We start from the raw sequence: 46,759 nt of genomic DNA on the forward strand, positions 1-46,759 counted from the left end.
GGGTCGGGAGCGGGGCAGGGCGTCGGGCCTGCATGTGGTCGAAAGGGGGCGGCCGATGGGCCGCCCAAGGGGCCGTTACGCAGAAGATCGGGGCGCCGTCTGCGCTTGGGGAACGGGCGGCCAAAGGGCCGCCCGAGGTGCCATTACTTGATGTAACCGGCTTTCTTCATTTCGCGCAGGGTCAGCGCTTGCGCGGCGGCAAGGGCATCATCGGCGGAGGTGGTGCCCGCAAGCGCGGCCGAGAATTGCTGACCCACAGCGGTGCCGATGCCTTGGAATTCCGGGATCGCCACGAATTGCACGCCGACATAGGGCACCGGGTCCACTGTCGGGTTGGTCGGGTCCGCCGCGTTGATCGAGGCCAGCGTCATCGCCGCAAACGGCACTTTGGCATATTCGGGGTTTTCATAAAGCGAGGTGCGCGTGCCCGGCGGCACATTCGCCCAGCCCTCTTTTTCCGCCACAAGCGCGGTGTAGTCTTTCGAGGTGGCCCATTCGACAAAGGTTTTCGCGGCGTCGGCCTTTTGGGTGCCCGCCGGAATGGCAAGGTTCCACGCCCAAAGCCAGTTGGCATGCTTTTCCACGCCCGCCTTGTTTGGCGCCATGGCAAAGCCCACGCGGTCGGCCACGGTGCTGTCTTCGGGGTTGGTCACGAAAGAGGCGGCCACGGTCGCATCGATCCACATGCCGCAATGGCCCTGCTGGAACAGCGCAAGGTTTTCGTTGAAGCCGTTGTTCGAGGCGCCGGGCGGGCCATAGGCGTTCATCATCTCAAGATAGTCGGTCAGCGTTTCTTTCCACGCGGCACCGTCAAATTGCGGGGTCCAGTCCATATCGAACCAGCGCGCGCCATAGCTGTTGGCCATCGCGCTCAGGAAGGCCGCGTTTTCGCCCCAGCCCGCTTTGCCGCGCAGGCAAATGCCGTAAATTTCGTTGTCACGGTCGGTCATGGCGGCGGCGGCGGCTTTGACATCGTCCCAAGTGGGCATGTCGGGCATGGTCATCCCGGCCGCTTCCATCAGATCGGTGCGATACATGATCATCGAGCTTTCGCCGTAGAACGGCGCGGCATACAGCTTGCCATCCACCGTCAGACCACCGCGGATCGCGGGCAAAAGGTCGTCGACATCATAGGCGGCATCGAATTCAAGCGGCAAAAGCCAGCCCTGCTTGCCCCAGATCGGCGCCTCATAGGTGCCGATAGTCATCACGTCATATTGCCCGCCCTTGGTGGCAATATCGGTCGTAACCTTCTGACGCAGAACGTTTTCTTCCATTGTCACCCAATCGACTTTGATATCGGGGTGCTGGGCGTAGAAATCGTCCATCAAGCCTTGCATGCGGATCATGTCGCCGTTGTTGACGGTGGCGACGGTGATGGTGGTCTCGGCCAGCGCCGTGGTGGCAAGCGCTGACAGAGCACAGGCGCCCATCAGCGCCCGGATCGTGGTGTTCATGGTTCTCCTCCCAGAGTTTGAGCAAATGCCCAACCAGTGAGTAAATGTTCATCGACGGGCGGCGCTCTGTCAATCGTGAAAATTCAGGCTAGGACAAAGAAGGTTTACGATTTGTTAACATTCACAAATGACGTGTTAATGGCGCCGCTGGCGCGGCACCGTGCTGGTGCGGCATCCGTGATCTGGGTCGGTTGCGTGTGGGGTTAGCCCAAAAGCGCGCGGGCGGTCGATTCGTCGGTGACCAGCCCGTTGATCAGCCGCCCCGTCAGCGCGGCGCGCATCGCGGCCAGTTTCGATTTGCCCGCTGCAATGCCGATCACCGGCTTGTCGCGCCCGGCGGGAATACGGAATGATCCGATCAGCCGGGTGGTGGGCGTGTCGATATAGCGGCCCTGGGCATCGATCGCGCCACCGACAATTTCCCCCACCGCGCCCGCCGCCAGCAATTCATCCAATTGCGCGCGGGTGATGAAGCCATCTTTGTAAAGCGGCGCATCATCATTGATCTGGCCAATGCCGACAAAGGTCACATCCGCCTGGTCGGCCAGTTGCATCACCGCCTGCACCGGGCGCAGTGCATTGAACAGGGCGCGTTCGGCCACGGTATCGGTGATGACGGGCACCAGCATTGGGTAATGCGGCAGTTGCAGCTTGTCGGCCATGCGCATGATGACATCGTAAAAGCTGGCCGAGCCATCGGGGGCGATGTTGGAAATCAGCGATACGATCCGGTGTTGCGCATGCGGGGTGCGCATCACCTCGGCCGCCATCGCCGACAGCGCGCGCCCGGTGCCAAAGGCAATCACCAGCGGGTCGCTTTGCGCCAGATACCGTTCGAGCACCTGCGCGGCGGCGGGGGCGGTCGCCGTCGCGGTATCCATCCCCTCGGGCAGGGCGGGCACGACACGCGCCAGATGCAGATCGAACCGTTTGGCCAGCGCCGCTTCCAGATCGAGACAGGCGGAAATCTTGTGTTCCAGCCGCACATGCACCAGCCCATCGGCCATGGCGCGCGCCACCAGCCGTTGCGCGCGCTGGCGCGATACGCCCAGCTCGGTGGCGACCTGATCTTGGGTCAGCCCGCCAACATAATAAAGCCAGCCTGCGCGGGCGGCCTCGTCTTGCGGGGTGGGGTCGGGGTCAGCCATGCTTTGATCTTTAGGATGCGGGACGCAAGGCCCCGTCTAGCAGGGTCTCGAAGGCATTGAAATCGGCAAAGCTGAGCGCGGGCGTGGCATCGGGTGGTGGCGTCAGGTCTTGGCCCAACAGGTGGCTGCCGCCGGTAAAGCGCCAGACCGCCATGCCTGCGGCCAGCCCCGCGCGAATGCCATTGAGGCTGTCTTCGATCACCAGACAGCGCGCCGGATCGGCCCCCATTTCGCGCGCGGCCAGATAGAACAGATCGGGCGCGGGCTTGCCGTTTTGCACTTGGCTGGCAGTGTAAAGCCTTGGCCCAACGCGGTCCGCCAGCCCGGCGATCTCCAAAGAGCGTTCGGCGCGGGGGCGCGACGATGAGGTGGCCACGCACCACGGCAGGGCGATCCGGTCCAAAAGCGCCACGACGCCGGGCATCACCTGCATATCGCGTTCAAAGGCGGACAGAAGCCGGGCGCGATAGTTGGGCTCGAAATCCTCGGGCAGGTCGATCCCAAATTCGGCCCGCACCTGTTTGAGCACCGTGGGATAGGCGCGGCCCAGAAAATGGCGCGCCACATAATCCAGATCGATTTCGACGCCATGCAGCGCAAGCTCCGCAATCAGCATCTGCGCGGAAATGATCTCGCTGTCGATCAGCACCCCGTCACAGTCAAAGATGATCAGATCAAACATGGCGGCCTCCGACCGCTAGCCTAACCGCAAGTGTGGTGCCGGAAAAGAGGGCGGATGATCGGGGTGATAATAATAAATCAACTAGACTTATATATTGACCCGCGCCGCGACTCGCGGCAGTCTTTCCCCGACCCCTTGAGGAGGGGGTTTCGACTAACGGGAGGAGATACCGTGATGATGCGCAAGATGGCCCTGTTGGGGGCGTCCGTTTTTGCTTTTTCGGCACTGGCCGGGGCGGCTTCGGCCGAGGTTTCGGCCTGCCTGATCACCAAGACCGACACGAACCCCTTTTTCGTCAAGATGAAGGAAGGCGCGGCGGCCAAGGCCGAAGAAATGGGCATCGCGCTTTCGACCTATGCGGGCAAGATCGATGGTGATGTTGAAACCCAGATCGCGGCGGTGGAAAGCTGCATCGCGGGCGGGGCCAAGGGCATTTTGATCACGCCCTCCGACAGCCGCGCGCTGGCGCCGGTTGTGGGCAAGGCGCGCGAGGCCGGGGTTCTGGTGATCGCGCTGGATACGCCGTTTGAACCGGCCGATGCCGCCGATGCGACCTTTGCCACCGATAATTTCTTGGCGGGCGAGCTGATTGGCAAATGGGCCGCGGCCAAGATGGGCGACACTTCGGAGGCGAAGATCGCGCTTTTGGATCTCAACCCCTCCGAAGTCTCGGTCGATTACCTGCGTGACCAAGGTTTCTTGCAAGGCTTTGGCGTTGATATCAAAGACCCCAAGGATATCGGCGATGAAGACGATCCGCGCATCGTCGGCAATGATGTGACCAATGGCAACGAGGAAGGCGGGCGCACCGCCATGGAAAACCTGTTGCAAAAAGACAGTGGCGTGAATGTTGTCTACACGATCAACGAACCCGCCGCGGCGGGCGCTTATGAGGCGCTGAAGGCCGTGGGGCTGGAAGATCAGGCGATGATCGTGTCGGTCGATGGCGGCTGCCCGGGCGTGCAAAACGTGGCCGAGGGGGTGATCGGCGCAACCTCGATGCAATTCCCGCTGTTGATGGCCGCCAAAGGGGTCGAGGCGATTGCCGCCTATGCTGCCGATGGCACGATGCCGCAAAACACCGAAGGGCTCGATTTCTTCAACACCGGCGTGACGCTGGTGACTGATGAGCCGGTCGAGGGCGTGCCCTCGATCACCTCGGAAGAAGCGCTGAGCCATTGCTGGGGCTGATCTAGCCTTCCTTTCAAAGGGAGAGGCGGGCTGCCGCCTCTCTTTTCGCATCGGCGCTGGCACGGGAGGGCGGCATGAACGAAACCGGAAGCACCCCGAAAGGGCAGGAGTTCGAGCATATGCTCGGCCAAAGCGACAGGCGGGTGGCGCAATTCGAAGACCTGCCGCGCGGCTTTGTCGAACGTCTACAGCACATCTTGCACGGCAATCCGACGCTGGTGCCGGTGATCGTGTTGGTGGCGGCGATCGTCGTTTTTGGCTTTGTCGCCGGAGAGCGGTTCTTTTCGCCCTTCAACCTGACACTGATCCTGCAACAGGTGTCGATCATCGGCATTCTGGCGGCGGCGCAATCGTTGATCGTGTTGACGGCGGGGATCGATCTGTCTGTCGCCGCGATCATGGTGCTGATGTCGGTGATCGCGGGCAATCTGGCAGTGTATATGGGGGTGCCCACCGGGCTGGCGTTGCTGGCGGCCTTTGCTGGCGGCGCGGGCGCGGGGCTGATGAACGGTTTTCTGGTCACCAAGGTGAAGCTGCCGCCCTTCATCACCACCTTGGGCACATGGTCAATTTTCTTCGCGCTCAATCTGTGGCTGTCGGGGGCGCAATCGATCCGCAGCCAAGACATCGACAAGAACGCGCCGCTGCTCAAATTCTGGGGCGAGGGCTTTGCCTTCATGGGCGCGCGGGTCACCCATGGTTCGCTGCTGATGATCGCGGTCTTCTTGGTGCTTTGGTATATGCTCAACAAGACCGCTTGGGGCCGCCATGTCTATGCCGTGGGCGATGATAGGGAAGCCGCCGAATTGGCGGGCATTCAGGCCGACCGGGTTTTGCTGTCGGTCTACGGGCTTGCCGGTCTTGTCTGTGCGGTGGCGGCTTGGGCGGCAATTGGCCGGGTGGGCTCGATCTCGCCGCAATCGTTTTATGAGGGCAATCTGCAATCCATCACCGCTGTTGTGGTGGGGGGGATTTCGCTTTTCGGCGGGCGCGGCTCGATCCTTGGGGCGCTTTTCGGGGCGCTGATTGTGGGCGTGTTTCAATCGGGGCTGCGGCTCGCCAATGTCGATGTGCTTTGGCAGGTCTTTGCGATTGGCTGGCTGATCATCATCGCGGTGGCAATCGATCAATGGATCCGGAAGGTGTCGAAATGAGCAGCGAACCCATTCTGGCGGCGCGTGGTCTGGTGAAACGCTATGGCAAGGTGACCGCGCTCGATCATGCCGATTTCGAGCTTTATCCGGGTGAGATTTTGGCGGTGATTGGGGACAACGGGGCGGGCAAATCCACCCTGATCAAGGCGCTTTGCGGCGCGGTGCAGCCCGATGCCGGGGAAATCTTGCTGGATGGCAAGCCGGTCCATTTCGCCTCGCCGATGCAGGCGCAAGAGGCGGGCATTGCCACGGTTTATCAAACGCTCGCCCTGTCGCCCGCGCTGTCGATTGTCGACAATATGTTCATGGGGCGTGAAATCCGCAAACCCGGCCTTGTGGGCTCGGTCTTTCGGGCGCTGGATCGCGCCGCAATGCGGGAGTTCGCGCGCGAAAAGCTTAGTGAACTTGGCTTGATGACGATCCAGAACATCGATCAGACGGTGGAAACGCTCTCGGGCGGGCAGCGCCAAGGCGTGGCGGTGGCCCGCGCGGCGGCTTTTGGCTCCAAGGTGATCATTCTGGATGAGCCCACCGCCGCGCTTGGCGTCAAGGAAAGCCGCCGGGTGCTGGAACTGATCTTGGATGTGAAGGCGCGCGGCATTCCGATCATTCTGATTTCGCACAACATGCCCCATGTGTTCGAAGTGGCCGACCGCATCCATGTGCACCGTCTTGGGCGGCGCCTGTGCGTGATCGACCCGAAAACGCATACGATGTCCGATGCCGTCGCCTATATGACGGGCGCCAAAGCGCCCGAAGGCATGGAGGCTGCCTGACAAAGCATCAAACCCGCCGCGCCCCACTCACGGATCATGCGCGAAGGGTGAGGCCCGGGGTCGCCCCCGGGCCTTTGGTCTTGCCCGATCCCCCGCTGCCGGGTCAATGTAGCGCGATAGGGCCGCTATTGGCCGGGAGGGGAAAATGAAACTGGTTCGTTACGGCGAAAAAGGCTTTGAAAAACCGGGGATTTTGCACAGCGATGGCACTTTGCGCGACCTCAGCCGCGTGGTGCGCGACATCGATGGGGCGGCGCTGTCCGAGGCGGGGCTGTCACGGCTCAACTGGGTCGATGCGGGGATGCTGCCGATCGTGCCCGAAGGCGGGCGGCTGGGCGCGCCGGTGGCCAATGTCGGCAAGCTGATCGCCATCGGGCTCAATTACGCCGATCACGCCGCAGAGGCGGGGATGCAGGTGCCGCCCGAGCCGGTGGTCTTCATGAAGGCGACCACGGCGATTTCCGGCCCCGATGATCCGATTGAATTGCCGCGTGGATCGACCAAGCTGGATTGGGAGGTGGAACTGGCCTTTGTGATCGGCACGCGGGCGAAATATGTGCCGCTGGACAGCGCGATGGAACATGTCGCGGGCTATATGATCTGCAACGATGTGTCCGAGCGCAGCTTTCAGGCCGAACGCGCGGGCCAATGGGTCAAGGGCAAAAGCCATGACAGTTTCGCGCCGCTGGGGCCGTGGCTGGTCACAAAGGATGAGATCAAGGACCCGCAAAGCCTTGATCTTTGGTTGGATGTAAACGGGCATCGCCGCCAAAAGGGCAACACCTCGACCATGGTCTATGGCGTCGCTTATCTGGTGCATTACCTGAGCCAGTTCATGACGCTGGAACCGGGCGATGTGGTCACCACCGGCACGCCCCCCGGCGTGGGTATGGGCATGGACCCGCCGCAATTCCTGTGGGAAGGCGATACGCTTGATCTGGGCATCGACGGGCTTGGCGTTCAGCATCAGCGGGTGGTGGTGGTATGACCCCGGCGGCGGCCTATGCCGATCTGGCCGCGGGCGATGCGGCGCGGCGCACAGGTTTTGGTGTGGCGCAGCGGCGCGCGGTGCTGGCAAAACTGGCCGCTGAAATCCGCGCCCGCGAAAGCGAGATCATGGCCGCCTTGGCCGCCGATCTGGGCAAGCCCCCGGTCGAGGTGCGGATTTCCGAAATCATCCCGGTTTTGTCGGAAATTCGCCATACCGCCAAGCATTTGAAACGCTGGGCCAGGCCGCGCCGGGTTTGGCCGACGTTGGCGATGCTGGGCACGCGTGGCACGATCCGCCCCGAGCCCAAGGGCACGGTGCTGATCATCGCGCCGTGGAACTATCCGCTGTGTCTGGCGCTGGGGCCGCTTGTTTCCGCCATCGCGGCGGGCAATGCGGCGGTGATTAAACCCTCGGAACTGGCCCCCGCCACCTCGGCGCTGATCGCGCAGATCGTAGCCGCCGCGCTGCCCGACGATCTGGTGCGCGTGGTCGAGGGCGGGGTCGAGACCGCGACCGAACTATTGTCGCAGCCGTTCGACCATATCTTTTTCACTGGCTCGCCCGCTGTGGGCCGGGTGGTGATGGCGGCGGCGGCGAAAACGCTTGCCTCTGTCACGTTGGAGCTGGGGGGCAAGTCGCCGGTGATCCTTGGCCCCGGCGCGGATTTGAAAAAGGCCGCGCGAATGGTGGCTTGGGGCAAGTTTCAAAACGCGGGCCAGACCTGCATCGCCCCCGATCACGTCTATGTGCCGCGCGCTGTGCAGGGCGCCTTTACCGATGCGCTGCGCGCGGAAATCGCGCGGATGTATGGCGCGCGCCCGCAAACCTCTGCCAGCTATGCGCGGCTGATCGGGGCGAAGCATTTCACCCGGTTGAAAGCGCTTCTGGAAGAGGCCGTGGGGCAGGGCGCGCGCCTTGTCACCGGCGGCGAGGCCGAGGAAAGCGCGCGCTATCTTGCCCCGACCGTCTTAACCGATGTGCCGGGCGAGGCCACGCTGATGCGCGAGGAAATTTTTGGCCCCGTGCTGCCGGTGATTGCCTATGACGATCTGGAGACCGTGCTGGCCGAGATCGCGGCGGGCGAAAAGCCGCTGGCGCTTTATCTCTTTGCCCGTGACCGCGCGGTGATCGAGCGGGTCAGCGCCGCCACCACTTCGGGCGGGGTGGGGGTGAATGTGACGCTGGCGCATTTTCTGCACCTCAACCTGCCCTTTGGCGGGGTGGGCAATTCGGGCCTAGGTGCTGCGCATGGGCGGTGGGGTTTTGCCGCCTTCAGCCATGAAAAGCCGGTTTTGGAAAACCGCTTTGCGGTGCTCGATCCGTTGATGCCGCCCTATACGAAAACAAGCGCGCGGTTGGCGAAGCTGGTGCAAAAACTCACCGGCTGAAACGCACCGGCTGACGGGGAACGACCGGGCGCACAGCCGTGGCATCGGCGGCTGTGCCTTGCGCGCGCCTGCATCACTTTGGCCTCTCGACTTCCGCCGATTGCTGCCCCATGGGCAGCCAAGGTGTTTGCGGCTTATGCACCTGAAAAATAAAATTATTCAGCCCCTCCGCCCGCCGGAGCCTGACAATACGAAAGGCCCACCCATGATCGCCTACCGGATTTCGCCGGACAAGCTGCGCACCTTCGGAACCGAGGGGAAGCCGTTCCTGTCGTTCGATCAGTTTCTGAACCTCGTCCAGCACTTCCGCGATGATCACTATGCTGCACAGCATATTCAAGGCTTCGTCGAAGAGGTTGGCCGGTTCTATTCCATTTGGACGGTCACGCAAGAATCGCGCTACTTCCGCCATATCTGGTTCGATCAGATCGACAGCGATCTGAGCATCGAATTCCAAATCTTGCCGCTGACGCAAAGTTCCAATTTCCTCTTGGATATTGCCCTGCGCGGCGCGGATGGCGCGCTTTACTTCACCAATCGCCAAAAGCTGGCGGTTGATCGGCTTGTGGGGGATCGTTTCGTCCTTGCCTCGTGGAAGCGCATCCCCGGATTGCGGGCCTTTCTTGAGGCGCAAGCCGCGGCCTGAAAAGTCTTTTTAGGCGCAGGCCGCCGCCACATGGCGTGCCAGCGCCGTCTTCAACTGCTCCAGCGTCATCTCTTCCTTGACGGTGAAGGTGACAAACAAACTGTTGAGGCTGAAGAACAACAGCTCGCCAAAGGCGCGTGCCTCGATCTCGGGGCGCAATAGCCCGGCCCGTTGCAGCGTTTCGATCAACTGCGTCACCTGATCGGTCAGCGCCGCATCCAGCATCCGGTAGCGATGCGAAAAGGGCGTATCGGGATGCTGGATCGCAAAGGCCATCGCCGTGCGCCACATCTCTTTGGTCAGATAAACAAGCGAGTGATCGTAATAAAGCGCCGCCAGATGGCAGATCGCCTCGGGCGCGCTGTCATGAGGCTGATCCAGCACCTGCGCGCCCTGATTAAGAACCTCTTCCACCTCCATCGACACGATGGCCATCAGCAATTCGGCCTTGCTGTCATAGTAATTGTAAAGCGTGCCGACCGAGACCTCGGCGCGTTCGGCAATCTCGCCGATCCGGGCCGCCTCGTATCCATTTTGCTTAAAGAGCAGGCTTGCCGCCTTCACAATCGCCTTGTTGCGGCTCGCTTTCTGTTTTTCCCGTAGCCCTGCCATGCTCTCTCCTGCCCATCCTCAAGATTAGCATTGACTCTAAAAATGAGGGCGTTCAACTTTTTTATCACACGGCGACCATAAGCCGGACACGACAGGAGAGACAAATGCTCAAGCAAGGCTGCGCCATTACGGCGCTGGTGGTGGGCTGTGCCCCCGCGCTTCAGGCGGAAGAGTTGAACGCGCTGATCTGGTGCGACCATGCCGATCCGGCATTTTTGGCCCCCTTTGAAGAGGCCCATGACGTGCGCGTTAACGTCAAGGAATATGAGGGCACGGCGGCGGGTCTGACGCTGTTGGAGCAATCGCGGCCGGGCGATTGGGATGTCATGGTGATTGATGCCGTCGATGTGGGCCGCGCGGTGGAACGTGGTTTCTTGGCCCCGCTGCCCGAAGGCGTCGCCCCCTTGGACGATTACTTCGACGAAGTGCGGCTGACCGATCATGTCACCGTCGAGGGCACGACCTATGCGGCGGTGGAAAAGTTTGGCTATAACACCATCGCTTTCAATAAGGCCGCTGTCAGCGCCGAAGATATGACCTCGCTCAAGGCGTTGTGGTCGGGCAAATATGATGGCCGGATCGCGATTTATGACTATTACCTGCCGGTTTTGGGCATCGCAGGTCTGGCCGAGGGGGTGGCAACCGCCGATCTGGATGCCGGATCGCTTGAAAGCCTGCGCGCACCGCTGATGGGGCTTAAGGCCGCCTCCAAGCAAGTGTCCGATGTGGTGGCAAGCCAAACCGCCTTGGCCACGGGCGAGGTGGATATTCTGGTCGGCGGCGGCGAATGGCTGACCGCCGTGCTGCATGAAGAAAACCCCGATCTGGATTGGATCATCCCCGAAGAAGGGGGGCTTTTGTGGGCGCAATCCTTGGCCATTGTCGAGGGCAGCGAAAAGCCCGAACTGGCGGCGGAATTCATCAAATACGTGCTCTCGCCCGAGGGGCAGGCGGGGCTTGCGACCTCGTCTTGCTATTGGGGGATGCCCGCCAACAAGGCCGCCGGTGACGTGCTGAGCGATGCGCAAAAAGCCGTGCTGCGCTGGGACGATCAGGCCGATTATCTGGCCCGCGCACAGCTTTACCCGGTGCCGGATGCCGAGACCGATGCGGCGATGCAAGACCTCTGGACCGAGATGTTGCAAAACTAAGCCATGAGCATCGAGCGGCGTGAAAAATGGCAAGGGGCGGCGCTGGTGGCGCCGGCCCTTCTGTGGACCTTGGTCTTCTTTGCCGTGCCCTTTGCGGGCATGGCTTTGATGAGCCTTGCACATCTGGACGGACGCGAGATCGTGCAGGGGTTTGATCTTGGGAACTATCTCAAGATTTTCACCGAACCGGCGCTGCGCCGGGGCATTTCTGTTTCACTGGAAATCACCGCGCTTGTCACGGTTTTGTCGGTGCTGCTGGCGTGGCCCTTGGCGTGGATCATCGCGACCGTCGTGCCCGCGCGCTGGCGGCGGTTGGTGCTGTTGCTCGCGGTGTTGCCGTTTTGGACCTCGTATGTCGTGCGCTCCTATTCCTGGGCTTTGGTTCTGGGGGAAAAGGGCGTGGTGATGAATGCGCTGGTGGGGATTGGCCTGCTGGCCGAGCCTGTGCAGATCATGGCGACCCGCGCCGCCACGGTGATTGGTTTTGTGCATTTCTTCGTCATGCTGCTGACGCTGACGATCTATTCCAACCTTGTGCAGCTTTCGCCCAACTACGCCCGCGCGGCGCAAGACCTTGGCGCCTCGCGCTGGCAGGTGATTTGGCATGTGATCTTGCCGCTTACGCTGCCCGGCGTGATGACGGGGGCGTTTTTGACCTTTGTTCTGTGCATCGGCGATTACATCACCCCGCAAATTCTGGGTGGCAATAACGAACTTAGCCTGCCGCAACTGATTATGCTGCAACTGGGGCGGCGCGGCGATTACCCGATGGCTTCGGCGCTATCGGTCGTGTTGATGGCGATTGTGACGCTCGCCTATGTGGCGTCGGCGCGCTGGCTGAAGATGGAGCGGATGTGATGCGCGCGCTTTCTTGGGCCTATCTGATCGCGATGCTGGGCTTCATCCTGCTGCCGGTGGCGATGCTGGTGATCTTTTCTTTCCAAGATGGCCGCTTGCCGGTGCCGCCGCTTAAGGGCGTGACCTTGGAATGGTATGGCAAGGTGCTGTCCGACCGCGCGCTGATGGAGGCGCTGGTCAATTCGCTTTTGGTGGCCTTTGTGTCGGCCCTTACCGCACTGGTGCTTGGGTTTCTGGCGGCCTCGGGCCTTGCGCGGGTGGTCTTGCCCGGCTCGGCTTGGATGCGTGGCGCGCTGATTGCACCGATGACGGTCAGCTATCTGATCGTCGCTTTGGGGCTGTTGCAGATGTTTGGACAGGTGGGCATTCGCCCGTCACTTCTGGCCACGGGCATCGGCCATGTGGTGATCAACCTGCCTTTGTGCTTTGCCATCACCTATGCGGCAATTGGTGAGCATCAAAGAAGCGCGCTGAAAGCGGCGCGCGATCTGGGCGCGCGTGAATTTCAGGTGCTGTGGTTCGTGGCCGCGCCGATGCTGGCCCCGGCACTCGCCGCCGCCTTCTTCCTTGCCTTCACCTTTTCTTGGGACGAGTTCATCATCGCTTTCCTGCTGACCCGGTTTGATGTCACGCTGCCGGTCGAGATTTGGTCGATGCTGCGCTCGGGCCTGTCGCCTGCCACCAATGCGGTGGGCTCGCTTGTTTTCCTTGTCTCCCTCGTCATTCTGGTGGCGCTGGAACTTACGCTGTTCAGAAAGGGCGCGAAATGACCGCCGATGTGCATATTCATGGCGTCGAGCATCGCTTTGACACCTTCACCGCGTTGCATCGGGTGGATCTGAAAATCAGCGCCGGGGAATTCATTGTGCTGCTGGGCCCCTCGGGCTGCGGTAAGACCACGCTCTTGTCGATCATCGGCGGCTTCCTTTCGCCATCAGAGGGCAATGTGCTGATCGGCGGCAAGGATATGAGCCTTGTCGCGCCGCGCGCACGGCCCACGACGACGGTGTTTCAAGATTACGCGCTGTTTCCGCATATGAGCCTGCGCGACAACGTGGCCTTTGGGTTGCGGATGCGCGGGGTCGGGCGCGCGGCGCGGCACAAGAAGGCGTTGGAAATGCTTGATCTGGTTGGGCTTTCGGACAAGGGCGACCGCAAGCCGCATGCGCTTTCGGGCGGGCAGCGCCAGCGGGTCGCCTTGGCGCGGGCCTTGGCCGTGGACCCCGATGTGCTGTTGCTTGATGAGCCGCTGGGCGCGCTGGATCTGAAGCTGCGCCGCCAGATGCAAGACGAGCTCAAGGCGATCCAGCGCAGCGTCGGCACGACCTTTATCCATGTCACCCATGACCAAGAAGAGGCGATGGCGATTGCCGACCGGATTGTGGTGATGAACCAAGGCCGGATCGAACATTGCGGCACGCCCGAAGAGGTGTATCTGACCCCGAAAACCCTGTTTTCCGCCAATTTCATGGGCGAGATGAACCGCATTCCGGTGACGGCTGCGGGGCAGGGGGTGGCCTCGCCGCTTGGGCTGCTGCCGCTTGCGCCGCAAACCGGCACGCTGTGCTTGCGGCCCGAAAATCTGGGGCTGGCCGGGGAGGTCAGCCTTGGCCCCGCGCGGCTTGAAGCTGCGGCCTTTTTCGGCAGCCACCATCGGTGCCATTTCACCCCCCTGGCCGCACCCGATTTGCGCCTGATCGCGCACCTGCCGCAAGGGCGCCACCCCGCGCCGGGCGAAGAGGTTGAACTGTTCGCCACCCATCCCGTTATTTTGGCACCGGAGGCCGCCTGATGCGCATTCCCCCCAAAGATTGGTATCGCATCCGCCGTGTTGGTGACGATGTCACTTGGATCGATGAGCCCTATATCCAAGAATTCTACCGCTGCAACATCTGGCATGTGCGTGGGCGGGACCGGGATATGATGGTCGATAGCGGCATGGGGGTTGTGTCCTTGCGCGAATGGGTGCCGCTGGTCAGCGAACGCCCTTTGGATGCGGTGGCCAGCCATACCCATTTTGACCATGTCGGCTGCCATCACGAATTTCCCTGCCGTCTGTGCCACGAGGCCGAGGCGGATATTCTGGCCGCGCCCAGCCGCGCCAATACGCTGGCCGATCCTTATGTGACCGATGAGATTTTCGACGCGCTGCCCGATGTGCCGTATCAATCCACCACCTATGCCGTGAAAGCCGCCCCCGCGACGCGGCTTTTGGCCGATGGCGATGTGATCGATCTGGGCGATCGCCATTTCGAGGTGATCCACACGCCCGGCCACAGCCCCGGCGGCATCGCGCTATGGGAAGCGGCGAGCGGTGTATTGATTGCGGGCGATATTGTTTATGATGGCCCCTTGATCGAAGACACCTATCATGCCGATGCTACTGATTACATTCGGTCGATGCAGCGGCTGGCGCGGTTGCCGGTGCGCGTGGTGCATGGCGGGCACTTCCCGTCGTTTTCGGGTGAAAGACTAAGAGAGATTGTTGCCAACTGGTTGAAAGAAAAGGGCCTTTGATGGACCATTCCTGTTTTTACATCGGCGGCGCATGGGTGGCGCCGCTGACGCCGCACCCCTTTGGCGTGGAAAATCCTGCGACCGAAAAGATCGTGACCGAAATCTCGCTTGGCACGGCGGCGGATGTCGATCTTGCCGTGGCGGCGGCGAAATCCGCTTTCCCGGCTTGGGCGGCAACGCCCGTGGCGGAGCGGCGCGCGCTGATGGCCCGGTTCTTGGCGCTTTATCAAGCGCGCTATGAAGAGATGGTGCAGGCGATTTCCACGGAAATGGGCGCGCCCGTCACCATGGCGCGCGAACAACAGGCCGATACCGGCATTGGCCATACGCAGGGCTTTTTGGATGCGCTCGATCATCTTGTCTGGGAATGGCAACTCGACAACGGCGATACGCTGATGCGTGAGCCCATCGGCGTGGTGGGGCTGATCACGCCGTGGAACTGGCCGGTGAACCAAATCGCGCTGAAGGTCGTGCCCGCGCTGCTGACGGGCTGCACTTGTGTGCTCAAACCCTCTGAAATCGCGCCGCTTTCTGCGATGCTTTTCACCGAGTTGCTGGATCAGGCGGGCTTTCCGGCGGGGGTGTTCAACCTCGTGAATGGCGATGGCCCAACGGTGGGCGCCGCGCTGTCGCGCCACCGCGATATTGCGATGATGTCCTTCACCGGATCAACCCGCGCGGGCGCGGCGGTCAGTTGCGATGCGGCACAAACGGTCAAACGGGTGACGCTGGAACTGGGCGGCAAAAGCCCCAACCTTGTGTTTGCCGATTGCGATTTGGAAACCCAAGTCGCGGCCTCTGTCGCGGAATGTATGAACAACACCGGCCAAAGCTGCGATGCGCCGACACGTCTGATCGTTGAGCGCGCGGTCTATGACAAGGTCGTTGATCTGGCCCGCGCGGCGGCGCTGGCGACCGAGGTGGGCGATCCGGCGGTGGAGGGCCCGCATATCGGCCCGCTGGTTTCCGCCCAGCAATGGGCGCGGGTGCAGGCGCTGATCGAGGCGGGGCTGGAAGATGGCGCGCGGCTCGTGGCCGGTGGCCCCGGCATGCCCGAGGGGATGGAATGCGGCCATTACGCCAAGCCCACGATCTTTGCCGATGTGACCCCCGAGATGCGTCTGTGGAAAGAAGAGGTGTTTGGCCCGGTGTTGGTGATCACCCCCTTTGAAGACGAGGCAGAGGCGATCGCGCTTGCCAATGACTCGCCCTATGGGCTGGCCGCCTATGTGCAAACCGGAGATCCGGTGCGGGCGCGGCGCGTGGCCAAGGCGCTGCGCGCGGGGATGGTGCATCTGAATGGCGCGCCGCATAGTTACGGCAGCCCCTTTGGCGGCTATGGCCAATCGGGCAATGGGCGTGAAGGCGGGCTGTTGGGGCTTGAGGATTTCACCGAGGTGAAGGCGGTGCACGGGCTATGAAACCCCTTGGCTTGGCGCTGTGGCAGGCCGAAAGCGTGGCAGGCGATACCGCCGCGGCATTCGCGCAGATCGCCACCGGCGCCCGTGCCGCCGGGGCGGCGGGCGCGACGGTGATCACCTTCCCCGAGCTTTTCGTGACCGGCTATGACCGCGACGACCTGCCCAGCCTTGCGCTGAGCCAAGATCAAATCGCCGCGCGGCTCGCCCCCTTGGCGCAGGCGGCGGGCTGTGCGATCTGCACGGGCTACCCCGAGCGGTTGGAGACGGGCACCGTGGCCAATGCGGCGATTTGCGTGTCCGCCACCGGAGCGGTGCTGGCCAATCACCGCAAGCTGCAACTTTACGGCGCGGGGGAGGCGGCGCGCTTCGTGCCGGGCACTGCCTATACCACCTTTGATCTGGCCGGGCACAAGGCGGCGCTGCTGATTTGTTACGATGTGGAATTTCCCCAGCATATCGCGGCATTGCAAGCCCAAGGCGTAACGCTGATCTTGGCCCCCACGGCTGCGATGCACCCCTTTGCCCATGTAGGCGCGCATGTCGTGCCCGCGATGGCGGCCATTCATGCGATGACGATCGTCTATGCCAATTTTTGCGGACAAGAAAACGCGCTGCACTATTTTGGTGGCTCGGTCATTGCTTGCGCCGATGGTTCCATCGCCGCGCAGGCGGGGCCGTCCCCAAGCCTGCTTCTGGCCCGCGTGCCAATGCGCTATGATGCCGGCCTGCTGTCGACACAGGCACAGGATTACCGGCGCATCACGTAAGGGGCCTTATGCAGCTTTCCGGCACCGATCTTCGGCTTTTTCGGGTCTTTGACGCGGTGGTGCGCCATCAAGGCTTTGCCGCTGCGCAGGCCGAATTGAACGTGAGCCAATCCACCATTTCCACGCAGATCACCGCGCTGGAAGACCGGCTTGGCATGACGCTGTGCCACCGGGGCCGGGGCGGCTTTCGGCTGACGCAAAAGGGGCAGGTGGTGCATGCCGCCGTGGTGCGGTTTTTGGCGGCGGCAGAGGAATTCGTGTCCGAAACCTCGGTCTTGCGCGGCACACTTTCGGGCACCATTCGCATCGGGTTGGTCGATAGCGTTGTGTCGGACCCGAATTTCCGGCTGCATGAGGCGATTGTCGCGCTGGAAAAACGCGCCAGTTCCTTGCGGTTTGAATTGGCGCAATTCAGCCCGCAAGAGCTTCAGGCCAAGGTGAAAGATGGCACCTTGCATCTGGGCATTGGCTCGTTCCCGCACAAGGTTTCGGGCCTGCGCTATCAGCCGCTTTATCACGAGCGCAACTTTCTTTACTGCGCCAGCACGCATCTTTTGGCGGCGGTTCCCGATGACAAGCTGACAGCCGAGTTTGTCACGACCATGCGCACCGTGGGGCGCAGCTATTGGCGCGAGGATCACGCGAATAACCGCGATTTTCCCAATTCCACCTCTTTCGCGCAGGGGTTGGAACAGCAACTGATCTTGATCCTGACCGGCGGCTATATCGGCTATTTGCCAGAACATTCCGCGCAAATCTGGGTGGCGCGGGGGCGGCTTAAACGGCTCTTGCCCCAGACCTTCATTTACGATTGCCCGTTTGATGCCATCGTGCGGCCCGATCTGGATGCCTCGCCGCTGGCGCGCGAAATGCTCAGCGAACTGATGCAGGTCTATGGGTTGACCGATTGAGCGCGGCATAAAAAAGCGGCGCGCGGCGAACGTCACTTTGAAAAATATCCAACTAAGTTTTCTGACGTTGATATTTTTGGCGCTAACATCTTCGCGCATTCTCCGCCCAAAAGGAGAACCGCCATGACCGAATCCCGCTTCAACCAGCCCCTTAGCGGCAATGCGATGCCCCGCACTGGCGGGCTGGCCTCGATGATGCGGTTGCCGCTGGCGGAGACGGCGGCGGGGCTGGATGCCTGCTTTGTGGGGATCCCGATGGACGGCGGCACCTCCAACCGGCCCGGCACCCGGCTTGGGCCGCGTCAGATCCGCGATGAAAGCCGGATGATCCGGCCTTACAATATGGCCACGGGCGCGGCGCCCTTTGAGCATTTGCAGGTGGCCGATGTGGGCGACGTGCCGATCAACCTGTTTGATCTGAAAAAATCGGTCGAGATCATTGCCAGCCATTACAGCGGACTTCTGGCCCATGATGTGATCCCGCTGACACTTGGGGGCGATCATACGCTGAGCTGGCCGATCTTGCGCGCGATGAAGGAAAAGCACGGCCCCGTCGCCCTTATTCACGTTGATGCCCATTCCGACACGAACGAGGACATGTTTGGCGAAACCGTCGCGCATGGCTGCCCGTTCCGCCGCGCGTGGGAAGAGGGCTGCTTGCAAAACGATGCGGTCTTTCAGATCGGGCTGCGTGGCACCGGCTACAGCAAGGCCGATTTCGATTGGGGCCGCGAAAAGGGCTGGACCTGCATTCAGGCCGAAGAGTGCTGGCACAAATCGCTGACCCCCCTGATGGCGGACATTCGCGCGAAAATTGGCGACCGTCCGGTTTATCTGTCCTATGATATCGACAGCCTTGATCCGGCCTTCGCCCCCGGCACCGGCACGGTCGAGGTCGGCGGGCTGACCACGATGCAGGGCCTTGAAATCATTCGTGGCACGGCGGGGCTCAATCTTGTGGGCTGCGATCTGGTCGAGGTTTCGCCGCCCTATGATCCGGCGGGCAATACCGCTGTCATCGCTGCGAATTTCCTTTTTGAAATGCTTTGCGCGCTGCCCGGCGTGCCGCAAGGCAAGTAATCACAGCCGGACGACTGGGAGACCAAGATCATGCAAAGACGTCAGTTCCTGAAGACGGGCGCGGCCACCGCCGCTGCCGCGCTGTTTGCCCCCTCGGTTTTGCGCGCGCAAGGTGCGCCGCTTAAGGTGGGCACCTATGGCGGCTACTTCCAAGAAAGCTTCGAGAAATATATCTACCCCGATTTCACCGCTGCGACCGGCATTGCGGTGGAAAGCATCGCCGAGCCGACGGGCGAGGCGTGGCTGGTGCAACTGTCGCAAGCTGCGCGCGCGGGCCAAGCGCCTGCCGATGTCTCGATGATGGCGCAAGTCGCCCGCATCAAGGGCGCCCGCGCAGGCCTTTGGGCGCCGATGGATGACAGCGCGCTGAAAAACCTTGGCAATCTGCCCGAACATTTCGTGCACCGCTATGAAGATGGCAGCTTTTATGGCACCGGCGCGGTGAGCTGGTACATCACGCTGGTCACCAATACCGAAAGCTATCCCGAAGCGCCCACCTCGTGGACCGCGTTGTGGGATCCGGCCAATGCCGACAAGCTGGGGCTGATGTCGCTTGCCTCGAACTCGTTCCTGTTGGAAATCACCGCGACCACCTATTTCGGCGGCACCGATATCTTGAAGACCGATGAGGGTGTGCTCAAGGTCATGGAAAAGCTCGCCGAGGTGAAGCCGAACGTGCGGCTTTGGTATCGTGACGAGGGCCAGTTCCAGCAAGCGCTCGAAACCGGCGAAATTCCGATGGGCCAATACTACCACGATGTGACCGGGCTTGCCGCAAGCCAAGGCAAGCCCGTGCGCTCGGTCTTCCCCGATGAGGGCGCGGTGCTTGATAGCGGCTCGTGGGTGGTTTCGAAAGCGTCGAAGCTGATCGATCAATCGCAGGTCTTCATCGACTATATGGCGCAGCCCGAAATTCAGGCGAAGCTGTCGCGCTTTGTGGGCACCGCGCCCACCGTTGCGCGCGAATTGACCGACCTGACCGATGCGGAATTCGCCGCCGTGGCCTCGGATAAAACGCCGATCCTGCCGCTGAGCGAAATCTATGTCGATCGCGGCGATTGGATCGCGCAGATGTGGTCGGAAAAGATCACCGGCTAACAGACAGCCAAGTGACCCTTTGGCCGTGGCGGTTTCTGCCACGGCCAGACGCAGGACAGGACGGGCCCATGACAGAGCTGAAGATCGAACGCGTGCGCAAGCAGTTTGGCAGCTTCACCGCGCTGGACGATGTTTCGCTTGATATTCCGCATGGCAAATTTGTGTGCCTGCTTGGCCCCTCTGGCTGCGGCAAGACCACTTTGTTGCGGGTGATCGCGGGGCTGGAGGCACCAAGCGCGGGCCGCATTTTGGTGGGCGGCGAGGATCAGACCCAAGTGCCCACGCACAAGCGCGACATGGGCATGGTGTTTCAATCGCTGGCGCTGTTTCCGCATTTGGATGTGGCCGACAATATCACCTATCCACTCGCCATTCGCGGCGTGGATAAAGCCACCCGCCGCAAGCGGGCCGAGGACCTTTTGGAGCTTGTGCGCCTGCCCGGCATGGGCGCGCGGCGGGTGCACCAACTGTCTGGCGGGCAGCGCCAACGCGTCGCCATTGCGCGCGGTTTGGCCATCAACCCCAAGGTCTTCTTGCTTGATGAGCCACTTTCGGCGCTGGATGCCAGCCTGCGTGAGCATATGCAAATTGAACTGCGCCAGATCCAGCAGCGGCTGGGGGTGACCACGGTGGTGGTGACCCATGACCAGAAAGAGGCGCTGACAATGGCCGATCTGGTGATTGTGATGAAAGACGGGGTGATCCAGCAAGCGGGCGCACCGATGGAGATTTATCACAACCCCGCCAATGCGATTGTGGCCGATTTCATCGGCACCACGAACCTGATGCCCTGCACGCTGGAAGCCGGGGCGATCAGTGCACTCGGCCACCGGTTTGAGATTGACCCGCGCGACCGGATCAACGCGCCCCAAGGCGCGGCGCAGCTTTCTGTGCGGCCCGAACATGTGGCGCTTGTCACGCCCGAGGCGGGCATTCCGGCCGAAGTGACCTTTTTGCGCGATCTGGGCGAAAGCCTGCATGTCATCGCGCAGGTCGGCGATCACGAAATCACCGCCCATCTGCCGCCAGGCACGGCCAATCGCCCCGCGCAAGGCGACCGCATTGGGCTGTCTTTCCGCGCGGGCGAACGGGTGGTGGTGGCATGAGCCTCGCGCCGGAAACAACCGCCCCGCGCTGGATCGCGCTTTGGCCTGCGGGCATGTTGGGGCTCTTCTTTCTGGTGCCCTTTGGCATCATGCTGGCCGTTTCGGTCGCGCATCGCGACATGGGCGGCTTTTACACTTGGGCCTTTGAGTGGAACAGCTATGCGCGGTTCCTGTCGGCCTTTTTCGGCAAGGTGATGGCGGTTTCGCTGGGCGTGTCACTGACCGCCGGGGCGATTTGCGTGGCGCTCGCCTTTCCTTTCACCGTCTTTTTGTCGGGCATGGGGGCCAAGGCGCAGACCCGCGTTTTGGTCACGCTGCTGTCGGTGCTGGCGCTGTCTGAGGTGATCATAGGCTTTGCGCTCTCCACGATCTTGTCGCAAACGGCGGGGATCGGGAATATCTTCTATTGGCTGGGCCTGATTGATGCGCCGCAAGCCTTTGCGCCCTCGCTGTTCGCGCTGATCTTGGGGCTGTGCTACATCGGCTTTCCCTTTGCGGTGCTGGTGCTTTATCCGCCCGTGTCGCGCCTTGACCCCGAGATTGTGGAGGCGGCGCGTGTCATGGGCGCCTCTGGCCCGCGCGCGTTTTTTGGCGTGATCGTGCCCAATTTGCGCGGCGCGATTGTGGGGGCGTTTATTCTGGTCTTCGTCTTCACGCTGGGCTCGTATCTGCTGCCGCAGCTTTTGGGCCGGTCGGAACATTGGACGCTCTCGGTCCATATCACCGACCAAGCGATCTATCAGTCAAACCTGCCCTTCGCGGCGGCGATGTCGGTGTTTTTGATGCTGGTGGCGCTTTCCTTGGTGGGCCTTGCCTCATTGGCGGGCCGGGATCGGGGGGCGAAATGACCCGCGTTTTGAAAACCACCTATGTCGTGGTGATCTTGCTGATGCTGCTGGCGCCTTTGGCGGTTGTGGCGGCGGTTTCGCTCAATGGCGCGCAAAGCTTGCGGTTCCCGCCCCGCGATCTGTCCTTGCGTTGGTATGGGGAATTATTTCAGCAATCGGAATGGCTGGTGCCGCTGGCCCATTCGCTGATCATTGCCGCCTGTGCCGCCGCCTTGGCCGTGGTGATCGCGCTGCCGCTGGCGCTCTATGCATGGGAGCGGCGCGGGCTGATGGCGCGGCTGCTGACGGGGCTGGGCCTTGCGCCCTTTACCCTGCCACCCGTCATTTCCGCGCTCGGTTTCATGATCTTTTGGATGACCTTGGGCGGCTATGGGCAGATCTATGCCACGATCCTGTCGCATGCGATCTTTTTGGTCACCCTGCCTTTGGTCACCATTTCGCTGGGGCTGGGCGGGCTTGATCGCGCGCTGATCGAGGCCGCGCGGGTCATGGGCGCCAATCGCTGGACGGTGTTTCGCACCGTGATCGCGCCGCTTTTGCTGCCCTATGTGATTTCGGGCTATGCCTTCGCCTTCGTGCTGAGCCTGAACGAATACATCATCGCCTATATGGTGGCGGGCTTCACCGTCGAAACCCTGCCGATCAAGATTTTCAATGCTTTGCGCTATGGTTACACGCCGATCCTTGCGGTGGTTTCGGTGATCTTTGCCGCGCTGTCGGCATTGATCTTTGGGCTGATCGGCAAATTCGGCAACCTGCCCGCGCTTTTGGGCGCAGAAAGGATCGGCAAATGAACGATATCCCCGTCACGATGCGCGCGGCTGTATGTGATGCGCCGGGCGTGCCGCTGGTCATGCGCGAGGTGCCCGTGCCCACACCGGGGCCGGGGCAATATCTGGTCAAGCTGGAGGCTTGCGGCATCTGCCATTCCGATTTGCATGTGCAATTGGGCGAAGAGCCGATGCCGCCCGAGGCCTTTCCGCTCATCTTGGGCCATGAGGGGATCGGGCGGATCGTGGCGGGGCAGGGGCCCTTGGCGCTTGGCACCCGCATTGGTCTGCCGTGGCTTTACGACACCTGCCAAAGCTGCACGCCCTGCCTGACGGGGCAGGAAACCTATTGCCAAAGCCAGCGCGCGCGCGGGCTGGATGCCTTTGGCGCCTTTGCCGAATATGCGCTGGTGGAAACCGCTTTCGCGACCGAAATCCCCGACACGATTGACCCGGTGACGGGCGGGCCGCTTTTGTGCGCGGGGCTCACTGCTTGGTCAGCGCTTGAACGTTGCGCTGTGCGCGCGGGCCAGCGGCTTTTGATCGTCGGCGCCGGCGGGCTGGGCCAATATGCGCTGGCGATTGCACGCGCACGCGGCTTGCGGGTGGCGGTGGTCGATCTGGACCCCGCCAAACGCGCGCAGGCTTTGGCGCATGGCGCCGAGATCGCCGTGCCCCCCGAGGCTGTCGCGCAGATCACCGCTTGGGGCGGGGCCGATATCACGCTTAACTTCGCGCCGTCGCCCAAGGTGTGGGAGATGATCGCGGCCTGCGCCAATCCGCTGAGCCAGATCGTCGCCGTGGCCTTGGTGCATGACCCGGTGCCGCTGTCGATGATGTGGCTGATCAATGGCGGGCATAAGGTGATGGGGTCTTCTGTGGGCACCCGTGCCGAATTGCGCGCCTACCTGAATTTCGCGGCGCGCCATCTGCCCCCGGTCGAAATCGAGGCGCTGCCCTTTGATCAGGTGCAAGCCGGGTTGGAGCGGCTGGCGCGCGGCGCGGTGCGCGGGCGGCTGGTGCTGCGCTTTTAGCGGCGCCCCTGCGCGCTTTGGCCCCCCTTGCCCCCGGCCCGATTTCGGCTCAAACCGCAACAGGATCACGCGGGCAGGACAACGGAAGCGTGCATGGAGGAGGCGGGCATGGATCAGGCCAAGGCATCAGGCGGTTGGAAGCTGTGGGCAGTGCTGGCGCTGCCTCCGCTGTTTTGGGCGGGCAATTTCATCGTGGCGCGTTATTCGCGCGGCGAATGGCCCCCGGTCAGCCTTGCCTATGGCCGCTGGGTGATCGCGTTGATCGCGCTTTTGCCCTTTGCCTGGCCGCATATGAAGCGCGACTGGCCGCTTTATAAACGCTATTTCTGGCGCATCATCGGCATTGCCGTGCCCGGTGTGGTTGCCTTTAACACGTTGATCTATTGGGGCTTGCAGACCACACCCGCCACCAATGGAATGTTGCTCAATTCCTCGATCCCGCTGTTGATCTTGGTGATTGGCGCGTTGTTTTGGGGCCAGCGGCTGGGGCTGTGGCAGGTTCTGGGGTTGATCGTTTCCACGCTTGGGGTGGCGGTGGTGATCTTGCAAGGCTCGCTTGATCGGGCCTTGGCGCTGGATTTCGCGCGCGGCGATCTGATCATCTTTTCCGCGATGATCGCTTGGGCCTTTTACACGATGGGGCTGAAGCTTTTCCCACCCGAGGTGAACCGGATCGGTCTGTTGGCGGTGCAGATCATCGTGGCTTTGCCGATCCTTGCGCCGTTTTTAGCGCTGGAAATGTGGCTGGGCCATTATCCGATCTTCACGCCCGCCTCGCTGGCCTCGCTCGCCTATATTGGCATCGTGCCCTCGGTGCTGGCCTATCTTTTTTACACCCGTGCGGTGACGCTGGCGGGCCCGGCGCGGGCGGGGCAGTTCATCCACCTGATCCCGGTCTATGGCGCGATCTTGTCGGCCAGCTTTTTGGGCGAGCAATTGCACCTTTATCACGCGGCGGGCTTTGGGCTGATCTTGGCGGGGATCGTTTTGGCCGGGCGGCGGGGGCGCGCCTAGCCGAAGGCGCGCGGCAACGGGGTGCTTTTCCCTTGCATCTTGGCCATGATGCGACTAAGGCGAGCGGACTTCCGCGCTGATATGAACCGGCGATGCCTCTCGTGGTGGGTGGCGGAAGGGTACGCCCGCCGTTGAAGCCGCCTTGTGAAACAGGAGCAGACATGACGCTGTACGAGCATGTCCTCATTGCGCGCCAGGATCTTTCCAACGCGCAGGCCGAAGGCCTTCTGGAACATTTTTCCGCCGTGATCGGTGACAACGGGGGCAAGGTCCTCGGCACCGAATACTGGGGCGTGAAAACCATGGCCTACAAAATCAACAAAAACCGCAAAGGCCATTACGGCTTCCTGCGGACCGAAGCGCCCGCCGCCGCCGTGCAAGAGATGGAGCGTCTCGCCCGTCTGCATGACGACGTGATGCGCGTGCTCACCGTCAAAGTTGCGGCCCATGACGAAGGCCCCTCGGTGCAAATGCAAAAACGCGACGAGCGCGAAGAGCGCGGCTCGCGTGGTGACCGCGGCCCGCGGTCGGACCGTCGCTGATCCGAGGAGAGTAAGACATGGCTAGCAAACCGTTTTTCCGTCGCCGCAAAGTCTGCCCGTTCTCGGGCGATAACGCGCCGAAAATCGACTACAAGGACACCCGTCTTCTGCAGCGCTACATCTCTGAGCGCGGCAAGATCGTGCCCGCCCGTATCACCGCCGTTTCGGCGAAGAAACAGCGCGAACTCGCGCGTGCCATCAAGCGCGCCCGTTTCCTCGCCCTGCTTCCCTATGCCGTGAAGTAAGGAGACAGAGCAATGCAAGTCATCCTTCTGGAACGCGTGGCCAAGCTTGGCCAAATGGGCGATGTTGTGAAAGTGCGCGACGGTTACGCCCGCAACTTCCTGCTGCCCCAAGGCAAGGCGCTGCGCGCCAATGACGCCAACATCAAAAGCTTCGAAGAGCGCAAGGCCCAGCTTGAGGCGCGCAACCTCGAAACCAAGAAAGAAGCCGAAGCGCTGGCCGAGAAACTCGACGGTCAGAAGTTCATCGTGATCCGCTCGGCTTCGGATGCGGGCGCGCTTTACGGCTCGGTCACCACCCGTGACGCCGCCGAAGCGGCCACCGCGGGCGGCTTCTCGCTCGACAAGCGCCAAATCGCGCTGAAAGCGCCGATCAAGGATCTGGGCCTGCATGACGTGCATGTTGTGCTGCACCCGGAAGTCGAGGCGACGATCACGCTCAATGTGGCGCGCTCGATGGAAGAAGCCGAGATCCAAGCTTCGGGCAAATCGATCCAAGAGCTGGCGGCGGAAGCCGAAGCCGAGGCCGAATTCGAGATCGCCGAGCTGTTCGACGAAGTCGGCGCCGCTGCGGCCGACGACGACGAAGAATAAGATCTTCCGATCTTCGGTTACAAACCGCGCCCCTCGGGGCGCGGTTTTCTTTTGCGCAAAGGGCAGCGCGCCGCGCGCCGCCGAACCCTTCGGGCGGCAGGCCGTGGGCGCTTTGCGAAGCGAGGTCAGGCGCAGGCTTCGCTGTGCCCCTTCGACTTTGGAGAACTATCCCGGGGGGTGCGGGGGGCAGCGCCCCCTGCCGGGCCCGCATCAATCGCGCGCCGCCGTTTTATCTTCTTGCGCCAATGCAAAAGGGCGGCCCGAAGCCGCCCTTGAACCCGTTTGTCTTGTAACGTGCTTACTTGCCCGCAGGCGGGCTTGCCGGGGCTTTGGGGGCCGGGGCGCCGGTTGCGGGGGGCGTTTCCGGTGCCATCAGCTTGGGGGCGTTCGCGCCTTGCAGCGGGTCATCTTGCCGCTGCACCGAGCCCTCGAAATGCGCACCCGATTCGATGGCGATGGTCTTGTGGATGATGTCGCCCTCGACCCGCGCGGTCGAGGTCAGGCGCACCTTGAGGCCGCGCACGCGGCCCACAACGCGACCATGCACCACCACGTCATCGGCGACGATCTCGCCCTTGATCGTGGCGCTTTCGCCCACGGTCAACAGATGCGCGCGGATATCGCCTTCGACGATCCCTTCCACCTGCACATCGCCGGTGGTCTTGATATTGCCCGAGACCGTCAGATCCGCCGACAGCACCGACGCGGCGGGCTTGGCGCGCGGCGCCGAAGAGGGCACGAAATCGCCGAGTGGCTTCGAGGAGGGCATGCCTGCCTCGGACTTCTTCTCGGGATCGGTGGCCGCTTTCGGGCCGGGTTCGTGGATCTTGCTTTTAGAAAACATCCTGAGCCGCCTTGATGAAGGTCATCGGGTTGACGGGGGCGCCGCCGACCCGGATTTCATAGTGCAGATGCGGTCCGGTGGACCGTCCGGTATTGCCTGTATCACCGATCACTTCGCCGCGCGACACTTTTTGCCCCCGCTTCACGCGGATTTTGGACAGATGCCCATAGACGGTGGATACACCAAATTCATGGCGCAGTTTGATCACATTGCCATAGCCGTTTTCCCAGCCCGCTTCGGTGACAACGCCATCGGCGGGGGCATGCACATCCATGCCCACAGGGCCGGCCAAATCGATGCCCGCATGCAGTCGGCCCCAGCGGTAGCCATAGGGCGAGGTAAAGCGGTAACCGCCGCGCAAGGGCATCGCAAAGGGCAGCTTGTCGATGGCGATCCGGTAAAGGTTCATCTCGTCAAGGCGGCGCAAAATCCCCTCGGCGCGGGCAGTATCTTCATCGGGGTCGATCATGCCCTTGGTCGAGATCGCCGCGGGAATAAGCGGCCCGCCGGTGCCGGAATAGCCGCGCCGGATTTGCGCGATGATGTCATCGGGGTCCATGCCCGCCTTTTTGAACATCCGGTCGAGCGGCTCCATCGAGATTTGCACCGCGCCTTCAAGCGTGTCGAAAATCTCGTCATTGCGCTCTTCGATCAGGCGGCGTTCCAGCACGGCCTGATCGGCCTCTTGGCGGGCGCTTTCGGCATCGCGCGCGGCGCGGTCGCGCTGCGAAGCGGTGCGCGTGAGCGCCGAGGCCAGAAGGTCGACCGTGCCGCCCATATCGCCGATTTTCGCGCTGAGTGTTGCGGCACTTTGCGCGCCCGTGCCTTTGGCGGCGGCCAGTTGCGTGCGCGCCTCGTCCCGTTCGGCCATGGTGCGGCGCAGCGTGGCTTGAATCACATCGATGCCGGTTTCCAACTCGCGCCGACGCTCTTCCGAGGCCAGAAGCTGCGATTGCATCTGCGAGACTTGTTCCAGCGCCAGCTGAAAGCGGTTTTGCGCCGCCACGGCTTCGGCGGCGCGTTGGTCGCGCTGGCGCGCCAAAATGTCGAGCCGGGTTTCGAACTGTGCCTTGGCGATGGCCGCCTGTTCGCGCGCCCCACCCGAGGAAATGCCGTCGATGAACAGCAAAGAGGTGGCGATCACCGACCACAAAAACAGCATTCCAGCCGCAAACAGCGTCACCGCCTGCGTCGTCGGGCGCAGGCGCACGAAACGGGTCGCGTCTTCGGATTTTAAAAACAGGCGCTGCTCGGGCAGCCATCTATCCAGCACCGTATTGGCGCGGTCGAGTATCCGTCTGGGCAAGGCGGTCTTCCTGTTGTTGGGGCGCATCAGATGCACCCGATCTTGTCACCAGTTTGGTTAATATCTGCCAAACACGGGGCTGCGCCCCGCTTAACAAGACGGGCAAGACCGTTGCAACCCGTTTTCCCGACACGGCCGGCACAGGGCCGGCGCGCGGGCAGGAAGCCGCCGAAAACTACCATATCTTGGGGCCGAAGGGGGCATTCCTGCCCTCCTTCGATCCCGCCGGGCGCTTAGCCCATGGCGCGCACGGCCTCCAGCACCGTTTCGGCATGGCCCTTGACCGAGACTTTGGGCCAGACCTGCGCCACCACGCCCGCTTCATCAATCAAGAAGGTGGCGCGCTGAATGCCCATCGAGGTTTTGCCATACATCTTCTTTTCGACCCAAGTGCCATAGGCTTCGCAGGTCGCGCCGGTTTCATCCGACACCAGCTTCACCCCAAGGCTGTGCTTGGCGCAAAATTTCGCATGCGCCTTGGGGCCGTCTTTGGAAATGCCCACGACCACCGCGCCTGCGGCATCGAAATCGGGGCCAAGGCGGGTGAAATCCAGCGCCTCGGTGGTGCAGCCGGGGGTGTCGTCCTTGGGATAAAAATACAGCACCACCTTGCGCGGGCGCAGGCTGGAGAGCGTCAATTCCCCGGTTTCTGCCTCGGCCTCGGTCAGCGGCAGGGTGAAATCCGGCGCGTTTTCGCCGACTGCGATCATTTGCGTTCCTCCTTGTCAGATGGCAGGAGTAAGCTAGAGCAGAACCGGGCGGCGTCAAAGCGGCGCGAAAGCCAAGCAAAAACCGGCGGACGGCATGAGCGAAGAAGAGCAGCAAACCGGCAAGACGGCGGCGCCGCCGTCGAATGCGGCGCGGTCCGCGCAGCCCGGTCTGCCTGCGCGACCGCGGCGGCGCATCGGTATCTGGCTGGTGCTGAGCCTGCCGGTGCTGGCGCTTTTGGCGGGGCTTGCCTTTCTGGCGCTGAGCCACATGCCGGTGGCGGTGCCGCAAAGCTTGGTCGCCAAGGTCGAGACACAGGCGAATAAGGCGCTGGCCGGGCGCGTTGGGCTGACGCTTGGCGGCGCGTCTTTGGTGGTGGCCGAGGGGTTCGTGCCCGAGGTGCGGCTGAAGATGGTCAAGATCGATCAGCCCTCGGGCCTGCCGATTGCGGTGCTGCCGGAACTGGATGCGCGGTTTCATCTGGGCGCGCTTCTTTCGGGGCTGGTTGCGCCCAAAAGCCTGCGCATTGGCGGGGCGCGGGTGGCGCTTTATCGTCGCATCGATGGCAGCCTTGATCTAGCACTGCCCGAGGCCGAAGAGGGCGCGCTGGCGGGCCTTGATCTGACCGACCCCAACAAGCTGACCGAAAGCATCGAGGCGTTTTTCGACACGCCGCTTTTGGCACCAGTTGATGAAATTACCGCCGAGGATTTGCATATCCGGCTTGTGGATGCGCGGCTGGGCCGGGTCTGGGAGGTGTCGCAAGGCCGGTTCCGGCTGCGCCAGACCGCCGAAGATATCGCGCTGACGCTGGGCTTTGACGTGGGCGAACGCAACCGGCTGCCCGCGCAGGTGGCGCTGACCGCCTCCACCGCGAAATTTTCGCCGCGCGCGGCTTTTGGCGCGGCGGTGACCGATGTGCCCGCCGCCGATCTGGCGGTGCAAAGCCCCGCTTTGGCGGTGCTGGGGCTTTTGGAGGCGCCGATTTCGGGCACGATCCAGTCGGGCATCACCGAAACCGGCGATTTGGAACGGCTTGATGCCACCTTGCGCATTGGCGCGGGCGCCTTGCAGCCGGTCGAGGGGGCGCAGCCCGTGGCCTTTGACGGGGCCGATTTGCGGCTGCGCTACGATCCGGGCGCGCAGCGCGTGCAGATCGACCGGCTTGATCTGCAAAGCCGCGCTTTGCGGTTGGGTGCCACGGGACAGGTTTTGTTGCGCGATGTGGTCAATGGCCTGCCGGGCGCGGCGCTGGTGCAGGTGGCCTTGCATGACATTGCCTCTGACCCGGAGGGGCTGTTTGAACGGCCTGCGCGCATCTCTTACGGGGCGCTCGATTTGCGGTTGCAACTTTCGCCCTTCCGCATCGATCTGGGGCAGGTGCAACTGGTCGAGGGCGCGCGCCGGATCGCGGGGCGCGGACAGGTGTCTGCCGGGGCCGAGGGCTGGCGCGTGTCGTTTGATACGGCGGTGGGGGAAATCACCTCGGATGATTTGTTGGCGCTGTGGCCCAAGGCGCTGGTGCCGCAAACCCGCGATTGGCTTGAAAAAAACGTCGCCACCGGGCAATTGCGCAATGTGCGCGCGGCGGTGCGGATTGCGCCGGGGATCGAGCCGCGGGTGGAACTGGGCTATGAATTCCGGGGCGCCGAGGTGAAGGTTTTGCGCACCCTGCCGCCGGTGCGCGAGGGGCGCGGCTTTGCCGGGATCACCGAAAACCAGCACACGCTGATGGTCGAAGAAGGCCGGTTGCAAGCCCCTTCGGGCGGCGGGATCGAGGTGGCGGATTCGGTGATGACCGTGCCTGACATTCGCGCCAAACCTGCCGCGGCCGAGGTGCGTCTGGTCACCCGCTCACCGATCCCCGCCGCGCTGTCGCTTCTGGACGAAGAACCGTTTCGCTTTTTGTCCAAGGCCGGGCGCAGCACCGATATTGCCCAAGGCTGGGCCGAGGCCCGCACCGATTTGCGCTTTTTGTTGGTCAAGAAAATCGCGGCAGAGGATGTAGATTTCGACGTGCGCGCGCGGCTGACCGATGTGCGCTCGGAAAGCTTGGTGCCGGGGCATGTGATCACCGCGCCGCTGTTTCGGCTGGTGGCGGATCGCGCCGGGATGACGGTCGCGGGGGCGGGGCATTTCGATATTGTGCCGTTCCAAGGCCGCTGGACGCAGCGCTTCGGGCCAGAGCATCGCGGCAGTTCCGACATCGATGGCTTTGTCGAAATCACCCCCGAGGGGTTGTCGCATCTTAAGATCGCGCTGCCCAAAGGCGCGGTGCAGGGCGAGGGGTGGGGGCATCTGGATATCGCGCTGCGCAAGGGCGAGCCGCCCCGCTACAGTTTCAAAACCGACCTGAAAGGTCTGCGGCTCTCGATCCCCGAGATTAGCTGGTCCAAGGCGGCCAGCACCGAGGGGCGGCTGGCGCTTGAGGGGCGTTTGGGCGCGGTGCCCACGGTCGAACGGCTCAGCGCCTCGGCCCCGGGGCTAAGCGCGGCGGGCAAGGTGGTGCTGGCGGCCGGCGGGTTTCAGCGGGCGCGGTTCGACACTCTTAAGATTGGGCGCTGGTTCGAAGGCGCGGCAGAGCTGATTTCGCGCGGCGCGGGCCGCGCCCCCGATGTCGCTGTGACGGGCGGGCGGCTGGATCTGCGCAGCCTTCCCGGCGGCGGTCCTGGGCGCACGGGCGCGGGGCGCGGCACAGGCGGGCGCATCACCGCACAGTTGGACCGGGTCACGGTTACCGATGGCATCGCGCTGACCGGGCTTTCGGGCAAATTCACCACACGCGGCGGCTTTTCGGGCAATTTCGCGGGGCGGCTGAATGGCGGGCCGCAATTGCAAGGCGCGGTGATCCCGCAAGAAGGGCGTGCGGCAGTGCGCATCACCTCGAACGATGGTGGGGCGATTCTGGAGGCAGCGGGCATTTTCTCCAAGGCGCGCGGTGGGCTGCTTGAGTTGACCCTGACCCCTTTGGCCGCGAAAAGCTATGACGGGGCGCTGCGCATCGCCAATCTGAAAGTGCGCGATGCGCCGGTGCTGGCCTCAATGCTGTCGGCGGCCTCGGTGATCGGACTTTTGGAACAGCTGAATGGCGAGGGCATCCTGTTTTCGGATGTGACGGGGGCGTTTCGCATCACCCCGCAGGGGGTCTCGGTGCGCAGCGGCGAGGCGATCGGTGCCTCGATGGGGGTGACGATGACCGGTGCCTATTATCCCGACACCAAGGCGCTGGACATGGAGGGCGTGGTCACGCCGTTTTACATCGTCAATGCGGTGGGCCAGATTTTCGCGCGCAAGGGCGAGGGGCTTTTTGGCTTCACCTATCGGTTGGAGGGCACAGCCGAGGCGCCGCGCATTTCGCTTAATCCGCTTTCGATCTTTACGCCGGGGATGTTTCGCGAGATTTTCCGCCGTCCGCCCCCCAAGCTCGTCACCGAATGAGACCGCAATGAAACTTGACGATTTCGACTTTGACCTGCCCGAGGGGCTGATTGCCACGCGCCCCGCGCGGCCGCGCACCGCTGCGCGTCTTTTGCTGGCCGAGGACGAGGCGATCCGCGATCTGACCGTGGCCGATTTGCCCGATCTGTTGGGGGCGGGGGATCGGCTGGTGCTGAACAATACCAAGGTGATCCCGGCACGGCTGACGGGTCAGCGCGCGCGGGCGACGGGGCAGGGGGTTGCGGTCGCGAAGATCGAGGTGACGCTTTTGGAACCCGCCCCGGGCGGTGGCTGGCATGCGCTCGCCAAACCCTTGCGTAAGCTTAAAGAAGGCGAAGAGATCACCTTTTCGGAGCGGCTGTCGGCACAGGTCACCGCGATTGCCGAGGGGCAGATGCAGATCGCCTTTAATTGCACCGGCGCCGATTTCGATGCTGCCCTGGCCGAGGCGGGGGCGATGCCCTTGCCGCCCTATATCGCGGCACTGCGCGCGCCCGATGCCGCCGACAAGACCGATTATCAAACCGTCTTCGCGCGCCATTCGGGGGCGGTGGCCGCGCCCACGGCCAGCCTGCACTTCACCCCGGAACTTCTTGAAAAGCTGCGCGAAAAAGGCGTGGCCTTCACAGAGGTGACGCTGCATGTCGGCGCGGGCACCTTTTTGCCGGTGAAGGTGGAGGATGTGACCACCCACAAGATGCATGCCGAATGGGGCGAGGTCTCGGCGCAGGCGGCGGCGGAAATCGCCGCCACCAAGGCGGCAGGCGGGCGGGTCATTCCGGTCGGCACCACTGCGCTGCGGTTGATTGAAAGCGCCGCGCAGGCCACCGGCGCCATTGCGCCGTTTCGTGGCACCACGGATATTTTCATTTATCCGGGCTATCGCTTCCGCATCGCCGATGCCTTGATGACCAATTTCCATCTGCCGAAATCCACGCTGTTGATGCTGGTGTCGGCGCTGATGGGGCAAGAGCAGATCCGCGCGATTTATGCCTATGCGGTGACGCAAGGGTATCGGTTCTTCTCTTACGGGGATGCGTCGCTTCTGATACCAAAAGGTCGGATCAGGGGGTGACGCGGAGGCCTGCGGCACCTATCCTGACCCTTCTTCCACTCTTCCCAAGCGAGTCTCTTATGCTGAGCGTTTTGCGCACCACATGGCCCCTTTTCCTTGGTGTGATGCTGCTAATGGTCGGCAACGGGATGCAAGGCACGCTGTTGGGGATCCGCGGCGCGATCGAGTCGATCGGCACCTATCAGATGTCGGTCGTCATGTCGGCCTATTTCGCGGGCTTCTTGCTGGGCTCGCAATTGACGCCGCTGATGATCCGCCGGGTGGGGCATGTGCGGGTCTTTGCGGCGCTTGGCTCGCTGATTTCTGCGGTGTTGATCCTTTACGCCGCCTATCCGAACTGGATCGCCTGGACGCTGATGCGCGTGCTGATCGGCTTTTCGTTTTCGGGCGTTTATATCACCGCCGAAAGCTGGGTGAATGCCTCGACGCAAAATGAACTGCGCGGGCAGGCGCTATCGGCCTATATGGTCGTGCAGATGCTGGGCATCATCTCGGGGCAGGCGCTGATGAACGTCGCCGATCCGGCGGGCTATCTGCTGTTTGTCATTCCCTCGGTGCTGGTGTCGCTGGCCTTTACGCCGATCTTGCTGTCGGCCACGCCTGCGCCCGCCTTTGCCGAGGTGCGAAGGCTTAGCCTGCGCCAGCTTTACAAAACCTCGCCCTTGGGGGTGGTGGGCATCTTCTTGATGGGCGGCGTCTTTGCGGCGCTGTTCTCGATGGTGTCGGTCTGGGGCTCGCAAGTCGGGCTGACGGTGACACAGATTTCGCTTTTCGTGGGGGCGATCTATCTGGGCGGGCTTGTCGCGCAATTCCCGATTGGCTGGCTGTCGGATCGGATGGATCGGCGGATGCTGATCTTGAACGTGGCGGGCGTTGGCGCCGTGGCGATGCTGGCGGCCTTTCTGCTGGCGCCGAATTTCTGGGTGCAACTGGCGCTGGTGGCGGTGATCGGCGCGTCTGCGAACCCGCTTTACGCGCTTTTGCTGGCCTATACGAACGACTATCTCGACACCTCGGACATGGCCGCCGCCTCGGCGGGATTGCTGTTCGTCAACGGGGTGGGCGCCATTACCGGCCCGCCGGCCACCGGCTGGCTGATGGAAACGCTGGGACCGGGGGGGTTCTTCCTTTATCTTGGTATCTTGATGATCTTGATCGGGCTTTACGCACTTTGGCGGATCGTCCGTGCACCGGATCGTCAGGGGGAATTCCCGGCGGCCTATGCGGTCGTGTCGCCCGGCGCAACGGCCTTTGCGGTTGACGCCGTGCTTGAAGCGGGCACCGACACGGAAGAGGACGGGGCTGCGGCAATCGACCCCGAAACCGCCCCCGAGGGCACGCTTGACGAGGGCGACACCACCGCCGATATGGAGGCCGACAGCAAAGATGCCGTCACGGCACCCGAGGCGGCGGCGTCGGAAAAGGACGCCGAAGGTTCGGAAAAATAGCCGCGTAACCTTGTGCCTTTGCACAAAGGTTACACAGCATTTGAATTTTATCGGTCACGGCGCGTCGGGCATCCCCGGCAAGACTTGCGCTTTGACGTCACTCGGGCAGGCTGAAAAAGCCGTCCGCAACCCAATGGGGGTCCATCTATGGAAGCGATCAAGGATCTGATCGCGTTTTGGCACGACGAAGTGGGTGCCGAACGCTGGTATGAATCGACGCCGGAGCTGGATGAACAGATTTTGGCGCGCTACTCGGCCCTGTGGCAAAAGGCACAGGCGGGCGGTTGCGATGATTGGGCGCAAACGCCGGTTGGTGCTTTGGCGCTGGTGATTTTGCTCGATCAATTGCCGCGCAACATGTTCCGCGGCTCGCGCCAAGCCTTTGCCACCGATGCCAAGGCGCGCAAAGTGGCCGAAGCGGCGATTGAGCAGGGCTTCGACCTGCAGATCGAAGACCCGCTGCGCCAGTTCTTCTATGTGCCTTTCATGCATTCGGAAAATCTGGCCGATCAGGAAAAGGGCGTGCGGCTGGCCGAAGAGCGGATGCCCGACGAACATCTGCAACATGCCAAGGCGCATCACGCGGTGATCGCGCGGTTTGGCCGGTTCCCGTGGCGCAACGAATTGGTGGGGCGTTATTCCTCGGATGAGGAAGCCGCCTTCCTTTGGGCGGGGGGCTATGAGCGGATGCTGGCCTCTCAGGGGCGCTGATTGCCGGAAAATGGTTTGGAACGCGCTCCGCTTGGGGCGCGTTTTGCATTTAGGGGGTGCGACTTCTTGAAGCGCAGCGCAAAATAGTTTAATGCCAAACCATCTTGGAATGGAGGGTCCCATGGCCGCGAAAAGCTTTGACATGATCGTCATCGGTGCCGGTCCCGGCGGTTACGTGGCCGCGATCCGGGGCGCGCAACTGGGGCTGAAGGTCGCCATTGTGGAGCGTGAACACCTTGGCGGCATCTGTTTGAACTGGGGCTGCATCCCCACCAAGGCGCTGTTGCGCAGCGCCGAAGTGTTCCACCTGATGCACCGCGCCAAGGAATTTGGTCTGAGCGCCGACAAGATCGGTTTTGACCTTGCTGCCGTGGTGGCGCGTAGCCGCGCGGTGGCCAAGCAGCTTTCGGGCGGCATCGGCCATCTGATGAAGAAAAACAAGATCACCGTGCTGATGGGCGAGGCGAGCGTGCCGCGCAAAGGCGTGGTTTCGGTCAAGACCGACAAGGGCACCGAAGAAATCACCGCGAAGAATATCGTGCTGGCCACCGGCGCGCGTGCGCGGCAATTGCCGGGGCTGGAGGCCGATGGCGATCTGGTGTGGTCTTACAAACATGCGCTGGTCGCCAAGCGGATGCCGAAGAAACTGCTGGTCATTGGCTCGGGCGCGATTGGCATTGAATTTGCCAGCTTCTTCAACACGCTGGGTGCCGATACCACGGTGGTTGAGGTAATGGACCGTGTGCTGCCGGTGGAAGATGCCGAAATCTCTGCTTTTGCGAAAAAGCAATTCGTCAAGCAAGGCATGAAGATCCTTGAAAAAACCACGGTCAAACAGCTTGATCGCGGCAAGGGCAAGGTCACCGCGCATCTGGAAGACGCCAAGGGCGTGACCACGGCGGAGTTTGACACGGTGATCTCGGCTGTGGGGATCGTCGGCAATGTCGAAGGGCTGGGGCTTGAAGCGCTTGGCGTGAAGATCGACCGCACCCATGTGGTGGTGGATGAATTCTGCCGCACCGGGATCGAGGGCCTGTATGCAATTGGCGATATCGCCGGTGCGCCGTGGTTGGCGCATAAGGCCAGCCATGAAGGCGTGATGGTGGCCGAGCTGATCGCGGGAAAACATGCCCATCCGATCAAGCCGGGCTCGATTGCGGGCTGCACCTATTGCCACCCGCAGGTGGCGAGCGTTGGCATGACCGAAGCCAAGGCGAAAGAGGCGGGCTATGAGGTGAAGGTGGGCCGCTTCCCCTTCATCGGCAATGGCAAGGCGATCGCTTTGGGCGAGGCCGAGGGGATGGTGAAAACCGTCTTTGACGCGAAAACCGGCGAGCTTTTGGGCGCGCATATGGTGGGCGCGGAAGTGACCGAGATGATCCAAGGCTATGTGATCGGCCGCACGCTTGAGACCACCGAGGAAGATCTGATGCACACCGTCTTCCCGCATCCGACGCTGAGCGAAATGATGCATGAATCGGTGCTCGACGCCTATGGTCGCGCGCTGCACATGTAAGCGGCGCGCACAAAGCCCCGTGGCTGCGCGCGACCGACGCGCGGCCCAAAAGGGTCCAGTCCTTTGCGGATGTCGAACCTGCCCCCGGCCAAGGGGCGCGGCTGGGGCAGATTGACGCGCGCCGGTGCGGAAGGCCATTTGCCCCATCGCGGCGCGCCGCATTCTCTGGGGTCCGGCAGGCGTGACCGCCGGTCCCCTTCTGCGCTGAGCACGGCGCCGTCAGCCTTTGCGGCGATACACTAAATCTATAATTATCAAATGGTTGTTGCAGTTTTGTGCGCCGCGGCAGGGGGCTTCGCGGCCACGCTCGTGCAGCCATGCAGGTTGCCGGACCTGTCGGGCAGGGCCGCTCGTGTGAAGCTTTCATGACAACCCCAGGTTGTTCAGTTTTGAGAAACCCGTTGCTCTGAGATTGTCGCGCAATCGCTAGAAAAAGGTGGCGCATGACCGCGATTCGAACTGTTCTTGGCAAGATTGGTGTTCAAATAGGGCTTTGTGCTCTGCTCTTCGCTTTGCTGCTCTCTGTCTTGGGGTGGACCTCACATCAGGGGTTTGCCGGCTTTCGCGCCAGCACGCAGGCGATGGACCAAGAGCGCGTGCCGGAGCTGCGCCGCACAAGCGCGCTGGTGGCGCAGATTTCCGAGCTTCCGCAAGGGTTCGCACGGCTGCTTCAGGCCGCGGATCAAGCCGAGGTCAGCGCCGCCAATGCCGCCCTGGCTCAGCGCATCGAAACCTTTTCTGGCGCGATGACCGGCGCCGCCTTGGCAGAGCTTTCGGGCCTTTTTGCCAATCTGCGCGGCAACCTTGACGCGCTTGCGCAGGCCATCGAGACGCGCATGACCGCCGAGGCGCAGGTGCGGCAGGCGCTAAAGGATATTGACGCGGTTCTGGCCACGGTCGTGACCGGGTTCAATGTTTATAATCCCAAGGATGTGATCCGCTTGCGCAGCGAGATCATCCGCATCTTGACGGAAACCGACCCGGAAGCCTTTGCGCCGCGGGCGCGGAAATTTGCTTGGGTGGCCAAAAGTGTTGCGACATCGGTGCCCAAAACCAATTCAAAGGGGCGCGATCGGTTGCTTGCGCTGACCGATCCCGAACAGGGGCTTGTCGCGCTGCGGCTGAGGGTTTTGCGCGCAACTGCCAAGGCGCAGGCGCTGTCGTCGCAAGCGCTGGCCACGACCCAAACGATCACCACTGAGGCCACGCGGCGCGGGCTGACCGTTCTGGATGATGTCGAGGGCGATATCCACCAACTTGACACCAAGGCAGGGCGGACGAACCGGCAGTTCACGCTGCTGTTGGCCGTGGCCGGGGTGGCCTTGGTGCTGGTTGTGCTGTCGCTTCAGGCCATTCTTGTGGCGCCGTTGCGCGGTCTTGCCAAGCGCACGCGCAGCCTTGCCGCAGGGGAGCGCAGCGTGCTTGACGATATGCGGCGCAGATACGGCGAGATCGGCGAGATGCAAGAGGCTTTGCGGGTGTTTCGCGACAATCTGGAGCAAAACGACCGTCTGGCCGAGGCGGCGCGACAGGCCGCGGCGGAGCGCGAGGCGGCGCAATTGGACCGGATCGCGCGGGAGCGTGCTGCCGAACGCGCCGAGGCAGAGCGGCGCGAGGCACTTGCTGCGGCTGAGCGCGCCGCCGAGATGGACCGCAAGCGGCGCGAAGAGGCAATTTCAGCCGAGCGGGCCGCGCAAATGGCAGAGCAACAAGCGGTTGTCGCGGCGCTTCAGACCGGGCTGCAACGCTTGGCCGCGGGCGATCTGACGGCCCTGATCCATCAGGCATTCCCGCCGCAATACGAAGCGCTTCGGACCAATTTTAACGCCGCGCTGACCGGCTTGGCAGAGCTTGTTGACACGATCCGCGACAACACCGGCGGCATTCTGGCCACCGCCAGCGATCTTGATGCGGAAGCCGCGGCGATGGCGGCACAATCAAGCCGCGCGGCAGCCTCGCTCGAAGAAACCGCCGCAGCGATGACGGAACTGGCAGGGGCGTCACGCACGGGCGCAGAGCGCGCGGCCGAAACCGCGCAGCGTACAGAGGCGATGCGGTCCGATGTGCAAGCCGCGCAGGCCACCGTCAACAGCGTGGTTGCCGCGATGGGGCGGATTTCGGCCTCGTCAGAGGCGATTGCGCGCATCATCTCGGTCATCGACGATATTTCGTTCCAGACCAATCTATTGGCTCTGAATGCGGGGGTCGAGGCCGCGCGGGCCGGGGCGGCGGGGCGCGGCTTTGCCGTGGTGGCCTCGGAAGTGCGCGATCTGGCGCAACGCACGACATCGGCCGCCGCCGAGATCAACGCCTTGATCGTCGAGGGGCGCACGAAGGTGACAGAGGGCGAAACTTTGGTCAGCGCGGCGGATCGCGGTCTGGAGGCGGCGGTCAAGGTGATCGATGCCATCGCCGCCAATGTGCTGGAATTGGCGCAAGTCAGCCGCGAGCAATCCGCCAGCATCGCCGAAGTGACCGCCGCGACCGAGGTGCTTGATCTGGCAACGCAGAAAAGTGCCGAAGGGGTCGAGCGCACGGCGCATTCGGGCCGCGATCTGTTGGGGGCGGCGCAGAGCCTGTCGCGCGCCATCGCCCGTTTCGATCTTGGGGAGACCAGTCAAGCGCCGCAAGCGCAGGCCGTGTGAGCGCGGAAATAGGTGCGGCGCGGGGGCGTGCGGCCCAGTCTTCCCGTTCGAAGCGCCCCTCGATGCGGCACCGCACGTCTCCTAAGCGGCCATTCGGTCATCGCGCAGCATTTTTCGCGGGTGGAAGTCGGCAGTGCGGACTTTGATGACATTCCCTCCCTGCCGACGAGTGTCCGCTTTGGAGATCATTACCTTGGATTTAAAGCCGCCTACTGCGCAACGGGCGGCTCATTTCGTTCCCATAGAGGCACGCATTCCGCGAAAAACGGCATGGTTGCTCTTTGCCAAGGTGCGGCGCGATTCTCTTCTTCTGCGACCATACCGGGGGATGCAAAAATCCTGATGTGGACACCGTTACCTTCGTCAAAGAAGTACCAATATGAAGAGATTTCCCCATCAGAATTTCGGATGCGTTGGTATGCGCCTTCTCCGATACGCTCGAAACGTACCGGCTTACCATCACCTGCCGCGTACTCGCGAATGGCTACATCTCCGTAGAAATCCCACGTGACTGGCCCACCTCCACGTTGCTGCAAACAGGTGAGGCCTGTCAAATCAACGGGCTCTGCAACTGCCACAGACACAATCATTGATGTTGCTACAGCGAGGCACACAGAGGTGAAATGTTTCATTCGGATACCAAAACAGAGCCACACAAGAATCGCAATGGGATAACAACAAGCTCTCTGCCTTCGACTTGGCGACATGATCGCCCATCCGTGGTGATATTGGTTGAAGCAGTCGTTCACTATCCGTGAAGCATTCGTCACTTTAGCCTTGCTGCAACGCCGCAGGCCTTTCTCGAGGCCCGCGCGGCAGTATGCTCGGCCCCTCCCGGACCTTCGCACAAGGCGCGGCGAACGAGCGCTTCCCATCCTAAGTCACACGCCCAGCTCGATTTCCTCGCGCGGGACCGGCAACCGGAGGCGATGGCCTGCCGGTCCTTGGGGACGCATAACCCCACCCGGACTGCGGGTGGGGTCCATGCCGATCATGTCGGTCTGGCGCGCCGCTATTTCAGAAGGTTGGGATAATACTCCTGGAGCGTGTCGACGATGTTCTTCAGCCCGTCTTCAAGGGCCTTCAGCGCATTGCTTACCTCCGCCCCATATTTCGTGTCTTGGAATTTGACGATCGCCGTATTCACGGCCCCCTCGATGTCATTAATCAATTGCTTGAGGGTTGTTGCTTTTGGATCGATGGGGGGCGGCAACGGAATGTCGACCGGCGGCCATTTGCCGGTTTGCACCGCGTTGACATATTGGGCCAGGAACGTGTTCGCCGGGTTGACCAGATCAACATAGCTGTCGATCACCGCGTCAATTGCGGTGATCGCGGTCTGGCCCAGATGCGCCTTTGCAAGGCCGCCCTTGACCGTCTCCATCATCGTGCCGCTGGTATAAAGCGCCCAGGCCAAAGCCCTCAAATTCTCGACCGATGGCGTCGCCACGGCGCTGTCGGCGGCTTCATCTGCGCTTAGGACCAGCAGCGGCGGGAAGTCTTTTGCGGACATATCATTCATTGCGCATTCCTCCATTTCTGAACGATTGGTGAAGCATCGGGCAGCGGCACCCCTTTTTTGACGGCTTCTTGGATCATATTGGTCGCCAATGTGCCGAACGTCTTGGCCGCCTCGTCCGAGAAGAAGGCGTTTGAAATCTTGATCGTGTGATCGTTTCCGTCTTTGTCCGTGTACGTCCAAGAATAGGTTTGGAGCGGCTGCGTCCCGTCCGCGATGGTGCTCAGTGCCGTCTGGATCTTGGCGGTGGCGCTGACCAAAGTGTTGAGGTCGTCGGCCAAAGCCGCATTGGCCTGCGTGATCAGTGCTTCCATCTGCGGCAGGTGCAATGCATCGGTTGTCACGTCTTGCAGAATTTTGGGCAGCGCCTCCAAGATGTCTTGCATCAGCGTGATCGCGCCATCCCGTATGAAGGCGGCCGCTTCCATTGCGTCTTTGCGGATCGTGTCTGCGATGCTGCCCAGCTCGTCATTTTGCGGCTTGGCACAGCCGCCAAGCTGCAAAAGATAGCTGAGCGGCGTCAGAATTGAATCGATCGCCTTGGCGTATTTGGCCGCATCAAGCAGCATCGGCTGCCATTGTTCGGAGACCGGCGCCCCCCATTGCGCGATGCCTTGATAAAAGGCCAGCACATCGTTGCCCGTCGTCTCGATCGATTTTAGCGATTGATCGATCTCGGTTACCTGCTGGGCAAGATCGCTCAGCTTGGCCGTTTCAGCAACCGCGCCCTGTTCGACGATGGATTGAAGCTGCGCGATTTCAGAGGTGTGGGCATGCCCCAATGCGGCGTTCAGCGCTTGCAGCATCGACATAAGCTGCGCAACCGTCGCGCCGCTTGCCGCGACCGCAGAGATTGCATTGGCATGGGTGGGCAATTGGGCGATTGGATTGATCTGCGATAGGGTCTTGATCACCTGCGCATCGGCGCCCGTCAGCACTTTTGCGATTTTGGTCTCGGTCGCGGCAAGGGTCGTCAATTGGGTCGTCAGATCTTGGATGGCCGGTGCCACATCGGCCAAGGTCTTGGTTTCGCTTGGATAAAGTTGGATCAGCCGCGAGACGACATCGTTGATGGAGGTGGCGATTGTCGCCAAAGCGCCGATCTCGACCCGGGCGCGCGGGGGCGCCGCCGTATAAGATGAGATCTGGCTCAAAACGCTTGTCGCCGGGGCGATGCTGGGGGCGGCGGTCGTCATGGCCGAAATCGTTGCCGCGGCTGCGGCGGTCAGATCGGTGAGCGGCTTGCCTGCGTCGTTCAGATCGTCCGTCAAAACCTGCGCAATCTGCACCACGCCTTGGGCCTGTGCGGTGGGATCGGTGTTTGCCGCGGCGAGCAGGGCAGAGACATGCAGCGGACGCCGGGCCTTGGCCGTCGCGCCAGAGCGCAATTGCGCAGCGCGTGCCACAAGCTCGGCCTTGGCAGGCCATTGGGTAACCTCGGGGATGTAAAGATCGACGGTCTTCTTTTGGATCACCGGCGGCATCGCTTCCAGATCGATCTTGCCGCCCGTCAGCGCATTTATCAGCGCCTCGACCGCGGCTTCAACGGCAGATCCCTTGTCTCCGCGTTTATAGTCTTTGAGCGCCGTGCCCACCTCGCCCCAAAGATCCTTCATCGCGTTCGCATTGCTGCTGCCCGCCGCGCCCTGATTGTCCCCGAAGGTGTCGGTCTTTTTCGAACTGCCGGTGCCGTTGGCGTCGTTAAACGACTCGATCGCCGCGATGCCCAGCTTCTTTTTGATTTCATCGACAAGGGCTTGTTCCAGCGCACCTATGCCGGTGATGTCCTCGATCTTCTTGAGGATCGGCTTGATGACCTTTTCCATCACCGATTTGGCAACATGAAGGATCCACCGGACGGGGGCCAGAGATTCAGCGATGCTCTTTGCGCTTTGCTCGGCCCCGGCCACCTTGTCAGCGACCCATTTGAGATCGCCTTCAATGATCGCGAAAGCACCGTCGCCGAAAGAGGCCATCTCTTTGGCGACATCGCCCAGCACCGCAAGCACCGATTGAACGTCGTCAAAGGCGTCCTTAAGCGGCGCCGTCGCCTTGGATATCTCGGCGTCCACGGCCTCATAGGCGCTCAGCACCGTCTCAAGCCGCTGCACAACGGTCGATCCATCGGCAAGCTCCTTGAAGATCGGCGCGATCGCCTCGACGATCTCTGCCAGCGCTTGCAGGATTTTCATCGTGTTGACCAGCGCGGGCAATTCGGTCGCCATGTCTTGGATCAGATGCTGCACATCCGACAGCCCGGTATGGATATCCTTCAAGATCGGCAGGGCATCGTTGACGACGGCAACGATGGCGTCCAGCGCGCCGTCGACGGTGTCCTCCAGCCCGTCAATGAAGTTCACGATCCCGTCCAAGACATCCATCACGACATCCAGCCCGGGGATCACCTCGGTGAATGCCGTGATCGCATCCAGCAGCCCGCTGATCACATTGCTGGCGACGTCGATCAGATCCCAAGCGTCATCGATATAGGGGACGAGCCCCAGCACATCGATCAGATCGCCGAGAAGGTCGATCACATCGGACAGCGGATGTTCCAGACTGGGGGCGTTCAAGGTGCTGACGACCGCGTTGATATCGTCAACGAGCGCAATTGCGGTTTCGAAGGGCTTTGATGATCCGGCGGCGTCCAAGTGCACTTCACGTCTCCCAAGCGTTTCCCTCAGCGGGGCCGAACCGGACCGCCACGCAAAGCTTGCACAACTTCAGGTGGAAAAGATGTGACGGGCGCCATTTTGGGGTGTGGTTTTGCGGGCCTTGCGCCGATTCGGCGCTGCCCCCTCTGAAAGAGGCCCGTGCGGTCCCACCGGTTTCCCTTTCCCCGGCAGCAAGGCGCGGTCATGCGATAAAGTGCTGACGCTGACCGGGCGAGATGGGCGGTGGCAGGGCGGCCCGCGCAGAAAAGATTTACGCGCGCAGAAACGTGGTCAAACCGGCCCTGAAAGTTTGACGCCTTGCCCCACAAGAGCTTGGTTTTATTGATTTAAGAAGGGTGAGTGGCGGAGAGACAGGGACACTTCGCCAAATTCCCTATACCATTGATTAAAAACGGAAATTCGATCTGATGTTGTCCGTTTTGCAGGTTGTCACTTGCGGACAACACGATAGCTGACGGAGCGGCATTGCTCAAGCGTTTGCTGGGCCACAGGTCCGGCAGCATCCCTGATGCCACGATCTGGCAGGAGATCATTCAAGTCATGCGATCCATCTTAGAATGATTCTAGGGGTCACCATCAGAATACCCGCCACCGGGGCGCTCAGTTGGCCGCTGAGGGCGAGAACGGTGGTTTGGTGTGTTCTGCTGGTCCATCGCGCTCAAGCCCTTGGGGACGCTCCTGTGCGTCCCTGAGGCACCCCTTCACCCGGTAGCAGCAGCTTGTCTGCAGCCTTGTCCTTGCTTGTTTGTGGGGGAGGTGACGGGGAGGCGAAGAAGCCGTAGCGAAGCCCTTGGAAAGCCCCGTGAGAAGCTGATGCGGGTAGCAAGGGTGTGCAGCTACAGGGGATGCATCTTGCACAGTTTCGGACCAGCCAATTCCACAAACAAGGAAAGCGTTGGACCGCAACATGACCAATACAACCACTATCCCGACGCCCATGCAGGTGACGCTGGGCGAGTTGAATATCCGCCCCGAGGACTTCCAGTTCCGTGATGTCGAGCTTGATCGCTATCACGCGGATGAGCTGCAGAAGGCACTTCAGCAAGGCCGCGACGTTGGCCCGCTTGACGTGTGGCAAGACCCCAATGATGGCAAGCTTTACGTCCTCGATGGGCATCACCGCTTTGAAGCCTACACCCGCCTTGAGTGGTCTGGCCCGATCAATGTGCTGCGCCATGAGGGGCCGCTGCATCAGGTGAAGCTGATCGCGCTGCGCGAGAACACCAAGGCCCGCCTGCCGATGTCGCCCAAGGAACGAGCCGATGCTGCTTGGCGATTGACCTGCGAGGAGCAGGAGAATGACGGCTTCAGCTACAGCAAGAAGGAGTTGGCCGAGGCAACCGTGCGCCATGTGTGGCGAGTGGAGTGAAGGGCGAGGCGGTCATCGGTTTGCTTGCCCAGCACCTTGCGGCGGAAGCGTGTGAACCACTGAGACACAGCCGCAGCCTTCCCTGAAGCGCGTCTGATGGGCCATTCGGGGAATACTCTGCCGGATGCACCATGCGCTGCGATGCGGGCTTGCAGGAGCGCCTGAGCCTCACCCACAACGGGAATGAAGCGGCGGGCGTTCTTGGTCTTGCCTTCAGCGATGTAGAAGCCTGAGCCGTCCTTGCGGGCTTGATCTGTGGTGATGGTGGCGATTTCATCGGCGCGACAGCCTGTAGCGATAGCGAGGCGGATCAGATCGCCTTCCTTGCTGCCGCGTGTCGTGGCCCTCAGCAACGCGGCGCATTCGCTTGGCTGATAGTCCTCACGCCTCTGCTCGCCCCGGTTCTTGGTTCGGCGCAGCCCTCTGGTGAACTCCCAAGGGTTGGCTGTGTCCTTGTCCAAGTGGCCGCTTTCAAGGGCCCAAACCCACAACTGTTTGAGGAGGGTGGTGTTCTTCTCAATGGTCTTTGCGGAAAGGCCCTCTGGGCTGCGGTGACTGCGAACGGAGGGGAGGTAGACATCGCGGAAACGCCGCGCATCCTCGGGCGACACATCCTCCAGACAAGCGGTCTTCGCGTCATCCTTGAGGAATGCACGGAGGTGCTTAATCGCCGTGTCGAGGTTCATCACCGTGGTGCGCTTCAGCGGCGCATAGCCATAGGGGTTTCCCTCGCGCCGCGCTTCGACATATTGCGCATGGGCGTGATCAAGCGGGAAGCCTGTCCCGGTCGCCACGCGGGCGAAACGCTTCAACTCCTCTGGTGGGACGGCGTTGCGCTTGGCGGCGTCTTCCAGTTTGTCGTGCAGGATGAACTCAACCCCCACGTTGAAGGGATCGCCTTCTTCGATGGCTTCTTGGCGAGCGGCTTTCACCATTTCGCGCCATTCCAGCGCAGAGGTCAGCGTGAACACGTCGTTGTCGCGCAATCCATCCTGAAGCCTGCGGATGTCGCCCAGCGCGATGTCACGCAGCTTGCGGGCGTCTGTGAGGCGGCGGGTGCCTAGCCCTCTGGTGATCGCCTTGCGAAACGGTTTGCCATCCCAAGGGTTCGGAAGCCCAATCAACTCGGGCGGCGTATCCATCTTGAACACCCAGCTCGTGCCGGGGCCACGGGGTTGCTTGAGGTAGCGCATGTCCTCTTTCAGGGCCTTCTTGTTGTCTGGTTTGGACAACGAGCCTTCGGACATCTTTCCTGAAAACGTTTTCATTTCAACGATTTAGAGGAAGTGGCGGAGAGACAGGGATTCGAACCCTGGGTCGGCTCACACCGACAACGGTTTTCGAGACCGCCGCATTCGACCACTCTGCCACCTCTCCGCGTCAGGGGTCTTCTTGAGGCGGGGATTTATCCTGACCTTTCGGGGCTTGCAACCGGTTTTTTGAAGTTTTTTGACACGGTGCCGAAATGCGGGCGGGGAGGTGGGGTAAAACTTCGTGCCGCCGGGGG

Annotated in this window: 42 protein-coding genes and 1 tRNA gene; 31 read left to right on the forward strand and 12 right to left on the reverse strand. The window is 62.2% G+C overall.

The window, feature by feature from the left end; all coding sequences use genetic code 11:
• Nucleotides 1–143: 143 nt before the first annotated feature.
• From CKO11_RS15180 to CKO11_RS15190, 3 genes are all read right to left on the reverse strand, one after another.
• On the reverse strand, nucleotides 144–1,457 hold the full coding sequence (locus CKO11_RS15180) for an ABC transporter substrate-binding protein (protein WP_223640621.1): 1,314 nt from the start codon (nucleotides 1,455–1,457) through the stop codon (nucleotides 144–146).
• A 203-nt stretch (nucleotides 1,458–1,660) separates the two neighbouring features.
• Nucleotides 1,661–2,605, reverse strand: coding sequence for a sugar-binding transcriptional regulator (locus CKO11_RS15185; RefSeq protein WP_223640624.1), 945 nt, complete (start codon nucleotides 2,603–2,605; stop codon nucleotides 1,661–1,663).
• Nucleotides 2,606–2,615: 10 nt separating this feature from the next.
• Complete coding sequence (locus CKO11_RS15190; protein ID WP_223640626.1) at nucleotides 2,616–3,287, reverse strand: HAD family hydrolase; 672 nt, start codon at nucleotides 3,285–3,287, stop codon at nucleotides 2,616–2,618.
• A 177-nt stretch (nucleotides 3,288–3,464) separates the two neighbouring features.
• Between CKO11_RS15190 and CKO11_RS15195 the strand changes: the two genes are divergently transcribed.
• The 6 genes from CKO11_RS15195 to CKO11_RS15220 all read left to right on the forward strand — a co-directional run bounded on the left by CKO11_RS15195 (nucleotide 3,465) and on the right by CKO11_RS15220 (nucleotide 9,433).
• Complete coding sequence (locus CKO11_RS15195; protein ID WP_223640719.1) at nucleotides 3,465–4,478, forward strand: sugar ABC transporter substrate-binding protein; 1,014 nt, start codon at nucleotides 3,465–3,467, stop codon at nucleotides 4,476–4,478.
• A gap of 74 nt (nucleotides 4,479–4,552) precedes the next feature.
• On the forward strand, nucleotides 4,553–5,632 hold the full coding sequence (locus CKO11_RS15200) for an ABC transporter permease (protein ID WP_223640629.1): 1,080 nt from the start codon (nucleotides 4,553–4,555) through the stop codon (nucleotides 5,630–5,632).
• Nucleotides 5,629–6,408: an ATP-binding cassette domain-containing protein gene (locus CKO11_RS15205; protein WP_223640631.1), complete on the forward strand. Its 780-nt coding sequence runs from the start codon at nucleotides 5,629–5,631 to the stop codon at nucleotides 6,406–6,408. The genes CKO11_RS15200 and CKO11_RS15205 overlap by 4 nt, the downstream gene beginning before the upstream one ends.
• 145 nt (nucleotides 6,409–6,553) lie before the next feature.
• Entirely contained in the window at nucleotides 6,554–7,396 is an 843-nt protein-coding gene (locus CKO11_RS15210; RefSeq protein WP_223640634.1) for a fumarylacetoacetate hydrolase family protein, read from the forward strand.
• Nucleotides 7,393–8,787 carry an aldehyde dehydrogenase family protein gene (locus CKO11_RS15215; RefSeq protein WP_223640636.1) on the forward strand — a complete coding sequence of 465 codons (1,395 nt, stop codon included), beginning with the start codon at nucleotides 7,393–7,395 and terminating at the stop codon, nucleotides 8,785–8,787. Before CKO11_RS15210 ends, CKO11_RS15215 begins: the two co-directional genes overlap by 4 nt.
• A 205-nt stretch (nucleotides 8,788–8,992) precedes the next feature.
• Complete coding sequence (locus tag CKO11_RS15220; RefSeq protein ID WP_223640638.1) at nucleotides 8,993–9,433, forward strand: hypothetical protein; 441 nt, start codon at nucleotides 8,993–8,995, stop codon at nucleotides 9,431–9,433.
• 9 nt (nucleotides 9,434–9,442) lie between these two features.
• On the opposite strand, the gene CKO11_RS15225 is transcribed toward CKO11_RS15220, so the two are convergent.
• On the reverse strand, nucleotides 9,443–10,045 hold the full coding sequence (locus CKO11_RS15225) for a TetR/AcrR family transcriptional regulator (protein ID WP_223640641.1): 603 nt from the start codon (nucleotides 10,043–10,045) through the stop codon (nucleotides 9,443–9,445).
• A gap of 104 nt (nucleotides 10,046–10,149) precedes the next feature.
• Here CKO11_RS15225 and CKO11_RS15230 point away from each other — a divergent pair, with 104 nt between their 5' ends.
• From CKO11_RS15230 to rplI, 18 genes are all read left to right on the forward strand, one after another.
• Nucleotides 10,150–11,196 carry a spermidine/putrescine ABC transporter substrate-binding protein gene (locus CKO11_RS15230; protein WP_223640643.1) on the forward strand — a complete coding sequence of 349 codons (1,047 nt, stop codon included), beginning with the start codon at nucleotides 10,150–10,152 and terminating at the stop codon, nucleotides 11,194–11,196.
• A gap of 3 nt (nucleotides 11,197–11,199) precedes the next feature.
• Nucleotides 11,200–12,054, forward strand: coding sequence for an ABC transporter permease (locus CKO11_RS15235; protein WP_223640646.1), 855 nt, complete (start codon nucleotides 11,200–11,202; stop codon nucleotides 12,052–12,054).
• A complete protein-coding gene (locus CKO11_RS15240) occupies nucleotides 12,054–12,824 on the forward strand; it encodes an ABC transporter permease (protein ID WP_223640649.1) in 771 nt (256 codons plus the stop codon). Before CKO11_RS15235 ends, CKO11_RS15240 begins: the two co-directional genes overlap by 1 nt.
• Entirely contained in the window at nucleotides 12,821–13,846 is a 1,026-nt protein-coding gene (locus tag CKO11_RS15245) for an ABC transporter ATP-binding protein (protein WP_223640652.1), read from the forward strand. The genes CKO11_RS15240 and CKO11_RS15245 overlap by 4 nt, the downstream gene beginning before the upstream one ends.
• Nucleotides 13,846–14,571, forward strand: coding sequence for an MBL fold metallo-hydrolase (locus tag CKO11_RS15250; protein WP_223640655.1), 726 nt, complete (start codon nucleotides 13,846–13,848; stop codon nucleotides 14,569–14,571). Before CKO11_RS15245 ends, CKO11_RS15250 begins: the two co-directional genes overlap by 1 nt.
• Entirely contained in the window at nucleotides 14,571–15,992 is a 1,422-nt protein-coding gene (locus CKO11_RS15255; protein WP_223640658.1) for an aldehyde dehydrogenase family protein, read from the forward strand. The genes CKO11_RS15250 and CKO11_RS15255 overlap by 1 nt, the downstream gene beginning before the upstream one ends.
• The gene (locus CKO11_RS15260; protein ID WP_223640661.1) at nucleotides 15,989–16,759 is read left to right on the forward strand and encodes a nitrilase-related carbon-nitrogen hydrolase; all 771 of its coding nucleotides are present in this window, start codon (nucleotides 15,989–15,991) and stop codon (nucleotides 16,757–16,759) included. Before CKO11_RS15255 ends, CKO11_RS15260 begins: the two co-directional genes overlap by 4 nt.
• Nucleotides 16,760–16,767: 8 nt before the next feature.
• Nucleotides 16,768–17,670 carry a LysR family transcriptional regulator gene (locus CKO11_RS15265; RefSeq protein ID WP_223640664.1) on the forward strand — a complete coding sequence of 301 codons (903 nt, stop codon included), beginning with the start codon at nucleotides 16,768–16,770 and terminating at the stop codon, nucleotides 17,668–17,670.
• Nucleotides 17,671–17,793: 123 nt separating this feature from the next.
• On the forward strand, nucleotides 17,794–18,750 hold the full coding sequence (gene speB / locus CKO11_RS15270; protein WP_223640668.1) for an agmatinase: 957 nt from the start codon (nucleotides 17,794–17,796) through the stop codon (nucleotides 18,748–18,750).
• Nucleotides 18,751–18,780: 30 nt separating this feature from the next.
• Nucleotides 18,781–19,848 (forward strand): PotD/PotF family extracellular solute-binding protein, encoded by a 1,068-nt coding sequence (locus CKO11_RS15275; RefSeq protein ID WP_223640670.1) that lies wholly within the window; start codon nucleotides 18,781–18,783, stop codon nucleotides 19,846–19,848.
• Between the two features lie 68 nt (nucleotides 19,849–19,916).
• Entirely contained in the window at nucleotides 19,917–20,954 is a 1,038-nt protein-coding gene (locus CKO11_RS15280; protein ID WP_223640672.1) for an ABC transporter ATP-binding protein, read from the forward strand.
• Nucleotides 20,951–21,802: an ABC transporter permease gene (locus tag CKO11_RS15285; protein WP_223640674.1), complete on the forward strand. Its 852-nt coding sequence runs from the start codon at nucleotides 20,951–20,953 to the stop codon at nucleotides 21,800–21,802. Before CKO11_RS15280 ends, CKO11_RS15285 begins: the two co-directional genes overlap by 4 nt.
• Entirely contained in the window at nucleotides 21,799–22,596 is a 798-nt protein-coding gene (locus CKO11_RS15290) for an ABC transporter permease (protein ID WP_223640676.1), read from the forward strand. Before CKO11_RS15285 ends, CKO11_RS15290 begins: the two co-directional genes overlap by 4 nt.
• On the forward strand, nucleotides 22,593–23,606 hold the full coding sequence (locus CKO11_RS15295; RefSeq protein WP_223640678.1) for an alcohol dehydrogenase catalytic domain-containing protein: 1,014 nt from the start codon (nucleotides 22,593–22,595) through the stop codon (nucleotides 23,604–23,606). Before CKO11_RS15290 ends, CKO11_RS15295 begins: the two co-directional genes overlap by 4 nt.
• Before the next feature lie 108 nt (nucleotides 23,607–23,714).
• Entirely contained in the window at nucleotides 23,715–24,620 is a 906-nt protein-coding gene (locus tag CKO11_RS15300) for a DMT family transporter (protein ID WP_223640680.1), read from the forward strand.
• Between the two features lie 161 nt (nucleotides 24,621–24,781).
• Nucleotides 24,782–25,162: a 30S ribosomal protein S6 gene (rpsF, locus tag CKO11_RS15305; protein ID WP_223640682.1), complete on the forward strand. Its 381-nt coding sequence runs from the start codon at nucleotides 24,782–24,784 to the stop codon at nucleotides 25,160–25,162.
• A gap of 17 nt (nucleotides 25,163–25,179) precedes the next feature.
• Nucleotides 25,180–25,407: a 30S ribosomal protein S18 gene (gene rpsR, locus CKO11_RS15310; RefSeq protein ID WP_223640684.1), complete on the forward strand. Its 228-nt coding sequence runs from the start codon at nucleotides 25,180–25,182 to the stop codon at nucleotides 25,405–25,407.
• Nucleotides 25,408–25,419: 12 nt separating this feature from the next.
• Nucleotides 25,420–25,998 (forward strand): 50S ribosomal protein L9, encoded by a 579-nt coding sequence (rplI, locus tag CKO11_RS15315; protein WP_223640686.1) that lies wholly within the window; start codon nucleotides 25,420–25,422, stop codon nucleotides 25,996–25,998.
• Nucleotides 25,999–26,296: 298 nt separating this feature from the next.
• On the opposite strand, the gene CKO11_RS15320 is transcribed toward rplI, so the two are convergent.
• The 3 genes from CKO11_RS15320 to CKO11_RS15330 all read right to left on the reverse strand — a co-directional run bounded on the left by CKO11_RS15320 (nucleotide 26,297) and on the right by CKO11_RS15330 (nucleotide 28,858).
• A complete protein-coding gene (locus CKO11_RS15320) occupies nucleotides 26,297–26,842 on the reverse strand; it encodes a polymer-forming cytoskeletal protein (protein ID WP_223640689.1) in 546 nt (181 codons plus the stop codon).
• Complete coding sequence (locus CKO11_RS15325; protein ID WP_223640692.1) at nucleotides 26,832–28,148, reverse strand: M23 family metallopeptidase; 1,317 nt, start codon at nucleotides 28,146–28,148, stop codon at nucleotides 26,832–26,834. Before CKO11_RS15325 ends, CKO11_RS15320 begins: the two co-directional genes overlap by 11 nt.
• A 233-nt stretch (nucleotides 28,149–28,381) precedes the next feature.
• Entirely contained in the window at nucleotides 28,382–28,858 is a 477-nt protein-coding gene (locus CKO11_RS15330; protein ID WP_223640694.1) for a peroxiredoxin, read from the reverse strand.
• 94 nt (nucleotides 28,859–28,952) lie between these two features.
• Here CKO11_RS15330 and CKO11_RS15335 point away from each other — a divergent pair, with 94 nt between their 5' ends.
• From CKO11_RS15335 to CKO11_RS15360, 6 genes are all read left to right on the forward strand, one after another.
• A complete protein-coding gene (locus tag CKO11_RS15335) occupies nucleotides 28,953–32,294 on the forward strand; it encodes an AsmA-like C-terminal region-containing protein (protein WP_223640696.1) in 3,342 nt (1,113 codons plus the stop codon).
• A 7-nt stretch (nucleotides 32,295–32,301) separates the two neighbouring features.
• Nucleotides 32,302–33,369: a tRNA preQ1(34) S-adenosylmethionine ribosyltransferase-isomerase QueA gene (gene queA / locus CKO11_RS15340; RefSeq protein WP_223640698.1), complete on the forward strand. Its 1,068-nt coding sequence runs from the start codon at nucleotides 32,302–32,304 to the stop codon at nucleotides 33,367–33,369.
• Nucleotides 33,370–33,428: 59 nt separating this feature from the next.
• Entirely contained in the window at nucleotides 33,429–34,817 is a 1,389-nt protein-coding gene (locus CKO11_RS15345; protein ID WP_223640700.1) for an MFS transporter, read from the forward strand.
• Between the two features lie 147 nt (nucleotides 34,818–34,964).
• Nucleotides 34,965–35,528, forward strand: a complete 564-nt coding sequence (locus CKO11_RS15350; RefSeq protein ID WP_223640702.1) for a DUF924 family protein — start codon at nucleotides 34,965–34,967, stop codon at nucleotides 35,526–35,528.
• Between the two features lie 121 nt (nucleotides 35,529–35,649).
• Complete coding sequence (gene lpdA / locus CKO11_RS15355; RefSeq protein ID WP_223640704.1) at nucleotides 35,650–37,044, forward strand: dihydrolipoyl dehydrogenase; 1,395 nt, start codon at nucleotides 35,650–35,652, stop codon at nucleotides 37,042–37,044.
• A 581-nt stretch (nucleotides 37,045–37,625) separates the two neighbouring features.
• On the forward strand, nucleotides 37,626–39,689 hold the full coding sequence (locus CKO11_RS15360; RefSeq protein WP_223640706.1) for a methyl-accepting chemotaxis protein: 2,064 nt from the start codon (nucleotides 37,626–37,628) through the stop codon (nucleotides 39,687–39,689).
• Between the two features lie 209 nt (nucleotides 39,690–39,898).
• Here CKO11_RS15360 and CKO11_RS15365 read toward each other — a convergent pair whose 3' ends face one another.
• The 3 genes from CKO11_RS15365 to CKO11_RS15375 all read right to left on the reverse strand — a co-directional run bounded on the left by CKO11_RS15365 (nucleotide 39,899) and on the right by CKO11_RS15375 (nucleotide 43,865).
• Complete coding sequence (locus CKO11_RS15365; protein ID WP_223640709.1) at nucleotides 39,899–40,321, reverse strand: hypothetical protein; 423 nt, start codon at nucleotides 40,319–40,321, stop codon at nucleotides 39,899–39,901.
• A gap of 380 nt (nucleotides 40,322–40,701) precedes the next feature.
• A complete protein-coding gene (locus tag CKO11_RS15370) occupies nucleotides 40,702–41,211 on the reverse strand; it encodes a hypothetical protein (RefSeq protein ID WP_223640711.1) in 510 nt (169 codons plus the stop codon).
• Nucleotides 41,208–43,865, reverse strand: coding sequence for a hypothetical protein (locus CKO11_RS15375; protein ID WP_223640713.1), 2,658 nt, complete (start codon nucleotides 43,863–43,865; stop codon nucleotides 41,208–41,210). The genes CKO11_RS15370 and CKO11_RS15375 overlap by 4 nt, the downstream gene beginning before the upstream one ends.
• 925 nt (nucleotides 43,866–44,790) lie before the next feature.
• Here CKO11_RS15375 and CKO11_RS15380 point away from each other — a divergent pair.
• Nucleotides 44,791–45,252 (forward strand): ParB N-terminal domain-containing protein, encoded by a 462-nt coding sequence (locus CKO11_RS15380; RefSeq protein WP_223640715.1) that lies wholly within the window; start codon nucleotides 44,791–44,793, stop codon nucleotides 45,250–45,252.
• Here CKO11_RS15380 and CKO11_RS15385 read toward each other — a convergent pair.
• Together CKO11_RS15385 and CKO11_RS15390 are read right to left on the reverse strand one after the other, a co-directional pair.
• Entirely contained in the window at nucleotides 45,195–46,499 is a 1,305-nt protein-coding gene (locus tag CKO11_RS15385) for a tyrosine-type recombinase/integrase (RefSeq protein WP_223640717.1), read from the reverse strand. The genes CKO11_RS15380 and CKO11_RS15385 overlap by 58 nt on opposite strands.
• Before the next feature lie 40 nt (nucleotides 46,500–46,539).
• A tRNA-Ser gene (locus tag CKO11_RS15390) sits at nucleotides 46,540–46,629 on the reverse strand.
• Nucleotides 46,630–46,759: the final 130 nt, after the last annotated feature.

This window comes from Rhodobacter sp. TJ_12 (assembly GCF_020023995.1).
Lineage (GTDB): Bacteria > Pseudomonadota > Alphaproteobacteria > Rhodobacterales > Rhodobacteraceae > Rhodobacter.

What these genes read in the sequence shown, in the direction of transcription:
- CKO11_RS15335 (WP_223640696.1), top strand. Translation starts at nt 28,953, where the DNA reads ATGAGCGAAGAAGAGCAGCAAACCGGCAAGACGGCGGCGCCGCCGTCG.
- queA (WP_223640698.1), top strand. Translation starts at nt 32,302, where the DNA reads ATGAAACTTGACGATTTCGACTTTGACCTGCCCGAGGGGCTGATTGCC.
- CKO11_RS15250 (WP_223640655.1), top strand. Translation starts at nt 13,846, where the DNA reads ATGCGCATTCCCCCCAAAGATTGGTATCGCATCCGCCGTGTTGGTGAC.
- CKO11_RS15210 (WP_223640634.1), top strand. Translation starts at nt 6,554, where the DNA reads ATGAAACTGGTTCGTTACGGCGAAAAAGGCTTTGAAAAACCGGGGATT.
- CKO11_RS15245 (WP_223640652.1), top strand. Translation starts at nt 12,821, where the DNA reads ATGACCGCCGATGTGCATATTCATGGCGTCGAGCATCGCTTTGACACC.
- CKO11_RS15350 (WP_223640702.1), top strand. Translation starts at nt 34,965, where the DNA reads ATGGAAGCGATCAAGGATCTGATCGCGTTTTGGCACGACGAAGTGGGT.
- CKO11_RS15225 (WP_223640641.1), bottom strand. Translation starts at nt 10,045, where the DNA reads ATGGCAGGGCTACGGGAAAAACAGAAAGCGAGCCGCAACAAGGCGATT.
- CKO11_RS15345 (WP_223640700.1), top strand. Translation starts at nt 33,429, where the DNA reads ATGCTGAGCGTTTTGCGCACCACATGGCCCCTTTTCCTTGGTGTGATG.
- rpsR (WP_223640684.1), top strand. Translation starts at nt 25,180, where the DNA reads ATGGCTAGCAAACCGTTTTTCCGTCGCCGCAAAGTCTGCCCGTTCTCG.
- CKO11_RS15285 (WP_223640674.1), top strand. Translation starts at nt 20,951, where the DNA reads ATGAGCCTCGCGCCGGAAACAACCGCCCCGCGCTGGATCGCGCTTTGG.
- CKO11_RS15320 (WP_223640689.1), bottom strand. Translation starts at nt 26,842, where the DNA reads ATGTTTTCTAAAAGCAAGATCCACGAACCCGGCCCGAAAGCGGCCACC.
- CKO11_RS15235 (WP_223640646.1), top strand. Translation starts at nt 11,200, where the DNA reads ATGAGCATCGAGCGGCGTGAAAAATGGCAAGGGGCGGCGCTGGTGGCG.
- rplI (WP_223640686.1), top strand. Translation starts at nt 25,420, where the DNA reads ATGCAAGTCATCCTTCTGGAACGCGTGGCCAAGCTTGGCCAAATGGGC.
- CKO11_RS15215 (WP_223640636.1), top strand. Translation starts at nt 7,393, where the DNA reads ATGACCCCGGCGGCGGCCTATGCCGATCTGGCCGCGGGCGATGCGGCG.
- CKO11_RS15240 (WP_223640649.1), top strand. Translation starts at nt 12,054, where the DNA reads ATGCGCGCGCTTTCTTGGGCCTATCTGATCGCGATGCTGGGCTTCATC.
- CKO11_RS15265 (WP_223640664.1), top strand. Translation starts at nt 16,768, where the DNA reads ATGCAGCTTTCCGGCACCGATCTTCGGCTTTTTCGGGTCTTTGACGCG.
- CKO11_RS15370 (WP_223640711.1), bottom strand. Translation starts at nt 41,211, where the DNA reads ATGAATGATATGTCCGCAAAAGACTTCCCGCCGCTGCTGGTCCTAAGC.
- CKO11_RS15275 (WP_223640670.1), top strand. Translation starts at nt 18,781, where the DNA reads ATGCAAAGACGTCAGTTCCTGAAGACGGGCGCGGCCACCGCCGCTGCC.
- CKO11_RS15360 (WP_223640706.1), top strand. Translation starts at nt 37,626, where the DNA reads ATGGACCAAGAGCGCGTGCCGGAGCTGCGCCGCACAAGCGCGCTGGTG.
- CKO11_RS15190 (WP_223640626.1), bottom strand. Translation starts at nt 3,287, where the DNA reads ATGTTTGATCTGATCATCTTTGACTGTGACGGGGTGCTGATCGACAGC.
- CKO11_RS15180 (WP_223640621.1), bottom strand. Translation starts at nt 1,457, where the DNA reads ATGAACACCACGATCCGGGCGCTGATGGGCGCCTGTGCTCTGTCAGCG.
- CKO11_RS15280 (WP_223640672.1), top strand. Translation starts at nt 19,917, where the DNA reads ATGACAGAGCTGAAGATCGAACGCGTGCGCAAGCAGTTTGGCAGCTTC.
- CKO11_RS15195 (WP_223640719.1), top strand. Translation starts at nt 3,465, where the DNA reads ATGCGCAAGATGGCCCTGTTGGGGGCGTCCGTTTTTGCTTTTTCGGCA.
- CKO11_RS15255 (WP_223640658.1), top strand. Translation starts at nt 14,571, where the DNA reads ATGGACCATTCCTGTTTTTACATCGGCGGCGCATGGGTGGCGCCGCTG.
- CKO11_RS15295 (WP_223640678.1), top strand. Translation starts at nt 22,593, where the DNA reads ATGAACGATATCCCCGTCACGATGCGCGCGGCTGTATGTGATGCGCCG.
- CKO11_RS15260 (WP_223640661.1), top strand. Translation starts at nt 15,989, where the DNA reads ATGAAACCCCTTGGCTTGGCGCTGTGGCAGGCCGAAAGCGTGGCAGGC.
- CKO11_RS15290 (WP_223640676.1), top strand. Translation starts at nt 21,799, where the DNA reads ATGACCCGCGTTTTGAAAACCACCTATGTCGTGGTGATCTTGCTGATG.
- speB (WP_223640668.1), top strand. Translation starts at nt 17,794, where the DNA reads ATGACCGAATCCCGCTTCAACCAGCCCCTTAGCGGCAATGCGATGCCC.
- rpsF (WP_223640682.1), top strand. Translation starts at nt 24,782, where the DNA reads ATGACGCTGTACGAGCATGTCCTCATTGCGCGCCAGGATCTTTCCAAC.
- CKO11_RS15230 (WP_223640643.1), top strand. Translation starts at nt 10,150, where the DNA reads ATGCTCAAGCAAGGCTGCGCCATTACGGCGCTGGTGGTGGGCTGTGCC.
- CKO11_RS15200 (WP_223640629.1), top strand. Translation starts at nt 4,553, where the DNA reads ATGAACGAAACCGGAAGCACCCCGAAAGGGCAGGAGTTCGAGCATATG.
- CKO11_RS15365 (WP_223640709.1), bottom strand. Translation starts at nt 40,321, where the DNA reads ATGAAACATTTCACCTCTGTGTGCCTCGCTGTAGCAACATCAATGATT.
- CKO11_RS15300 (WP_223640680.1), top strand. Translation starts at nt 23,715, where the DNA reads ATGGATCAGGCCAAGGCATCAGGCGGTTGGAAGCTGTGGGCAGTGCTG.
- lpdA (WP_223640704.1), top strand. Translation starts at nt 35,650, where the DNA reads ATGGCCGCGAAAAGCTTTGACATGATCGTCATCGGTGCCGGTCCCGGC.
- CKO11_RS15330 (WP_223640694.1), bottom strand. Translation starts at nt 28,858, where the DNA reads ATGATCGCAGTCGGCGAAAACGCGCCGGATTTCACCCTGCCGCTGACC.
- CKO11_RS15205 (WP_223640631.1), top strand. Translation starts at nt 5,629, where the DNA reads ATGAGCAGCGAACCCATTCTGGCGGCGCGTGGTCTGGTGAAACGCTAT.
- CKO11_RS15185 (WP_223640624.1), bottom strand. Translation starts at nt 2,605, where the DNA reads ATGGCTGACCCCGACCCCACCCCGCAAGACGAGGCCGCCCGCGCAGGC.
- CKO11_RS15220 (WP_223640638.1), top strand. Translation starts at nt 8,993, where the DNA reads ATGATCGCCTACCGGATTTCGCCGGACAAGCTGCGCACCTTCGGAACC.
- CKO11_RS15385 (WP_223640717.1), bottom strand. Translation starts at nt 46,499, where the DNA reads ATGTCCGAAGGCTCGTTGTCCAAACCAGACAACAAGAAGGCCCTGAAA.
- CKO11_RS15380 (WP_223640715.1), top strand. Translation starts at nt 44,791, where the DNA reads ATGACCAATACAACCACTATCCCGACGCCCATGCAGGTGACGCTGGGC.